This is a genomic window from Desulfobacula sp. (genome assembly GCF_030611305.1).
Lineage (GTDB): Bacteria > Desulfobacterota > Desulfobacteria > Desulfobacterales > Desulfobacteraceae > Desulfobacula.
Window position 1 is genome coordinate 1 of record NZ_JAUWQB010000014.1, and the last position, 54,010, is coordinate 54,010.

Below are 54,010 nucleotides of genomic sequence, written 5' to 3' on the forward strand. Positions count from 1 at the left end.
CTAAATTTTGAGAATCTATGATTTTAAAATTTAAGTCGGTCTCATGCATGTTTTTTAAAAACCGATTAAATCGGATGGGGAGAGTATGGCCTGAAAATAAATTCAAAATAATGCTTGATTTCCTCTTGGTACTCTATTTATCTTTATTGTCATCAATTTAGTAGCAATATTTAAAATCGTTGTAAAGATATGAAAAAATAAATTATACAAGAAAATTGACAGGCATATGGAGCCATGCTCATAGTATTTTTTTATACATCATCAACTTTATTTTTATTCAGATCCCGAGAAGTCTTTTTCAGAATGTTGTGAATATTGGATAGAGTAATATTGAGTTTGAGTCTGCCGGGTATTGCCGGGGAGGTTTGGTGCGGATTGCAGGGAACGGTTGATTGCGATTCAGTACAGGCTCTTACCGAAAGTTGCGCGTTAGGACCGGCAAGTGTTTGAGTGAAACGAGTTTTGCCGGTTAGTGCAGCAGAGGTTAGAGCCTGTAGGAATCGTTCAATCATGTGAGTCGCAATCCGCACCAAACCGGATCTAATGTGGAAGTATCAATGTTCAACTTCCCAATTCTGTGGTTTACAACCGCATTAATTTTTGAAGACTTTCTTTTACGACCACCTGATCTTTGACAGAAAGACCACCAATTTTTCTAATGATAAGGCGGCTATCTAAAGTGAAAAGCTTCATACGAACTTTAGAAGGAGCTGGAAGACCAGCTTTTTTTATGCTGCCTATTTTTGCATCGAGCGGCCAATCAGGATTTTTGGCACTGGTTATCATTGCCAAAACACAGCTTTCAGTAAGACTATTAAACGAATCATGATCTGATAACACCAAGGCAGGGCGATTTTTATCGGTATTCTGGTCCGTGAAGGGAAAAGGAACCACTACAACATCAAAAATTTTATAAGTCACAATAAGCCTCTTGATCATTCTTTGACGACCATTCTGAAAGTGTGCCTTCAACCGCCTTTGCAAATTCAAAGTCTATCGGTGTGGCCTTGCGGATCACAACCTTTTTATTCTGGTCTACTTCAAAAGCCACTGAATCGCCGGGAATCAATCCTAAGATCTTTCTAATTTTTTCGGGAATGGTGGCCTGGCTTTTGGTGGTAAGCTTGCTTGTTACACGTATGTTATCTAAGATAGATTCCATATTATATCCCCTTTTTTAGTTTATAGTATGACACATACGGTATTACAGTATTACAGGAATGTCAAACTCCTTTAAGCTGTGGGTCTGTTTTTAATATTTAAAAATTGTCTATCCTTCAATAAAAAGGCTCAAGGAATCAATCTGTTCTATATCTTCAGTCTCCATGACTCTGATAATATCCTTGTGCATCCTTTTTTTCAGCTCACCAAAAATTCCTCTTTTTTTCATGAATGTTCTGGCAAACTCCAAAGCGTCTTTAAGAAGCGCTTCTTTATTAACACTTGCTTTAACGATCACATGGCTGTCTTCCAGTTCCTGGGCCCCAAGGCGCTTTCCTGAAAGAATCATCTCATTAAATTTATATTCAAGGATGGCTTTGCGGACAAACTCGATCATACCCGGAAGAAACGGTATGCTGATATCCACTTCCGGAAAACAAAAAAAGCCCTTGTCTTTTGTCATAAATCTGAAATCACAAGTACAGGCCAGCATGGCACCATTTCCGAATGCATGGCCGTTAATGGCGGCAATCACAGGAACAGGCATTAATAAAACTCTTTTAAAGATCGCATTAATTCCGTGCAAAAATGATTTTATACTGTCAAAATCCTGATCCTTCATTTTCTGCCCCAGCCATTCAATATCAATCCCCTGGCAAAAATTTTTTTCATCCGTGGAGGTTAAAACAATGGAAAAAATGTCTTTATCTTCCAGTATTTCATCAAAACATCGATTCATCTGCCCCACAAACTCCGGGTTCTGCTTGTTAGGCCCGTTGCACATGTTAATAATTGCCACAGATTCATTTTTTTCCCATTCAATAATTGCCATAATCACTCCTTGCAGACTAATATCCATTCTTCAAAATAAACAGCGTTATTCATAAATAAATTAAATGTTTTAATAATTCAAGGGTAAAACCGGTTTCTCAAATAAATAAAGGATGAATTTCAACAGAAAATCTGATTGACAAGCCTTATTTTTTCTGACAAGCTCCGCAATGGTATAAAGGCAAATTATAGACTGTAATATATTTAAAAATCAGGAATTCGCCATGATTATTGGAATAGATGTTGGCGGTACACACACGGATGCTGTTCTTTTAAGAAATAACGGTATTGAAAAAAGAATTAAGGTGCCCACAGATTCTGCAGATCTTTTCAATACGATTCTCTCAGGTTTTACCCAGCTTCTGGATAACATTGATCCGAAAGAGATTGAACGAGTTGTCATTTCAACGACACTGACAACCAATGCTATTGTTCAGCAAGACATGGATCCGGTTGGAATGATTGTTTCAGCAGGCCCCGGGATTGACCCCGAAGTTTTCAGAACCGGTGAGCACTATTATTGTGTTGCAGGCTCTATCAATCACAGGGGGAGAGAAAAAGCACCGGTAAACACAATGGAAATCGAAGATATTGCCAAAAAGCTAAAAAAGGCCGGCATTGAATATGTTGGCGTTGTCGGAAAATTCTGTGTTCGAAATCCCAGCCATGAAATACTTATTAAAAGAATGATAAATAAACATTTCAAAAAAGTATTTTTAGGCTACCAGGTCTCGGGAAATCTTAATTTCCCCCGCCGAATTGCCACAACCCATTTAAATACGGCAGTATTTTCCCTTCATAAATCATTTTTCGAGGCTGTTAAACAATCCCTTGAGGAAATGGGGCTTACCGCTCCTATTCAAATCCTGAAAGCGGATGGCGGCACCATGACCCTTGAATCCTCCATGTCCTTTCCAGGTCAAACCGTGCTGTCCGGGCCTGCTGCAAGTATTATGGGAGCTATCCCCTATGCCCCCGCAAACCAGGATGCGATTGTGCTTGATATTGGCGGCACAACCACAGATATTTCCTTTCTGGTTGACAAAGCACCGTTATTAGAGCCTGTGGGAATCAAACGAGGACAGTACAAAAGCCTGATCAGATCTTTACGAACCGACTCAAAAGGAGTGGGTGGGGACAGCGTAATCAGGGTAATAGATAAAGAGCTGGTCATTGGTCCCGACCGTCATGGCCCTGCCATGGCCTTTGGCGGACCTGACCCGACTCCAACAGATGCCCTGTTTGTACTGGGACTGATGAATGAAGGGGATCAAAAAAATGCCCAAAAAGGAATTGGGAAAATTGCTCAAAAACTGAACTTGACAGATAAAGAAGCGGCTGATCAAATATTTAAAAAATGCTGCTCCATTATTCTAAAAAAAGCTTTTGAAATGATAGATAAGCTTAATGCTCAACCCGTATATACGGTTCATGAATTTCTTGAAGGATATAAAATCAGCCCAAGGAAAATACTGCTTCTTGGAAGGCCTGCCCCATATTTTGCAAAAAAAATAAAGGAACTTTATCATATTGAAACCGATGTGGTACCTGAATTTTCCGTGGCAAATGCCATTGGTGCCGCCCTTGCCAGAACAACCTGTGAAGTTTCCTTATATGCCGATACGGAACAGGGGATTGTGACCGCCCATGAAGAAGATTTTGCAGAATCCATTTCAAAAACTTATTCTGACGATGATCTAATTGAAACCGCATACACACTTTTAAAAGAGAAAGCCATTAGTTCAGGTGCAGATCCGGATGATCTGGATGAAGTGGAAGTGGTTGAATTTCAAAAATTCAATATTGTTCGAAATTTCTCACCCAGAGGTAAAATATTCAGAACAAAAGCGCAGCTTAAACCCGGCCTTATCAAAGGATTTGAAAAGGTTTTGCAATAATTTTATGAGGTGATGATGTTACAGGCATTACATAAAACAGGTCTTGTGTTCTTTCCCGCATTTGACTGGGCTATAGATCCTACCCATCCCGAAAGGGAAGAAAGACTTCTATATACTCAGGATCAGGTTACAGAAGAGGGTGTTTTTGATATCAGCGGTATTATTGAATATAAACCTGAACTTGTTACCAACCAGGACATCCGGCGGGCACATTTCTGCGTACCTGATGAAAAGACCGTTACCACCCAATCCCATCTTATCAGTGCAGGAGGAGCCAAAGCCATTGCAGATGCTGTTTTAAACAAGGAAGTAAAAAACGGTTTTGCGCTGGTTCGTCCTCCGGGGCATCATTCCATGAGAATTTCCCATGGCGGCAGGGGTTTTTGCCATATTAATATGGAAGCCATCATGGTGGAATATATAAGATCCCAATACGGCATTAAAAAAATCGCCGTGATTGATACCGATTGCCATCACGGGGATGGAACCAATGATATCTTCTGGCATGACCCCGATGTATTGTTCATTTCCCTGCACCAGGATGGAAGAACCCTGTATCCCGGCTCAGGGTTCCCGGATGAACTGGGGGGACCCAATGCAAAAGGCTCAAACCTGAACATACCACTGCCACCGGGCACATCCACCGAAGGATATCTTTATGTCATCAGAAATTGCGTATTACCTATTTTAAAAGAATTCCAACCAGATCTTATTGTCAATTCTGCCGGACAGGACAACCACTATACCGATCCTCTCACCAATATGAATTTTTCAGCACAGGGGTATGCAAAACTGACCTCTCTTCTTAAGCCCGATATTGCTGTTCTTGAAGGTGGATATTCCATTGAGGGCGCCCTGCCCTACGTGAACTTGGGAATTATCCTTGCGATGGCAGGCCTTGATTATTCCGGCGTTGTTGAACCGGATTACAATCCTGAACGACTGAAACAATCCGTAAGTATTACAGACAAAATCAAAAAAACCACAGACCTTATCAACTCCTATTGGAATCAAAGAGACAAGTTAAGACAAAGAGCCGGATCTGTCGGGGATCTCCAGGTCAGACACCGGGAGATATTTTATGATACCGACAATATCTTTGAACGGCAAAAAGAAAAAGTAAGAGTTTGCAGGGATTGTGGCGGCTGTTTTGAAATTGATTCCACCGCAACACCAGGACCTCATATTCTTGCTGTCCATATTCCCATCAATGCCTGTAAATCCTGTATTGAAGCAGGATACAGATTTTTTGATCAGGCAGATAAAAGTAAATTTGATAAAGTCTTTTTGCAGGACAGAACAAAAGATACCTATGAAATAAAGTGACATTTGGATACAAAAAACTACAAACACCTTGAAATAAGATCCCTTGTGATCCAAGCCATAAGGGATTTTTTTACCGACAACCTTTATCTTGAAATAGATACCCCTATCCGATGCCCCTCTGTTATCCCTGAAGCCCAGATTGATTCTGTTACCTCAGAAGGCTTTTATCTACAGGCTTCTCCTGAACTTTGCATGAAACGGATGTTATCAAAGGGATTTGATAAAATTTTCCAAATCTGTAAATGCTTCAGAAAGAACGAAAGAGGACCACAGCACCTGCCGGAATTAACTATGCTGGAATGGTATGCAAGAGATGACACCTATCTTGATTTAATGGATCACTGTCAGGGGCTGGTAAAATTTATTGCGGCAAGACTCAACCTTGAAAACCAGATCAGATATCAAGATAAAACGATCAGCTTAAATCGCCCCTGGCAGAAACTTACCGTTCAGCAGGCTTTTGACCTCTATGCTGACAAATCTTTAAATGAAGCCTTGAATGATAACAGCTTTGATGAAACCCTGAGTTTCCAGATAGAGCCTCACCTTGGCAATACAACACCTGCCTTTTTATATGATTACCCGGCAAGCCTTGCATCGCTGGCAAAACTTATACCGGGCAATCTTCAGTATGCCCAGAGATTTGAATTTTATTTAGCCGGTATTGAGCTTGCCAACGGATTTAGCGAATTGACTGATCCTGTTGAACAAAAATTAAGATTTGAAAAAGAAAATCAAATTCGCAGTTCCCACAACAAAGCCCCCATCCCCATGCCTGACAAATTCCTGATAGATCTTGAAAAAATGCCGGATGCAGCAGGTATTGCCTTGGGAATTGACAGGCTTGTCATGATTTTCTGTGATACCTCATCCATTGATGATGTGGTGGCTTTTACACCGGAAAGTCTATAAAACTTCTGCTCACTTCCGAAGTTCTTTTCCCATGAAAAAGAACATGATGAGGCACCCTACAATAAAGGAGGCCAGTGAAACATAAAATTCGGTCCCGATCTGGGGAATTTCATTTATATTTGTATAAATTCTCATATTCTCCGCAACACATATCACACCATCTTTTTTGATAAATTGCTGTGCCATGATAATGCTTTTTTTAAACGGCCACAGGGCATATAAAGATCCTGCCATCAATCCGATGAGAAATGCCATGGTGGCATTATAATATCTTTTCAGAACAGCATTGATCAGCCTTGAAAACAAAAGGCCGCCCAGAATGATGCCGATTGCAAAACACCCTAAAAAAACCACATTATCCAAATTTAACGTCTTTAACCCGGAGATTGCAGAAACAACTTCAAAATATTCTCCCATCAAAATAAGGACCAAAGATCCGCTTATCCCGGGAAGAACCATCGCTGAAATCGCAATAGCTCCACAAATTGAAGCATATATATATTCATCCAGCGTATATTTTCCTATAAAAGAAAAGGGTTTAATATCTGATTTTTCCTGTTTAATTTCCTGAATTTCCAGATACTGGCCTTCATAGGATTCAGATTTTATTTTTATTTTTTCGTAAGGATTAACTGCAATCGTTACATAAATTGTGGCGACAGCTCCCAAAACAATGAACAAGATCAGATAGATTTTTTTATCCCTCAACATTTTTACAGGGATGGCAATCGAAACCAGAATCAAGCCGAAAAACAATGCATAGGTAGCCGAAAAATGATAAATAATCAAATATTTCATTAAACTGGAAAGAGAAATAATGGCCACTACAGCACCCACAATCAATTTAAAAAGAAAAATGAAATCATTCTTTTTTAAAAAATCAATAAACGATTTCAATGAATCTGATTTCCCGGCATAAAAAACAATTTTGATAATACAGGCTGAAAACTCAAAAATACTGACTTTATTAATATTGTTGAGAATAGAAAAAACACGCTCATAAATTTTAAAAACAAGAAGGAATGTGCCGCCGGAAACTCCGGGGATAATATTTGCCGTTCCCAGGCAAAACCCGATAAGAAGCTCTTTGATTAATGAAGGTCGCTCAATATCTTTTTCCATCAGTTTTTTAAGGCCCTACTCATCCCAGCCATTTTGGCCAATCAATTTCACGAATCGGCAACCACCAAGGTTGGTTGTTTTTATTCCGTCTTCGGTCTTTTCAAGCCTTACCAACTCCTGGGAAAAGTTACCCCCAACCGGCATGATAAGCCGTCCCCCGATTGCAAGCTGTTCAATCAATGGCGCAGGAATTTGCTGTCCACCTGCGGTGACGATAATGGCATCAAAAGGACTTTCCTGTTTCCAACCCTGGGTTCCGTCTGAATATCTGGTGACAATATTATGGTATTTGAGTCCATCAAAAAGCTTTCTTGTCTGTAAAAACAGGAAGTTATTTCTTTCTATGGTATATACTTTATAGACGATTCGGGCCAGAACAGCTGCCTGATATCCTGATCCGGTACCGATCTCAAGGACTCTTTCATGGCCTTTTAACTCAAGGCTTTGTGTCATTTCTGCAATAATATAGGGTTGTGAAATCGTCTGTCCCTCGCCAATGGGAAGCGGGAAATCTCCATATGCACTGTCAACAAGGGCCTCACTGACAAATAAATGCCTTGGCACTTTGGACAGTGCCTCAAGAACCAATGGATCGGTTACACCCCGAGAAACAATCTGCTTTTCGACCATTTCACGACGCCGGTGAGCAAATTTTTTGAGTTCATTTTTCATGTTCACCTTAATACCAGCAACCAATAGGTCCGTCAAGAAGCTACGCTGCTTTTATATCCTATAACCTTACCTTGATTTTTATTCTTAAGATCAGTATTTATACCCCTATGAACAGACTTCAACAAATCATCAGGGCTTTTATTCTTTCCTGGATTATTTTTTTCATCGGTGTGACCGGATATATGGTGATTGAAAAATGGAATTTTCTTGATGCAGTATACATGACTGCCATAACCGTGACTACCGCGGGATTTATGGAGGTGCACGAATTAAGTTCTACCGGAAGGATATTTACCAGCATCATCCTGATCGCAGGCGTCGGCTATTTTTTCTACATTGCAGGGCTTATCATACAATCAATTGTTGAAGGGGAAATACAATCAATTTTGGGGAGAAAAATGTTGGACAAAAAATCAGTAAATTGAAAAATCATTATATTATCTGTGGATATGGCCGTATCGGGAGAGTATTATCTCAACTGATAAAAGAAGAGACAGATGATATTGTTGTAGTTGAAAAAAATGAAGATCTTGTTGACGCATTAGAAAAAGACAAAATGCATTATCTCCGTGGGGATGCGTCTGACGAAGATCTTTTGGAAAAAGCGGGGATTAAAAAAGCATCCTCTCTGATTGCTGCACTTGGAACTGATACAGCAAATGTTTTCCTTGTCTTAACCGCAAGACAGCTAAATCCTGATATTTATATTATGGCACGTGCCAGCAACCCTGATGTTAAAAACAAACTCATGATTGCCGGGGCTAATTTCGTTGAGTCCCCATATGATATCGGTGCCATATCCATGGGATTAAAGCTGTTAAGACCGAGTGTCAGCAACTTTCTTGCGATTGCGTTATCCAGGAAAAAAGAAGCCATTCAGATTGATGAGATTTTTGTGCCAAAAAGCTCCAGGTATACCAATGTTGTACTTAAAGATTCCGGAATCAGGCAGGATTTCAATCTCATCATTATATCCATAAAAAAAACATCGGGAGAAATGCTCTTTAATCCCCATTTTGAAACGTTGATTGAACCCGGGGATACTGTCATTGTTATGGGGAAAACTCCTGATTTAAAAAAATTCACCAAAGCGATCAACCCTGAAAAAAATTAAACGGAATTATATTTTATAAATCACCCGTTTGTCTGTAATAATAATATCAACAGTAAATTTTCTTGATTCCATTTGGATCTGATCTACAATCTGGTCCTCATATGCAAGGGCTACTTTTCTACAAGTTTCGGGAAGTTTTGTAATCAGCTTGGTATAAAAATTATTCCCAAACCCTATCCTGCCACCCTTGTCATCAAATGCAAGTCCCGGGATAATTGCGATATCAATATCTTCCGTTGATATCTTTTTACACTTTTCAATATCCGGCTCAAGGATATCATTGGCACTTGTTACAAGATCTTTATTATAGTTGTTGATTTTATAAAGGAGAATGGCGTTTTTTGCATCGGTAAAGACCGGCAAGACAACTCCTTTTTCTATCTGTAATGCTTTTTTAATAATTCTTTCTGTGGGGATTTCATTACTTATTGGAGTATATAAAAAAACCAATTGTGCTTCCAGGAAATTGGCAAACCCAAAAAGCTTATGCTCAATCTTTTCGTATTTCTCCAAAAGCTCTTCTTTTGTAAAGTTCTCCAGCCTTTCGGCCACCAATGTTAAATTATTCTTCTTCCCATTTTTTATTTCATCCATAGCTTTCCTTCCTAATTATTCGAAAAAAAGTTTTTAGCAAATATTATACACATGCGAACAATTGTCAACCTGCAATAATCATTGACTGTTTACACACCTCATGGTATCAGGTTACAATTATTGAAGAATCTTTTAAAATAAGAACTTAGCGAATATGAAAGAGGTAAAATAAAGAAAAAATGCTGGATTTAAAATATGTAAAAAACAATCTGGAAATTGTTAAAAATGGAATGGAAAAAAGAAGAGCTAAAATAGACTTTACCTCTCTGTTAAATAATGATGATAAAAAAAAAACACTACTTTTAGAAATAGAAGAACTCCGGCATAAAAGAAATGTTGTTTCCGATGATATTGCAAAAATTAAAAAATCCGGTCAGAACGCTACGTCCCTGATTGAACAAATGAGAGACGTGTCTGAAACAATAAAAAAACTTGATAAAACGCTTTCAACGATAGAAGAAACAATACATGATTTTCTTATCTCCCTTCCGAATATTCCCCATGGAGATGTCCCCCAAGGTTCCGATGATACTGAAAACAGGCTTGAGAAAACCCATGGTAAGCCAGAAAAATTTGATTTTAAAATAAAGGCCCATTGGGAGATTGGTGAAGATTTAGGTATTCTTGATTTTACACGGGCTGCTAAACTGACAGGAGCTAGATTCCCTCTCTATTTCGGGAGTGGTGCAAGGCTTGAAAGAGCACTCATCAATTTTATGCTGGACATCCATATTTCTCAACATGGCTACACAGAAACCCTGCCTCCCTTTATCGTGAACAAAGCCACCATGACCGGAACCGGTCAATTGCCCAAATTTGAAGAAGATCTTTTTAAACTCAAAGGTTGGGATTACTACCTGATCCCAACCTCTGAAGTCCCCATGACCAATATTTATGCAAACGAAATCATTGATGAATCAATGCTCCCCTGCAAATTTACAGCTTATACTCCCTGTTTCAGGTCAGAGGCCGGCTCATACGGCAGGGACACCAGAGGTTTAATCCGGCAGCACCAGTTTAACAAAGTGGAACTGGTTAAATTGACAACCCCGGAAACCTCATTTGATGAGCTTGCATCTCTGCTTGCAAATGCTGAAAAAATCCTTCAGCTTCTTGAACTGCCCTACCAGGTCGTCACACTTTGCACCGGGGATTTAGGTTTTTCAGCAACAAAAACATTTGATATCGAAGTATGGATGCCGGGCCAGGACGACCAGGGCAAATACAGGGAAGTCTCTTCCTGCAGCAATTGTCTGGATTTCCAGGCCAGGCGCGCCAACATACGATTTAGAAGAAAAGATAAGAAAAAACCGGAATACGTTCATACGTTAAATGGTTCCGGACTGGCTGTAGGAAGGACATTTGCAGCCATACTGGAAAACTATCAGCAGGCTGACGGATCAGTCATTATTCCTGATGCACTGGTATCTTACATGGGAGGCCAAAAGGTAATTCAACATGATGCCTGATTTCTTCCCTGAGGATATAAAACCTTATATAATACCAGAAGTCAAAGGAGAACAATTTTATAAATGCCTTGGGTGTTCGGCTGAATACTCCATTGAAAAACTGTTATATGTATGCCCTGAATGTCATCAGGTGCTGCTTATTCATGATCACAATGCCCAATCTTTAAAAAAGATTCCCGGGAGGGTCTGGCAGAAAATTTTTGATTTCAGAAAAATGCTGAAAATACCTGCGCTCAAGGGAATATACAGGTATCATGAATTTATTGGGCCCAGCATTCCTTTGGAATCTATAATTTATCTTGGTGAAGGTCACACCCCTGTTATTGAAGCCAATGAAAACCTGAAAGAAAAGGTGGGGCTTTCATTTTTTTATAAAAATGACGGACAAAACCCAAGTGCCTCTTTTAAAGATCGTGGCATGGCCAGTGCATTGTCAAGTATCAAATATCTTATTGATCAGAACCTTGTGTCCGATGTTATCGCGGTCTGTGCATCTACGGGTGATACTTCTGCCTCTGCAGCACTCTATGCATCTTATCTGAGCCCTTTAATCAAATCTGCTGTTCTTCTGCCCCATAAAAAGGTGACATCTCAACAGCTTTCGCAGCCCTTGGGAAGTGGTGCGCAGGTTTTTGAAATTCCAGGTGTTTTTGATGACTGCATGAAAATCGTGGAGCATCTTTCATCCCAATATTCGGTTGTTCTCTTAAATTCAAAAAATGCATGGCGAATTCTCGGTCAGGAATCATATTCCTATGAAATTGCCCAGGATTTTGAATGGGAGATGAGAGGCAAAGTTGTCGTCGTCCCTATTGGAAATGCAGGGAATATAACAGCCGTGATGAACGGATTTATTAAATTTTATGAAGCCGATATTATTAATTGTCTGCCAAAAATTATTGGTGTGCAGTCAGAACATGCTGACCCTGTCTATCGATACTATCTTGAACCCGACGAAGCCAAAAGAAAATTTGTACCTGTGGACACAAAACCGAGTGTTGCCCAGGCTGCAATGATAGGCAATCCAGTTTCAATGCCCCGAGTCATACAGATTGCAAAGAAATTTAATGCCCTTGCTGGTCGCCAGAATGTATTCTTTGTTCAAGTAACAGAGCAGTCTATCATGGAGTGGCAGCTTGCCGCCAATAGAAACGGACATATTGCGTGTACCCAGGGAGGAGAATGCCTTGCAGGACTTGTGCAGGCGTTTAAACAAAACATTGTTACAAATAAAGAGACGGCCATTCTTGATGCAACAGCACATGCCATTAAATTTTCAGAGTTTCAAGATCTCTATTTCAAATCAGAAATGCCGGAAGATTATAAGATAGACCCTGATCCGGGCAATATCAATCTCCCGTCTTTGATTCTACCTGATAATTCTGATATAGTACCATCACAAACAAAACGACTAAAAGAAAAAGATTTTCAAAAGTTTGTAAAAGATATTTCCAATAAAATAGCCGAAAGGTTGAATTTAAAAGTGTCTTTATAATTTATGAAAAAACATATTTTTTTAAAAATATTCATTTTCACCGTTTTAGCTCTCTATGCTTCTGTTACGATCCCCTTTTCATCTCATTCAAAAACCAAGGGAGTTAAGACTTCTTATAAACGATATTCAATTTTTAACTATGAAAACGAAGATGTCCTTTGTGAACCCTATACCGTCAACAAAGATGACTGGCTATATAAAATCTTCAGGAGAAAAGGAGAAATCTCTGAAAAAGACTTTCCCCATTTCATCATCATTTTTAAAAAAATTAATCCCCAAATCAGCAACATTGATGCAATTAACCCGGGTATCCATATCCTTATTCCGTTAAAACGGGTAAAACAAGGGGATTATGATCGGAGCACATCGGGGAATGTTGATATTCCAGTAATTGAGTTTTCAACGATCCCGGAAGATTTAAATATGAAACCTTTCTTACAAAAGCATAAGATTGAAAAAGGGGAAACTGTTTTAAGCCTGATTGATAAGGATTTTTTAAAAAAGAAAGGCGTCATATCGGAAGAAGGGCTGAAAGCATTTGCTTTAGCAAACCCTGATATAAAAAATATCAATATTATATATGAAGGTGCTGATATTTACTTACCTGATCCTTCGATAAAATCGCAACCATGGTTTAAGTCTATTTTATCAAGAAAAGCAACAAAAAATGAACCCTATAAAATAGAGCAGGTCCTTGAACAATATAAAGTAGATGCCTATAAACTGGCACAATTAAAAAAGTATTCCTCACTTATTGGCGGCACCCTTTTAAACCGCGGAAAAATGTACTTTCCAGGGAAAAACAATTCAAGCCAGGTTCTTGATTTATCATCAACCCCAATTATTGAAACCGATGACGGTTCTAAAATACTGATTATATCAGGCGATAATGTAAACGATGAGCTGCTTGAATACGTAAAAACTTATTGGAAGGACCTAAAAACTCAATTAATAGCGCAAGCCATTAATAAAATAAAAAACAGCAGCAAAACAATCCCCAAAAAAAACATAACCACAGAATATATAAAAATTATTGAGACACTACTCTTCCAAACAGATTATGACTACATCCCAGATGCAAAAATACCTTTTATGCTCAATAATATTAACCTTGAGGCATCATTCGGCCGAGTTATAAGAGAAAATACAACAGACCTGTTGATCAATTTTGGAAATGTTTATGGAGCAGCTTTAGAGGTTCTGGAAAAAAAAGAATTTGAGATTATCTCAATAACGCCCAAATTGACCACACTTGAACTGAGCAAAAAATTATTCTCACATCTTGGATATGCAACATGGGAGAACCCTTCTTTTTCTACTGGTAAAACTATTGAAAGCATTGATGGTCTTTATGCTGTTAAAAAGCAGGATAAATTGTTTATTCCTGTTAAACCATTAAGCATGAACGCCATGGATTACCTGAAAAAAGAAGATATAAAGATCTTATCCATAAAAAATAACACAAAAGCCGAATAAAGGGGAATCCATATATGAAAAAAATGTGTTACTTGTTTTTTGCCTTCCTTTTTCTGATATCCTGTGCATCTAAAAATACAGATGTGGGAAGCAAAAAAGAGATTGCCATTGCGACCCAGAGAGTGGGTGAACAATACTATAATTCCGGTCACTATACTATTGCACTAAAAAACCTTCTTGATGCCTATAAAACCATTCCTGATGATCCCTGGCTGAATAACAGTCTCGGCCTTGTTTATCTGGCAAAAAACCGGCCTGATCTTGCTGAAACCCACTTTAAAAAAGCATTAGACCTTAAACCCGACTATACCCAGGCAAAAAACAATCTGGGTGCGACCTATCTTAAGCAAAAAAAATGGGCCCTTGCCATTCGCTGTTTTAAAGAAATTTCCGGCAATCTTTTATATGCTACACCTGAAACACCCCTGGCAAATCTTGGATGGGCATATTTTCACCAAAAAATGTTCAAAAAATCTAAGCTGTATTTTAACAAGTCCCTGGAAATCAGACCTGACTTTTTAATCGCCGTTCATGGCCTTGCATCCATATATATTGAAACCGGGTACTATCCCCGTGCCATTAATTTTCTTCATCGTGAACTGGAAAAAAACCCAGGCGCTGCCATTCTTCATTCTGACCTGGCAAAAGTATATGAAGCAGTAAAAGAATTTAAAAAGGCAAAAAACTCCTGGAAGGTTGTACAGAAACTTGTTCCTGAAACGTCTCCTTTAGCAAGGGAAGCTACAAAAAAACTTTCTGAACTCAATTAATCGGTTGAAATATTTTTTTTCTGTTCCAATTGAACAATTGAAGGCGTAATAAAAATTAAGAGTTCATTCCTTTTCTCTTTATTAATATCCGTTCTAAAAAGTCTTCCCAGAATAGGAATTCCGGAAAGGAAAGGTATTCCGGATGCGCTATCAGTATTAGATGTTTTTACTATTCCGCCAATGATAACAGTATCATTATTATTCAGCAAAAGCTCAGTCTCCACCTCATTGGTTGAAAGGGACGGCATTCCATTAATTATAGAATCAATCTCATTTTTTGTCAATTTGATCACCATTGAAATTCTACCATCCGATGTCACATGTGGTGTTACTTCCAACTCCAAATCAATATTTTTAAATGCTACTGAAGATCCACCTGTATCATCCCGTTCAAGATATCCAAAATCAAGACCTTGGGTTATTTTTGCTTTTTTATTATCAAGAGTCAGAATTCGGGGTGAAGACACAACTTTTATCTCTCCTTTTATTTCAGAAGCAGATAACTGGGCGTTAAGTGCCGTAGCACTGGAACCAAAAAGTCTGAAAAAAGAAAAATTAGCAAGGTTTAAAGGGTTTGAAGAAGTCATTGGATGATTAATCGATACATTATAATCTTGTACAAAATTTGATGTAACAGCAGAAGCATTGGAAAGATTCAACCCAACTCCTAATTCCCGTGAAAAACTTTTTGACACCTCCACCACTTTGGCCTCAATTATGATTTGCGGGGTAACTGTGTCCAATTGATCAACGATTCCCTTGGCCTCATCAATTTTTGCCTCAGTATCTGTAATAATAATCGTTTTTGTCCGTTCATCAACGCTTATTTTCCCTCTGTCTTTTGTAAGAATTTGTTCTATCTTAGGTTTAATATCTGCTGTGGCATCTGAATAATTTATAAAGATATAGTCTGTCACCAATGGTTCTAAACTCTTTTCATCTTCCAGAGATTTTTTCCGGGCAGCAATGAGCTCCTGTGCTAATATTTCGTCTTTTTTCAATGCCTCCAGGGTTGCAATCCGGATAACATTCCCTTCTTTTTTCATGCCAAGGTTGTTCATCTTTAATACAAGGTCCAGGACCTGATCCCAGGGAACCGGATCTTCAAGAGTCAGGGTCACCTTTCCTTCAACATCCTTATCAATGGCAAAATTAAGTTTTCCGACACTTCTAAGGATCCTGAATACATTTTTAATATCAGTTTCATAAAAATCCAGCTTGATTTTTTCACCGGTATATATTTTTTTCGGCCCGAAAATTAGTTCTTCCATGGTTTGCTCTTTAGCTGCGAACGCTTCCGGATCTTCAGACAGGTCTGTTCCCTCTCTGGCGGCCTCAGTCGTTTGAGTTTGAGACCCGCTGATTACTTTTTTCGTGGCTTTACTGAATACAGGTGGTTCTATCGTAGACGGCTCAAAAAATATTGAAATGGTATTTTGATTCCGAACAATCCGATAGGGAACCTGTTCCCTTATTTTTATCTCAATTTTCGAATTCTTCTTTTCCCCTGGAACCTGTATCGGCATTAAACTTTCCACCGCAGATTTAAAATATTGAGTTAAAAAAGGACGTCTGTGGTAATCCGGAATAATTGTATTATAAAGATTCAAATATAATTTATCGTTACCCGCCTGAGTGATATCATACTTCACCGGGTGGTTTGTTTGAACAACAATGTCGGATTTCCCATCCTCCATTGTATTAAACTCAATATGGGTCATTGTCGCTGTTTTATCCGGAATGATAATATTCTCTTCAGATACCAGGCTTTCCTGTGTGTTTTTCCCGGCAATTGTTTCATCTTTCTCCATACTTCCAAAGAGCACCAATTTCAACGTATTATTATTTTCAGTCACTTCATAGTTAAGATTCTCTTTTAACAGGATCTCTACTTTTACGGTTGTCTTCTCTTCATCCGCATACGTTACAATCAGATCACCAATGCTTTTATTTTCAGGCAGAGTCGTTTTAAAACTATCGGCAATTGTGGTTTCCGGAAGATAAATGGCAATCCCAAAAGGAAAGGATTGTTTTATGGATGTATAGACTAATTTTTGATTTCCCTGAATTCTGATCTCAATGATTTGATCCTGCAGGTCAACACTGACAGCGCTTATCTGTCTGTCCCCCGGAATAACAGCACTTTTATCTGATGCTTCCTGCTGCATCTGCATTTGTTCAGCAGTTTGAACATTTTCAGTTTTCTGGGCAACACACCCGACAACAATGAATACAATTAAAAGAAAACCAAATGTTTTAATCATGTTTTTTATTCTTTTCATTTGAAAAAAAGGCATATTACTCCTCATTATCAATTTTATGAAGTTTTATTTCCTGAGCCTGCTCTTTAAGCTTTCCTTTAAAATCCCTAACAAGCTCTGTAATGACAATACTGCTCTTTTTAATTTCTGATACTTTTCCTCTGTTTTTCCCAATATAAGTACCAATGCCGACCTCATAGCCTTTTCCATTAGCCTCTTCCACCATAGCAATCCGCTTATTTTTCATGACAATAACTGCCACCAGACGAATTTGACTTAACTCAATTTTTTCAAGAGGGGTTAGAATTCTTTTGGGTCCCTTATCAACAATCGGCATGGTTTCTTCCGGTTTGTCCTGGATTAGCGGTTTAAACGGATCGATTTTACCTTGGGAATCATAATGTTCTTTCTCTTGCCTGTCTGGTTCTTGTTCTGAAACCTGATGAACGTTCTCTACTCCATCTTCTACCTTGGGTTTTATTTCAGGTATTTCATTATTTTTGGGACTTAATTCAATTTTTTTATCAATCTTCTCTGGCTTTCCCGGTTTATTCTGAATAACAGGTTGGATTATTTTTCCTGAAACTACACTGGGTGCTGATTCCTTTGTTGCATGTGGCTGATCATCACATGCAACAATCAAAAAGACAAAACAGAATGCGAGTGTTAATAAAATTATTTTTGACTTAGACATCATTATGAATTCTTTTTTTATCTATCCCTATTTCTTTTTTCTTTTTCGTTTATTTTTATCAACCGGTTCTTTTTTTTCAACAAACATATAAGTAACTGCCTTGCAATTCATTTCCAATATTTTACCATCTTTTTTACTTTTCACATCAACATTATTGATATTCACAATCCTGTTAAGTCCTATAATTTGAAAGAAAAAATCCGTAAGCTGGTGGTATCGTCCTTCAACCTTTATGGAAACAGGAATTTCTTTATAAAACTCCTTACTGACTTCATTGGCAGGTTGAAACAGGTGGAATTCCAGCCCTGCATCGCTTCCTGCTTTGGAGATGCCTGTCAATAAAGACGGAAGCTCGCGTTTATCAGGAAGGGCTTTCATTGCCAGGTTAAATTCCTCCTGAGCTTCGGCCATCAATTTTTCATATTTTACAATCTCGGCTGCCCTTCTCTTATAGGTTGAAAGCACATTTAACTGGCTTTCATAATTTTTTTTGACATTTTCCAATTCCTCATGCTTTGGCATAAACACAAAATAGTAATAGGCACCGCCAATGACAGCGAAAGTCACCACACATATAAGCAGACGCTGTACTTTTGTAAGTGCCCCTACTTTTTCAGAAAAGGCACGCAGCTTTTTTTTTGTTTCATTAATTTTGTTTTTTCCCCTGTTCATTTTTTGCCTTGTTTTAAATCCTCTTTTTTCATTTCTTTTGGCTTTTCTTTTCTACAAAGCAATTCAAATGATTTTAACATAACACCATCTTTAAATTTTTTCATTTTTGCTGTTTTTAAATCAACTTTGTCAAAAATTGAAGAATTTTCAAGTTTTTCCATAAAATCAGCAATTGTAGGGTTATCAAAGGCTATCCCTTTTATCGTAACACTGTTTTCATCTGTTTTAAAACTTTCAATCCACATTCGCCCGGGAACAACAAGGTCAGTCATACCGTCAAACAAAATCAGCTGTTTTTCTCTCTGTTTTTCCAACGACGATACGATTTCGAGCTTTTCTTCAAGGATTTTCAGGTTCTTTTTAATTCTGGCTACCTGATCAGCCTTTTTTTTATATTTTAAAATTTGATGATTTACCTGCGTTGTTTTCTCTTTTATAGTTATAACTTGTTTATTAATGAACTGTGTATACCAGACCATCGCTACAGCGGTTAAAAGAATCAACAACAAAAAAACAGATATCTGTCTTCTAATATTCTCTTTTTTTCTGGCAACTCTAAATGGTAAAAGATTAATTCTTATCATTTGTCATCTATTCTTCGTAACGCAAGCCCTATGGCTATCGACGCCAGGGGACCTGCCTGAGTTATAAAAGAGTCTGAAAATTTCTTTTCATTGACAATCAGCCCTTCAAACGGATTAATGATTGACACATCTGCATCAAGCTCAGATAAAAGGCACTCTCGAAATCCTTCAATGAAAACACCGCCACCACTCAGTATAATTTTTTCAACTTTCGCATCATTGGTACTGGTTACATAAGTATCAACCACTTCACAAATCTCAGAACACCATGACTGTGCAACTCTCAAACTTATCTCCTGAATTCTATCCTGGCTGACAATATCATTTGTCTTTCCACCCACTGCTTGTTCCGCTTCATCAACCGTTATATCAAATTCATCACAGATCTTTTCTAAAATCTGATTTGTTCCCGATACATTATCTCTCATCATTAACGATGAATTTTCCTTCAATATATTCAAAGAAGTTTTTGATGCCCCGACATCAATCAACAAGGTTGTTTTTTCCCTGTTTTCATATGGAAGTCTTTCATACGCATTTTGAAGTGCAAAGGTATCAACATCAATTATTTTGGGATTAAGCCCGGCCAGATGAATCAAATCGATATACTCAGCCACCAGATTTTTTTTAACCGCAACCAACAGCACATTTATCTGATCAGAAGAAAACTCACTTTCTCCCAGAACTTGATAATCAATATTGACATCATCAATATCATAGGGGATATATTGTTCCGCTTCAGAATATATTGTATCATGAAGCTCTTTTTCGGGTCTGGTTGATGTATTAATTGTTTTTATTACGACCGAATGACCACCTGTCGAGATCGCAACATTTTTCTCGCGAATTTTCTGAGATTTAAAAAGAGCTTGAATATTATCAGCAAGGCTCTCCATATCCATAACCCTGCCTTCAACAATGGTACCCGGCGCGATCCGGGTGTAACCAAATTTGTGCAAGACAGGCCCTTTCCCAGTTATTTTGAGCTCAGCAACTTTAATGAAGGAAGAGCCGATATCCAGACCGACAAGATGATCTTTTTTTCCAAATATCATATGCTTTCACAATAATAAGGTAAAACCAATACCACTCGGGCCTATACGACTTACAATCTTTTATATTGATCTGTAGCGTCAATATTACTATACTTTGATGCCATATTGCTGTAAAGTCAAGCATTATCATGGTTTTTGCTAATTTAGCAACAAAAAATAGAAATGATTATGAACTTTAAAAATAATAAAATAATAAATATAGATGTTAAAAAAAACAGATAATTCACAAGGTGTCAAACCATTCAGGCTGGTCAAATTTTTTACATTTTCATCCCTGGTGATTATGTTCACAGCAACGATTGTCATCTCAGCTTTGAATGCACACTGGGTAAGAAATATTCTTCTCGAAAAGAGTGAAGAATACGCTTCCGTCCTTGTTGAAAACCTCAACCATCAGATCATTTCCAGATTTATGATCCCTGTGTTAGTACGACACGGAGAGATCAGATTACGCGAAAAAGAACAATTCCTTCTGATGGACAAAGTTGTCCGATCGACCCTGCACAGTTTTAATGTCGAGATGGTGACCATTTATGACGAAAAAAACATCATCTCCTATAGCTTTGATCATACTGAAATAGGACAGGAAAACGCCGGCGGTGTCCATTATGAAAAAGCAATGAAGGAAGAAGCAACATCAAGGCTCATACAACAGGGCAGCTTTCTGGAACTGCTGTTCTGGTTTCCCCAGGAAACAAAAATCATCACCTTTGCGCCCTTAAGGGCTGAAAAACGGGTATCACCAACCCTGGCAGGACCTGTTCTGGGCGTTGTTGAAATTGTCCGGGATGTTTCTGATGATTATAAAAAAGTGGTTAAACTCCAGGGACTTACTATTGCCTCCTGTTTTATTGTCATGGGAATACTTTTTTCAGTCCTTCTGTTTGTCGTTAAGCATGGAGAAAAAATTATCGAAGAAAGAGCCGAAGAAAGACTTAAGCTTGAAGAAAAACTGCGTCAGGCCGAACACCTGTCTGCCATTGGTGAAATGACTGCCGGGATATCACATGAAATCAGAAACCCACTTGGAATTATCAAAAGCAGTGCTCAATTATTGAAAAAAAAGATGGCAACGCTGGATGCCAAAAGCAGCATCCCCGATATTATTGTCGAAGAATCTGTCAGGCTTGATAATATTATTACGGATTTCCTCAATTTTGCCAGACCTAAAGCCCCGGAGCTTCATCCCTGTAGAATTGAAGATATTATAGAAAAAAACATAGCCTATCTTACCCCACAAATTGAGGATAACAATTTCAACATTATCAAAGAAATATCAGAACATCTGCCTGAAATAATGGCTGACAGCGTCATGCTCTATCAGGCGTTTTTAAATATCCTGATCAATGCATTCCAGTCCTTGAAAAACAATGGCTGTGTCACCATCCAAATAAAATATGATTCCGGCAGTATCATTATCAATTTTATTGATAACGGGAAAGGAATCGAAAAAGAGATCTTAAAAAAAATATGGACACCGTTTTTCACTACAAAGGATACCGGAACAGGATTAGGTCTTGGTATCGTAAAAAATATGATTGAAGCCCACAGCGGAACAATTATAATCACAAATATGGAAACAAAGGGCGCAAACGTAGAAATTACACTTCCGGTTTAGGAGATTAACTGCATGGAAAATATTCTGATTGTTGATGATGAAAAAAATTATCCCAGGATAATAGGTGAAATCCTTCAGGAAGAAGGCTATACATCCTTAACAGCTTCCAGCGGAATGGAAGCGTTGGATATTTTAAACAATGAACTCATAGATCTGGTTTTGACCGATGTAAAAATGCCCGGGATGAGCGGCATCCAATTACTCGAAAAAATTAAGGAAATCAATCTGGACATCCCTGTCATCATCATGACCGCTTACGGCAGTGTTGAAAAGGCTGTGGGAGCAATGCACAAAGGTGCATACACGTTTATCCTCAAACCTTTTGAGAACCAGACGCTTATTGCACACATTGCAAAGGCTATCTCGGTTTACAGAATTGTTCAGGAAAACAGCATTCTAAGGGATGCCATCAGCTCACGCTACAGCTTTAATAATATCATCGGAAAAAGCAAACCCATGCAGGAAATTTATGAAATTATTAAAAAAGTGGCGCCTTCAAATGCCAGTGCTCTTATTGAAGGTGAAAGCGGTACCGGAAAAGAGCTGGTTGCAAAATCAATCCATTATAACAGTCTAAGAAAAAATAAATCCCTGGTTGTTGTAAACTGCTCTGCGTTTGTTGAAACGCTTTTGGAAAGTGAGTTGTTTGGTCATGAAAAAGGGGCATTCACCGGGGCAGGCACTATGAAAAAAGGACGATTTGAAATCTCAGACAAGGGAACTCTCTTTCTTGATGAAATCGGTGAATTGCCCATATCTCTACAGGTGAAATTATTAAGGGTTCTCCAGGAAAAAACGATTGAACGGGTTGGAGGAACACGATCTATACCTGTTGACTTTCGCCTCATTGCCGCCACCAACAAAAATCTTGAAGATGAGATAAAAAAAGGACGTTTCAGAGAAGATCTCTACTACAGGCTCAACGTCGTCAAGGTTGTTATCCCCCCCCTTCGAGAGCGATCTGAGGATATTCCTTTGTTAATCAACCATTTTATTAACAAATATACCAGTGGGGAGCACTCTGTCAGTAATGTATCAGAAATCGACCCGGAAGCTGTCAAGATTTTATGCGATTATCAATGGCAAGGGAACGTAAGAGAACTTGAAAACACGATAGAACGTTCCGTTATCCTTGGCAGCGGCAATATAATTACCCCATCCGACCTTCCATTACAGATCAGGCAAAATATGTCCCCCACGCTCGACCTGGATGGGATTCCAGAGGGTGTAGGCCTTGCGGAGACCCTGGCAGCAGTCGAGAAAAGAATGATACAAAGAGCAATGAAACTTTCAGGAAATGTACAAACAAAAGCAGCTCAACTTCTGGGAATAGGAAAAAGCGGTCTGAACCAAAAACTAAAAAAGTTTAACATAGATAATTAGTTTAAAAAAATAAAAAAGAGTTCAAAATCTTGAACTCTTTGTCATCCTTTTTCAATTCAGCTGTGGGAAAGTACGATTCTTGATTCATGTCAAACATTAAAAAGATTATAATTTCAACTGGTTAAAGAAAACTTTGAAAATAAAAATTATTTTACATATTATGGCAGGAAAATTGCAATATTATTTTTCTACTAACAGGATGTTAGTTTTTTCATCTTTTTTCCCTTTTCTTAAAAAGGCTGCGGCGTCAAAGTTAAGCAGTCTTTTTAAGTTTATATCACTTCATTTCATCAAGTTTACTTTTGGCAATCGGCTTGTACATTGAACTTTCATATTCCGTCACAATTTTATCATACATTTTTTTGCTCTCAGCCACATTGTTATCGGCTTCATACAACATGGCCAGTGAAAATCTTGCTTCATCCTTCAATAAATCAATTTCCCCTTTTTCGATTTGAAGAAAATATTTCTTAGCCTCTTCAATTTCTTTTCTGGCAAGGCTTACATGTCCCAATGATGCCAGAAGAAAATTTTCCATCAAAGCTTCGTTTTTAAATATCTCAAGGGATTCTTTATAATATTTGTAACTTTGATCAAATTTTGAAGCCTCATAACATATTTTGGCAAATTTAACCTTAGCCCGCTTACCCGCAGTTGTATTGGCATAATCCGTAAAAATAGTTTTAAAATCTTCTTTAATTTCCAGATAACCCTTATCGGGATCACTGGCTTCTGCATATTTGGTTAATGCCTGACTCACAAGTATGGCAGCATTATTTTCAGCTTTTTGAAAGCTATACATAACCCCTGAAAAAACCACTGCTACCAAAACGAGGGCCCCCGCAATCAGAATCAATTGTTTTTTATATTCTTTACCATAGGCTATCGCCTTTAAAAGATTTTCCTGAAAAGGGTCTAATTGTTCAAGTTCCTTTCTCCGTTCATTTGAGACTCTCTGCTCTGCCATTCTGCTATTCCACCTTAAAAATATATTAATAAATAAAATTTACCACACGAGTGTTTTATAAATCCAGCCAAAATCCCCGTCAGCATGCTCAATTTTAATCCAGTTGCCCTTTCGCGCAAGAACCTTAAACGGCACACCTTTTTCAACCGTAAACGAAACCCGGCTTTTGGTGTCTGGCTTGGATCGGACATTACATTTGTCTTTTATCGTGATCACACCTTCTATCTTGCCTAAAAGGGATTTATGAAGCCAGGCCACATCATTTTCAAAGTCCTTTATTTTATACCACTCACCTTTTTTTTCGACAATTCTAACAGGATGATATTTCTCAACCTGCCACAATACATCATATTTCGTTCCAGGACCTGATCGCATATTGGCTATAGTAGCCGTAACAGAAAGTCTTTCCTGGGCAAAAGCTGATACTGGCAAAATCAATAAAACTGCCATAATAACCAGCATATCTTTAATAATGACTTCTATATTCACCTGCTTCATAAAAAGCCTCCGTATTATTTCTTCTAACTCAAACCTAATATCATTCCTGTCTGGTATACCAAAAAAGACATGCCCCATGCAACCATAGTTGTATATATCAGGTTAAAGCCAGCCCACTTTGCTGAAGTTTCCCTGTAAATAGTTAAAACAGTTGCAAAACAAGGCACATATAACAAAACAAAAATCATCATTGAGAGCGCAGAAAGCGCCGTCATACCGGATTTTTTAAGCGCTTTTTCAAGCGCTTCACCCTCGCCGGTACCAACACCATATAACACCCCCATTGTACTGACAACAACCTCTTTGGCAACAAAGCCTGTAACAATTGCGACACTTGCCTGCCAGCCTATTCCAATCGGTTTAAATATCGGCTCCAGCCCTTTTCCAATTCTGCCGATATAAGAATTAGACACCCGTTCCTGTTCTTTTCTGTTTTCAATATCTTTAAGTTCTAAACTTAATTGCCGATTTAATTCTTCTGCCTCTTGAGTCGCAGCCGAAGCAATCATTTGGGAATAATCAGATTTTAACGCATTGATTTTTCCATCATAATCCACAGTATAGGAAATTGATCTTGGAAAACTTGAAAGGGCCCAGATAATAATCGAACCGATAAGAATAACCCCGCTCATTTTTTTTAAAAACATTTTACTTCTATCCCACATGTGGATCAAAAGGCTTTTTAGCATTGGCATTCTGTATGGCGGCAACTCCATAATAAACGGGGCTTCTTCTCCTTTAAACAAAACAGCCCTTAAAAATCTGCCGGACAAAATAGCAATGATAATACCTGTGAAATACAGGCTGAAGATAACGGTGCCGGCCTTTTCGGCAAAAAAACTGCCCGCCAGTACAATATAAACAGGAAGTCTTGCCGAACAAGACATGAATGGTGTCATCAGAATCGTTAAAATACGATCTTTGTCGCTCTCCAGGGTTCGTGTGGCCATAATCGCAGGCACAGTACAGCCAAACCCCATTAACATAGGAATAAAGGATTTTCCATGAAGTCCCGATGTATGCATAACTCTGTCCATTAAGAAAGCAGCCCTTGCCATATACCCGGTATCCTCAAAAAGAGCAATGCAGAAAAACAGGATGAGAATATTGGGAAGAAAAATAATAACGCTGCCGATTCCTGCAATTATACCATTTAGCAGAAGATCTTTTAACATAGATGGAGGCATAACTTTATCAAGACTGCCGGAAAGCGCTGAAACCGTCATATCTATCCATTCCATAGGATATGCACCAAGGGAAAATGTCAGTTGAAACATGGCCCAGATAAAAAAAATGAAGACGGGTATCCCAAAGAATCTGTCCGTAAGTACAAGATCGATATTTCGTGACATATCGATCCGTTTAATGGCAAGATTGGTCACTGTTTCCTTTACAATCCCTGCAATAACCCCATACCGGTCATCGGTCAGTACAATCTCAAAATCATCTTCAAACAAATCATAGATTCTTTTACGACACGCCTCTGATGTCTGAAAAACCTTTTTTGCTGCCGAGGATGACAAATCCTGAAATTTCTTTTTAACGATTTTATCATCTTCAAGAATTTTAATGGCATTCCATCTAAGTACACCGCCGATATTTATTTCGCTTTGGAGAATCTCAGTTTCAACCCTTGAAATACACCCTTCGATCTCCAGGCCGTATCTGATATCCCGGCTTTCTTTCCCTTCACTAAACCGGCTAACTTCCTCAATAGCCGCCTCAACAAGAGTATCAATCCCTTTATTTTTATTTCCAATGGTAAAAACAACGGGCAATCCCAGTAACTGGGATAATTTTTTCTCATTAATCTGAATCCCTTTTGCTTCTGCAACATCTGCCATATTCAGTACAAATAAAGCAGGTCGCCCGAGTTCAAGGATTTGAATGGCCAGAAAAAGGCTTCTCTCAAGATTAGAGGCATCAATAATATTAACAACAATATCCGGGATTTCATTTAAAATAAAATCCCTTGCCGTGATTTCTTCAATTGAGAATGGTGTAAGACTGTAAGTACCCGGAAGATCGACAATCTTCAAGTCATATTCTTTATGTCTTAACTTCCCTTCTTTTTTCTCCACAGTGACACCCGGCCAGTTTCCTACTTTCTGCCTGGCACCGGTGAGGTTGTTAAATATGGTGGTCTTGCCACAATTGGGGTTCCCCGCAAGGGCAATGGTCAATTCCTTACTCATATTACCTTTTTTTAAATTTTACATTTTCAACAAAAATATTTGCAGCTTCATGAACCCGGAGTGATATATGGTATCCTTTGATAATAAGTTCAATGGGATCTTTGAGTGGTGCATATTTTTCGACATATATCGTTGATCCCCTGTTAATTCCCATTTCAAGCAGTCTCCGCCTTAAAACGCTTTCTCCGGAAACCTTTCGAATCACGCCTTCCTGACCGGTTTTCATCTGACTGAGCAACAGGGGGGCTCGAAAGGTATCATTGGATTCCTGTTTGCTATCATGGCGTTGCGTTTTTATCCGATCAAAGGGCTGAACCCTTATTTTTTCTGCCATGCCCTTACCTAAAATCAAACGGTTCTCTCCTGCTGAAATCACTACCTGGCCGCCAAACCCGGCAGAAACAATTTCAATCAAATCCCCAATCTTAAGCCCCATTGAAGAGATTCGAAGCTGCATATTTCTACCGGCATCAAATTCTTTTACAATCAGCTTTTCTCCTTGTTTCGCCTTGTGAAGCGGTACAAGTTCAGTGCGATGTTCCATACACTTGGAGCAAATACCGTATATTTCCATCTTATGCTGAAGCATATGGAACCCATAGGCATCTGCAACCTTGAGCTGTTGTTTTTCTATCGCCTCATCCTTAAATTCCAGTATGCTGCCGCATTTTATACAGACCATATGGTCATGATGTAATCCAAGGTGTCTGTGTTCATATTGGGTTTCTTTGTCATCAAACTCTATTTTGCTTGCAAATCCGAACCTGCACAAAAGCTCCATGCTGTTTAATACAAACCCTTTATCAAGCTTGACCCCGTCCGCTTTAAGCTGGACCTGGATATCTTTGATGATTACATGATGCTCAAGTTTTAAAAAAGCTTCCAAAACCTGAAACCTGAAGTCAAACTGGTCAACACCCTGTTGTTGAAACAATCTTTTAAACTGCTTTTTTTCTTGCTCATGCGTATCGGTCATTAGTTTTGTCCCTTAAAAATAACGGTTTAAGATATTATAGCTGATAGTTTATGTCAAGCAAATGCCAACTACAAAAAATATGGATTCAAGACCATAATGACAAGGCCATAGTCTATTAAAAGCATAAAACAAGGCATTGACAAGGCACTACGTTCTTGGTTAGTTAACACCATTTTAAGAAACCACTTTTGGCGAATAAATAATGAAAACCCAGACACTTGCCCAATATCTTTTACAAGACTTAACCATAAAAGACCAAATCATTCATAACAGAATCGTGCTCGCACCCATGGCAGGCCTTGGCCATATTGCCTTAAGGCAGCTCATCTGTGAATTTGGCGGGTTTGGTCTGCATTTTACAGGAATGTGCAGCGCAAAGGCCGTCCCCCATGAGAACCCAGATGTATCCCTGGTGTTTAAATGGCGGCAAGAAGAACTTAAACACCTTGTCTGCCAGATCTTTGGACCTGATCCGGAAAGTATGGCCAAGGCTGCTATACGAATAGAAAAGGAAGGCTTTTTCGGGGTTGATCTTAATTTCGGATGTTCTGTGGCAGCGATCTGCAAAAAAGGATGCGGGGCCGCTCTTTTAAAAAATCCTGGCCTTTCATCAAAAATCGTAAAAGCTGTGAGAGAGTCTGTCTCTATTCCTGTATTTGTGAAATTCAGAACCGGTTGGGTGAACACCCCTCAATTTGCAGTGGATATGGCTAAGAGGTTTGAAGATGCCGGGGCTGATGCACTCACCTTCCACCCAAGAATCGCACCTGACAGGAGGAACCGGCCTCCCCAGTGGGATGTTATAAAACTTGTCAGACAGGCTGTCTGCATCCCTGTGTTTGGCAATGGAAACCTTTTTGAAGCAGAAGATGGTGTCAAAATGATCGAGCAGACATCCTGCCAGGGACTGTCTGTCGGCAGGATGGCAGTTGCACGGCCCTGGCTGTTTGCACAGTGGACAAAAGACTTTTCTCCAGGAGATGATATTTTTTTTACTTCTGCCATGAGAATGACACAGATTCTTTTAGATCATTATGATGATGATTTTGCAGTTAAACTGTTTAAAAAGTTTTCTCCGTATTTTTGCGCTAATTTCAAATTCGGCCATCAGATCTTAAAAAAACTGATCCGTGCAAAAACCATGGATGATATCAGAATCAGCCTTGATTCGATTTTTGAAACAAACCCTGAAGTCCTTTCCAGACCAAACCTTAATTTATTTTTGTAATATTTGGCTCTATAAAAAATCAGTGACTACAAACCAAGGATATTAAGCCCTTCTTCAAGTTCAAAATAAGGTTTGAGATTATATTTATATCCCGGCACACCAAAATAGATGGCCAGGCTTTCAGCGACAGCCTGTAAACCTTCTGCAAGCCTGTTATTGTCCAGTTCATAATAGGTGATGGAATTCATGCCATTGATTTTACTGGCTGAAACATACGGCCCTTTTTTATTTATAAACTCTGGCAGGACAGGCGCCTTAAGATATCGTTTCGCAATTTCTTTAGTACTTTCAGGCGGATAGGTGACATTTGAAATAATGACCATGTTTTTCTCCTTTTTTTTAACAATTGTATTTACATCAATTTACTAAAAGTATGGTCATATAAGGCCCTGGCTGTCAAATCTTTTTAATTCCCAAATATTTTATCAGCATTTTCAATGACAATTGAAATTCATATTGGATATAGCAATTTGACATAGAGTTGAAGGCTTCTTAAAATTAACAGGTGAAAAGAGAAAGGAAAGGAATCATACAATGACAAAAAAAATTGACTGTAGAACACTTGAATGTCCCGCACCTGTACTGAAAACAAAAGAATTTCTTGAACAGGAGGCCGTCACAGAAATTAATATTATTGTTGACAATGATGCTGCTGTGGAAAATGTAACCCGGTTTTTAAACTTCCAGGGGTTTGAAGTATCTGTTGATTCTGACGGTATCATCTCCACGGTATCGGGCCAACGTACCCCTGAAAAAGCTAAAAAATTGGAAACTGATTCCGGCCCTGTTAAAACAAAAAAGGAATCCGACAGCCAGAAAATTTTAGTCATACTCTCTTCACAGCAGATTGGAAAGGGGAATGATGCTCTGGGCCAGAAACTGATGATCAATTTTGTTAAAACCTTGAAAGAACTGGGTAATGACCTCTGGCGCCTGGTACTTTTAAACCATGGTGTAAAATTTTCTATCAAAAATTCCAAAATTCTTGAAGAACTCAAAGAGCTTGAACTATCAGGCGTAGACATCCTTGTTTGCGGGGCATGCTTAACTCACTTGGGATTGATGAATGAAAAAGTTATCGGTGAAACGACTAACATGCTTGATGTAGTGACATCAATGCAGTTAGCCGATAAAGTCATTAATCTCTGATTATAATTTATTTGTTGTTGACAAAAAAATCATCAATAATCCTTTGCTGCTTTAGTTTCTGGCCGTAAGCTGTCGCACTTTTCTTATCAGCAAATTCGGAAACCCGGACCACAAACCATGTCTTTCCACCACCATCCACCTTTTTGACTATCGCATCAATTCCTTTTTTCTTTAAAATATCAATATACCTGACAGCATGTTTCTGATTTAAATATGCGGCCACCTGGATCGTAAACGGCTTGGGTGCCTGAATTTGAATTTTCACTTTTTGTTTTTCAACTGCTTTTGGTTTAAACATATGGAACATGGTATTTATCATAAAAAATCCAAGCCAGATCGAAACAACCGAAAGAAAACCCGCCTTTAAATAAAATTGTGTCTTTTCATGCTCTTTGATATATGCGATTCCCCTGCCCACAGATAAAATCAAAAAACTTAAAACAGATCCAATGAACGCCCATGCGTTTTTCAAATAAGAAACACCCTTCTCCGTTATCGACCCTATCTTTTTTTCAATCTCAATCTTCTTTCTAGGCTTTCTCTCAGGCAATAGAAAGGATACTTCCTGTTGAAGGGTTTTATCAGTTTTACCAATGGCATCCTCGATTCTTTCTGAATATCTCTTTTTAAATACAGGATCTTTTAGTCCATGCTGATAAAGTTTTTTTGCAATAAAGTCCTTTCTTTCCAACCCGAGAAAGATATCAGTCATTAAAGCTGACAAAAGTTTATTGGCATAATGCTTTTCCGCAAGGACAGACAATACTTCCTGCTCAAATGATGTCACAATAGTTGATTGTCGAAGTTGGGCAAGCCACAGTTGGGCAATATCCTCATCCTCCGGGTTCATCTTCAGATAAACCATAGTGCCTAATTTAAAATTTTGATTTTTAACAGAAGTATTTAATTTAAATTTTGCAATGGCACCGGATATTTTTTGAGCTATTTTTTTTGCAGAAAAAGGCCAGAGAAGAAACGTATCATAAATTCTTAACGCTTTTATATAATTTTTCTCAGCCTTATTCAGAATTCCCGACCTCTCCCAGGCCTGCCCTTCTTTAATCAAATTCATCACGGCTTTCTTAGCTGTCATATCCATTAAAAAACCGATCACAACAACTAAGCCTGTAATGGCCACAAGCCCGGTGGTTAAAGGGCTGATCCCGGGAAAGAACCTTGTGAGCCCTGGCATAATATAAAAAGTCAGCGGTATGGTAAACAGAGTGGTGATCCACAGATGTACACTGATGTTTCTTAAAATCCAGATCATTGTTCCTCTTCCACACACAAATGTTGTTCAGGCTTTAAAGGGACTTTCAAAACTTCAAATGTCTCATTCCCCTCTTTTGGGTTACACCCTGTTGTTGTATCCACACTTTCAAACCGGATATTATCAGGAATTGGGAAATCTCTTTCAGGCTCTGATTTGAGGGCATTCATCATGAACTCAGCCCAGATCGGTGCAGCGATTTTACCACCTGTAATACCAACCTTGTTGATATCCATCAATTTTCTTTGTTTATCAAAACCAGTCCAGACAGATGTGCTGAGTGTCGGTGTAAACCCTGTAAACCAGGCATCATTGTAGCTGTCCGTGGTGCCGGTTTTTCCGGCAGCAGGACGGTTGAATCCCAGTTGCCGAATGGATCGCCCTGACCCCCTTTCAATGACTGATTTCATCATATCCACCACCTGATAAGTAGTGGAGGGATCAAGCACTCTTTTTTCCTGAACAATGTGCTCAAAAATAACCCTGCCGAATGCATCTTCCACCCGCCAGAAAAGAAAGGGTTCATGCAGAACCCCAAGGTTGGCAAAAACCGTATATGCAGATGCCATTTCAAAGGGTGTCACACCTGAGGTTCCGAGAGCCACGGAATACACATCTTCTAATGGGCTCTGAATGCCACAGGTTCTGGCAGTTCTGTTAACCGCCTCTGGGCCGGTTTTTTCTACAAGCTGGGCGGCGATCGCATTAACAGAGTTGATTAACGCCTTTTTTAAAATCATATCACCTGAAAAGGTTTTGCCAAAATTTTTTGGTTCCCAGTCTGCCGCTCCTTTTACCGGGATGATAACAGGTTTATCCGTCAGGATGGTTGCAGGATGGAACCCTAAATTTTTAAATGCCGTATAATAAAGAAAAGGCTTAAAACCGCTTCCCGGCTGCCGAAGACTTTTTATGGCCCTGTTGAATTCACTTTTGTAATAATCCCTGCCCCCGACAAGGGCTTTCACAGCCCCGGACCCTGTATCAATGGCCACAAGCGCCCCCTGGGGATAATCCGCATTTTCATCTTTAATACCCATCATGGTGTCAAGCCTTCCAAGGCCTTTTTTTAAAGACTGCCGGGCATAAGTTTGCAGTCTTGTATCAATAGTGGCAAATACCTTGATGCCGCCATGATAAACAACATCTTCTCCATACTTTTGAATCAGCTCGTTTATCAGCGCATCTAAAAAATAACTTCCTGATCTTGAATCGGATTGTTCATGATAAAGTTCAGGTTTTGTCAGCATGACTCGCTGAGCTTCAAGATCAGATATAAACCCAACCTGTACCATTCTTTTTATAACAACCTCACGCCTTTTTAACGCCCGGTCATAGTGCCTGTATGGATTATAATTTGTAGGAGATTTAGGCAGTCCCGCAAGAAGTGATGCCTCAGCCAGGTTTAAATCCAGAGCAGATTTACCGAAAAATACTCTTGAAGCTTTTTCAATACCCTGGGCCCCCGCGCCAAAATAAATTTGATTGATATAGGCATGTAAAATTTCTTCCTTTGTATTGGAAATCTCAATCTGTAATGCCACAAGCAGTTCTTTGAATTTACGTTTATATGTTTTTTCAAAACTGAAAAACAAATTTTTTGCGAGCTGCTGGGTAATGGTGGACGCCCCCTGGACCTTGCCTGATTTAAAAAACGTAATATAAAGCCCTTTTACAGTTCGAAGCTTATTGATCCCGTGATGTTCAAAAAACCTGTGATCTTCTGTTGCAAGAATCGCATTAATAAAATCCTGGGAAACCATGTTCAAGGGAATGGTTTTTCTCTCTCCAAGAGTCATCATCACCTGCCCGTTTGAGGCAAAAACCTGAGTTTGAGGCCTTTCAATGATCCGGCTTAAAGGAGACGGAAGCTTTGGAAGATCTTTTGCAACAAAAAACACCAGAAACATCCCGCAAAGACATCCGAGTGAAACAAGAATTAAACCGGAAAAAAGGCAGAACCGGATAAGCTTTATGAATCTTAAAACCAGATTCAATTCCCCTCTCCTCTAAGATTCAGACTCAGCTGCCAGACAGCCCATTCGCGACCTTTTATAAAAACAACCTGCTTGCCCCCTGTCTCTTCAAATTCAAACCCGAGTTTAATATAACCGTTTTCCGCTTCATTCCAGATACCAATGTTAACGATCTTTCCATCCTGTTTCAGTAACTTTTCAGGATTCACTATCAGATCGGGAATAATATCAGCAGGCAGTTTAAACAGGGTATCAAAAAAAAATGGGGCCGGATATATCCGTCCCAGAAATCCATCCATATCCGCAAGTTCCCCTGGCACTGGCTTGTCACCGTTTTCAATCTCAAGGATATCTTCTTTTCTAAGATCAATCTGTTTGATCACTCTGTTTTCAGAATCAATAAAATAAATCTTGATCCCCCCTGTGATACCTTCGCAAAATATCCTGTCCAGAGAGCTGCCGTTCAACAACCAGACCAGTTGCGCCGGTTCGATAATTTTTAAAGCCGTCGATTTTTCAAGGGTCAGATAAAGTATTTTAAACTGCTGTTTCTCCAATGTAACCCAGTCCCCTGGCAAAATACCTGAAGCAAGGTCGGAAAAAGTGGATGCCTGATGAACGTTTTGCCGGGTATCCTCTTTTTTACTGATAATCTTATTAAGGTACTCATGGGCATTGGAAGTTTGTTTTCCCGTCTCCCAGATAGCTCCTGTTTCAGGACGAAACTCATTTGTGGAGGTAAGATAAGAGCCGACAAGGTTTTCAACCCAGTCAAACCTGAATTCAGAAAAAATGAAAGTAGCCGTAATGATAAAGACTGCAATATTTAGAAAAGAAAAGGTTCTTCTCAGCCACTCAGAAAAATTTAAAGGTTCATACCATTGCTGGATCATAAAAAATTCTTATGCACACCGTTCCTTTACGCTTTTCCGGCCTGTTTCAAGGAGTCATTATAGACCGTGTAAAAATTTTTATGCTCCATTAAAGCCCTGGATAAAAATGCTTCCAGATGAATAATGTCATCCTGGTGAATGATAGTGTCCACACTGGAATGCAAGGCAGCCATGTTATCATTGGTATTGAATTTGTTGCTGACCCAAATAAGGCAGATCCTGCGCCTTAAAGACATATCAATGGTATTCATCCTGTTAAGAATACCCGAAAACCCCTTATTCTGATCAAAAGCATCATCAATGATCACCAGATGATAAATATGGTATTCAAGTCTTTTCAATGCAGCTTTGGTGTTTGCTGCTGTCTCTGCATTCAGTCCCATCTGTTTAATAAGCGAATACACCTTTCTTTTCAAATCATCCCCATCAATACAGACAAGGGCATTCAGCCGTTCATCAAAGGAGAGATTTGAAATTTGTTTTTGCTGTTTTACAGCAGGGACATGGACCTTTTCTTTGCATTTGGGACATTTAAAGACTGACTCTTTGTCCTTGGAAATTTTGTAATCCGGAATATTGAGTTTTGTTTTACAATTATGGCATGTCACGTTCATAGCTTAACTTCCTTTATATCCACGATCAATTTCCAATGAATCAATATTTGTTGTGGTTTCACCACGGGAACTTTTTATCGAATCAAGGCCTCGACCCACAATATCCTTCCTTGATGCATAGGATGATGCGGTGTCCTCACTGATATTTCCCTTTTCATAAAGAGAAATGATATATTCATCAAAAGAAACCATGTCCTGGGCCTTGCCTGTGGTAATGATATCATTGAATGTCTTGCCCTCGGACTCTCCATTGAGAATAGAATCTTTCACCCTCAAATTCGAACCCATAATTTCAAAGGCAGCCACCCTTCCGCCGCCAATTTTTGGCAACAATCTCTGAGACACAACCCATCTGATTGTATCTGCCAAACGGATTCTGATCTGTTTTTCTTCTTCAGTGGAAAACATCCCCAAAACACGATTAATGGTTTGGCCGGCATCTACGGTATGCAATGTTGACAGGACAAGGTGGCCTGTTTCAGCCGCAGAAAGACCAATTTCCACTGTCTCCCTGTCACGCATTTCACCTACCAGGATCACTTTTGGGGCCTGCCGCAAGGCAGCCCTCAAACCATTTGCAAAGGTATCAAAATCAGCTCCCAGTTCCCGCTGATTAAAAGTGGATTTTTTCTGGGAGTGCTGATACTCAATCGGATCTTCAAGGGTGATCACGTGAACAGACTTTGTTTTATTGATTTTATCCAATAGCGCTGCAAGAGATGTTGACTTTCCAGAACCGGTTGCCCCGGTAACAAAAACAATACCGTTTCTCTCTTCTGCCATTGTATGAAATGCACGGGGCAAATTCAGCTCCTCAATGGTGGGAATTTCTGTCTCAAGTTTTCTTAGGACAATGGAATACTTGCCTGATCTTGAAAATATATTTACCCTGAACCGTGCTTTATCCCCCAGTTGATAGGAAAGATCGCAAGATCCTTCTCTAATCAGCGTCTCTGTTAATTTCCGATTATTATTAATCAAATACAATGCAAATATTTCAGTTTGAAACGGAGTCAGCAGTTTAAAGTCCGGATCTATGTTCACTGCAACCAACTCACCGGAACTTTCAACCTGTAGCGGTTTGTCCGGCGTAAAGTTCAAGTCTGAAACATTGTCATGGGAATCCAGCATTTTGGAAAGGATATGGTCAATCTGCTGTTTTTTCATGCCATTTTCCTCTTAGTTTTAATTTAAATAAACCTTTAAGCTTCTGTAAAATCAGCCGGCGGATTCTTTAAGAATGGCCTGAATAAGGATTTATTATTCGCCTTTCCATATGCCTCATCCGGGCTGATCCATCTTTTCTTGTACAACTGCATGATGGCATCATCCAGCAATTGCATCCCATATTGTTTTCCTGTCTGAATCATGGATGGGATCTGGTGCGTTTTGGCTTCCCGGATAAGATTTCGCACAGCAGGTGTTGCCACAAGGATTTCCAAAGCCACGCATCTGCCTTTTTTATCCACCCTTTTAAACAGTGTCTGAGCGACAATAGCTCTCAGGCCATCAGACAATGTAGACCGTATCTGAGCCTGTTCAGTGGAGGGGAAGACTTCAATAATTCTGTCAACGGTTTTGGCTGCACTGGAAGTATGCAGGGTACCAAACACCAGGTGGCCTGTAGACGCGGCTTCTATGGCAAGGGAAATGGTTTCAAGATCCCTTAACTCACCCACAAGAATAATGTCAGGGTCTTCACGCAAAGCCCCCCTTAGTGCTGATGAAAAAGATTGTGTATGTGATCCCACTTCCCTGTGACTCACAATAGAACTCTGACTTCTGTGCACAAACTCAATGGGATCTTCTACGGTGATAATATGATCTCTTCTAGTCCGATTTGCCTGATCAATAATGGCTGCCAGAGTAGTTGATTTACCGGAACCTGTTGGCCCTGTGACCAGGACAAGGCCTCTTGGAAGATTGGCCAGTTTTGAAATAACGGGAGGAAGTCCAAGTTGTTCTGCCGTCATTATTTCGGCCGGGATCTCACGGAAAACTGCTGAGATGCCGTTTTTCTGCATAAAATAATTTGCCCTGTATCTGGCAAGTCCCGGAATTTCATAACCGAAATCCACATCCCCGGTCTCTTCAAAAACCTTGATCTTCTCCTGGGAGGTTATTTCATATAAAAGTTTCCGTAATTTATCGCTGGTCAGAGTCTCATATTTTATACGTTCAATATCGCCATGAAGCCTTAATGCAGGTTGCTGGCCAGAAGCCAGATGGAGGTCAGAAGCACCCTGCTCATGCATCAGTTTAAAAAAAGCATCAATTTCAGCCATTTTCCATACCTTTTTTTAGTTAATGATTCTCTCGTTCCTATGCGCATGTGCGGGAACGAAGTATTAATAAATTATGCTTGTTTGATAAATTTTAAGGTAGAATCGGTCTCGTCGGCAGTCTTATTTTCTTCCTTTGTCATCTCAACCAATTTTGAGTGGGATTCGAGTACAGCGCTGATTTGCATTTCAAGCTGAATTCGTTGACGTTTCAGCTCAATAATATCACTGTGAAGTTGTGAAAGCCGATTATGCGCCCTGTTCAACATTTTTTCAGCTTCAACTTCAGCATTGGCAATGATCAGCTGTGAAGATTTCTTAGCATTTTCTTTCATTTGATCCAGGACTTTATGGGACTGAATCATGGCGTTTTTCATAGAATTTTCTCTCTTTCTATAGCCCTGATTCTCCAGATTCATCCGATGGTTTTCTTCTTGAAGACTTTGAATGGTATGATTCAGATTATTAAGTTCTTTTGTCACATCTTCAAGAAAATAATCCACTTCCTGAACATCGAACCCTCTAAATCTTGTCGTGAACTCTTTTTGCTTAACAACCAGTGGTGTTATACCCATAAGAATACCTCACTTTTCATTATGCTATTGTGCGTGCCAGCCCGTGAAGGCTGTTCACAACAAATGTCTGAAGAAAAATAATGACTAAAATCACTATAACAGGAGATATATCAAGCCCCCCGAAATTCACGGGAAGTCTCTTTCTAATTTGATAGAAAACAGGCTCAGTTGCCATATTAATAAACCTTACAATGGGATTGTAAGGATCAGGACTCACCCATGACAAAACCGCGCCTGCAACAACGATCCACATATAAAACGTAAGTCCATAATCCAGAACAACGGCTATGGCTTCAAAAAAATTGGCTAATATGAGCATTTATATTACCTTTTCCCAAAAGAATTGCATATCTTTTAATTTTCTGGTTAACTATGAATACCATGAAAAGTCAAGTTTTTTTACATATTTAGCCGGATTAAATATTTGCTTTCATTGGTTGACAACCGGCAGTGATTATAATAATAATGGTTTAACCATTTCAAATCAATATCAATTACATGGAAGTATCTATACTTAAGGAGTCATAAAATGAGTCAAATCAATCTTAAAGAAATAAAAGCCATATCTTATAAAAAAGCCACAATAAAAAAAGGGTATACCGATCAATCCCTCCGCGTTAACCTTGATGCAAACAATATCATCATCAATCCCATCGAAGAAAAGATAAAAAATAAATTTATCGGGGGGAAAGGGTATGATCTCTGGTTGATGTGGAATGCGGTTAAAGCCAGTACCAAATGGAACGACCCTGAAAACGCCATATGTATCTCGTCGGGTCCCCTTGGCGGGACTCCCGGGTACCCCGGCGGCGGGAAAAGTATTGTGACTGCTATTTCACCTTTAACGGGTGCACCCATTGATTCAAATGTAGGCGGATATTTCGGGCCCTATAAAAAATTTTCCGGATTTGATGTGATCCAGGTTGACGGAAAAGCAAAAGAAGATACCGTCATTTTCATAGACGGGATTGAAAGCAAAATCAAAATATTTGAAGCAAAAAATCTTCCAAGCGATTCCTATGAGCTTTCAGATACTTTAACCCGGTATTTTGATGAGGACAAACCTGTCAATGTTTCTGTTGTAACGGCAGGTCCGGGTGCAGAACATACATTTTTCGGATGCCTTAACTTTTCCTGGTGGGATGCCGGACGTAAAAGAGTCAGATACAAACAGGCTGGTCGCGGCGGTATCGGAACTGTTTTTGCCGATAAAAAAATAAAAGCCATTGTGGCACGATATGGTGCCATTTCCATGAAATCCAATAACCCTGCGGACTTTGACGGGCTAAAACTTGTCACCAAAACCCATGCAAAAGAAATCAATGAACTTGATCCCAAACAGAACAGGATGTCTCTTGTTGGAACGACCCACCTTGTGCCTATCATGAACGATCATGACTGTCTGCCCGTACATAACTTCAAATTTGGCTCCCATCCGGAAAGCCGTGTCATTGGGGAAGAAGTCTATGAACATATTTTTGACAAGGGCTTTGATGGGTGCTGGAAAGGCTGTACCGTTGCATGTTCCCACGGAGTCAAAGACTTTTCACCATTTACAGGCCCCTATAGAGGGAAAAAAGTATTTGTTGACGGGCCTGAGTATGAAACAGTGGCGGGTTGCGGTTCCAACCTGGGTATTTTTGATGCCCAGACAATCCTTGAAATTAATTTTTATTGTGATGCTTATGGGCTGGACACCATATCCGTTGGAACCTCCCTTGGATTTGTCATGGAATGCTTTGAGAACCATCTGATTACGACTGACCATACCGACGGAATGGATTTAAGCTTTGGCAGCCGGTTTAACGCCTTGGAAATTATCCATCAGATGGCAAGGGGTGAGGGATTTGGCGCCATTGTCGGTAAGGGTATCAGACAGATGAAACAAATCTTTGCAAAAGACTTTGGTGCTGACATGGCCTTTATGCAGGACATTGGCATGGAATCCAAGGGACTTGAATTTTCCGAATACATCACCAAAGAATCCCTTGCCCAGCAGGGCGGGTACGGATTGGCCTTAAAAGGCCCCCAGCATGATGAAGCCTGGCTCATCTTTCTTGATATGGTTCACAATTTCATGCCAACATTTGAGGATAAGGCAGAAGCCCTTCACTGGTTCCCCATGTTCAGAACCTGGTTCGGCCTTTGCGGACTTTGCAAACTTCCCTGGAACGATATTGTTCCTGAAGACAACAAGAACACACCTGAACCTGCCAAAGTAATGAAACATATAGGCTGGTATGCTGATTTCTTTTCTGCTGTTACCGGCAGGAAAACAGGGCCCGATGACATCATTACCATGAGTGAGGCGGTTTATAATTTCCAGAGAATTTTCAATCTGAAAATGGGCTTTGGTACAAGAGAGCATGATACCGTACCTTACAGGGCTGTTGGCCCTGTGACCGTGGAGGAATATGAATCACGGCAAAAACGATATGATGAACAGCTTAAAGAAAAATATGGGTTGGATATCAGCACCATGACTTCCAAGGACAAAGTCGCTGCATTAAGACAAAAAAGAGAAGAACAATATGAACTTCTCAAAGATGCTGTCTATGAGCGGCGCGGATGGAACAAAAATGGAATCCCCACCATTGCAACCGTCAAACGTCTTGGTATTGATTTTCCTGAAGTCATGGAAGTCTTAAAGAAAAATGGTATCGAATAACGCATGATCGAAGTTGATGGAAAACAAGTGCCATGGTCTGAAAACTGGACCATGGCATCTCTTTTAGAAACACTTGACAATGTTGAATTCTGTGCAGTTGCCCGTTTAAACGGCAGACTTGTTTCAAGCCCTAAATTTGCTGAAACAATCATCCCTGACAACTCAAAAATTCAATTGCTGCCTCTGGTTGCCGGAGGATAAAAAAAGTTTTTTAACAATTTTAACTTCACAAATAACTGCCTGTCTGTTAAAAACCATTTGGTAACAGTCCGACAACTATTATTTAAACTCTTAAAAGAAAGTAACGATTGAAACAATTTTTTTTATTTTTAAAGGCGCTTTTTAGCAGAAAACGCCAGACAGAATCACCTATTGTCCTATCACCGTCCAGACCTGAAACCAAAATACCAAGAAAAAGACCTGCAAAACCCAGGGAAAAAAAATGGTCCATCAATGATTTTGCTGTGGAACCCCGGGAAGGGGAAACAAGATTTCACGACTTTGATCTCCCATTGAGTGTCATGCATGCCATTTCAGATTTAAAATTCAACTATTGCACCCCTGTCCAGGCAAAGCTGCTGTCCCATACACTGGAAGGGAAAGATGCCACAGCCAAGGCCCAGACAGGCACAGGTAAAAGTGCCAGCTTCATTATCACTATTTTAACAGCATTTATAAAAAAAGCTTTTAAAAACAGAAAGGGAGCCCCAAGAGCATTAATCCTTGCACCTACCAGGGAGCTTGTTTATCAGATTGAAAAGGATTTCAAGGAACTTGCCAAATATACCAATTTAAGAATTCTGTCCATCTTTGGCGGAACAGGCTATAAACAGCAACAGATCATGCTGAGAGAAAGGCCCGTTGATATCATTGTTGCAACACCCGGTCGGCTCATAGATTTCATGAATAAGAGATTGATCGACCCCTCCAAGATTGAAATTGTTGTCATAGATGAAGCAGATCGTATGCTGGATATGGGGTTTATTCCGGATGTCCGCAGAATCATTTTAAAAACACCCCATAAAAACAATCGACAAACCCTGTTCTTTTCTGCAACTTTAACACCGGATGTTTTAAGGCTGGCAGAAAGCTGGACGACCAGGGAAGCGGTACAAATAGAAATAAATCCTGAACAGGCGGCAGCCGACAGCATTCATCAGATTATCTATATTTCAACTGAAACAGATAAATTTAAACATGTCTATAACCTGATCAATAATGAACAGTTAAAACGCGTACTCCTGTTTGTAAACCGTAAAGATACGGCTCGAACCCTGTCGGCAAAATTTGAAAGATACGGCCAGAAATGCAGTGTGCTCTCAGGCGATATCTCACAGGACAAACGATTTAAAGTTTTAAATAATTTTAAAAACGGCATGATCAACCTTTTGGTTGCAACGGATGTGGCTGCCCGCGGACTGCATATTGAAGACATCAGCCATGTTATCAATTATGATCTTCCCCATGAGCCTGAACATTATATCCATAGAATCGGTAGAACGGGTCGGGCTGGCGCAACAGGGATATCCATCAGTTTTGCTGATGAAATGAGTTCTTTTTTTATTCCTAAAATCGAAGAGGTGCTGGGAAATAAAATCGAATGTGAATATCCGTCTGAGGAATTGGACAAGCCCCTTCCCGAGCCAAAGAAAAAATATTATTCAAAACCAAAGTATAAAAAAAGGAAGCCGTTTAGAGGGAAAACCAGGTCCGACAGGTACAGGCAAAAATAATTCCCTTTCCCTGGTGTTCTTCACCCCGGACAAGTTTTTTTATGTCTCACAAAAGTATCTGGTTTACAATACCAATTTTTCCAACCCGTTAAAGTTGCCATTTTTTTCAAACCACTGCAAAAAACGGATATAATGCTGTAGATACCTTATATGGATGCAAGGGTCTATTTCATTTTTCCTGTCATAATAATCCTGTATAACCCAATTCATGACATAAATATTAGAGGCTTTAATCATGTATGGAAGGTATTTCAGTTCTTTGTCACTCAAAGGTCCGATCCCGGTAGCGCTGGCTTTCTGGTAAGCATGAAAAAAGACGGCAGTTTTTCCCATATGAAGTCTGCCGCCTGCTTCTCCTTTCCAAACCATGCAAAAATAAATTATGGCAAGGGCAACATCAAAGCAGCGGGCATCAATCTTTGACCAGTCAAAATCAAACAATCCGGTTATGGAATCTTGCAAGGACAACGGCAGCATTTTTCAGATCTTTTTTGCTGCAGTCAGGGTTAACCCAGCTGTATCTGTCTTCATCGGTAAGAATTTCAAAAATGGCATAAAAATAATTTTGACCATTATATTGATTCACAAAAGTTTTTCTATCCCTTGTATGGATCAGTCCGGCCACAAGGTCAAATCGCTTTTTCTTCAGATGCTTTATGATTGAATGTTCAAATTCTATTTCACTTTCATTTTTTCCGAATTTATATTTTCTAAGAAAATAATTCTCTTTTTTACCTTTGGCACCAGTTTTTATGATAAAGCTTTTGTTTACAGAGATCCCAGATGAATTTGTTCACAATTTATCAAAGCACCAATGGCATAATTTGTTGATATAATATCTTTTAATTGGTCAGTAAAATTTTCATTTGTCTTCATTGCTTCCTTAAATCGCTCCTCCGACTTTTCCAGGTCGGTCATACCGATCAAAATCTCTCTTCAACTCTCACCATAACACAAAAGCATCGGCTTTTAATATATAAAACCCATTTGATTTAAGTGTTGTAATGTCTGGCTATTTATCCTTTCTTGACACTAAGTCGACATTCAGTGTAAAACTACAATCCTGGTAATCAGTAATTTTCATTAAAGGAGTTGAAATAAAAAATGTTTGGTCTTGGAATGCCTGAAATTTTAATGATTCTGGCCATAGCACTCATTGTCATAGGGCCTAAAAAACTGCCGGACCTGGCCAAAACCTTAGGCCGTGCCATGGGAGAATTCAAACGATCTGCCCAGGATTTTAAACGCAGCATTGATGTGGAAACTACTGTTAAAGATATTAAGGATGTCGCAGACCCTGAAACAGATCTTAAAGGGATTATAAAAGACGCTAATATTAAAGATGAAACAACTGCGACTTCCAGGGAAGATTCCGGCTCACAGGACCATAGCAAAGAAATTCCGGATAATAATACAGATGATGCTCCAGTAGATAAAGAAGCGGATAAAACCGATAACAACAAATCAGAACTCGATAAAACCGATTAACATATGAGTAAAGAAGAAAAAAGCCCTTTTACAGAGCATTTAGGAGAACTGCGAGACAGACTGGTCCGTTCCTTTATTGCCGTGGGCATTGGCTTTGTGGTCGCTTATTTTTTTAAAGAAAAATTATTTGAAATTCTGATAGCTCCCCTTGTCACTGCCATGGGTGAAAATGGAAACGCTCAGATGATTTTTACAGGACTTCCTGAAGCGTTTTTTACTTACCTTAAAGTCGCCTTACTCACCGGAATAATTTTTGCGACCCCTGTCCTTTTTTATGAATTCTGGATGTTTGTATCTCCCGGCCTTTACAGGGCTGAGAAAAAATACTTTTTACCCATTGTATTTCTCTCTGTCTTTTTCTTTGCTATTGGTGCCTCTTTTGGATATTTCATTGTTTTCCCATACGGATTTAAATTCTTTTTAGGATTTGCCACGGAAACCATTTCCGCCATGCCATCCATGAAGGAATATCTCTCGTTTGCTTCAAAGATGCTCCTGGCATTCGGCTTTGTTTTTGAACTGCCCCTGGTGTTAACTTTTATGGCCAGAATGGGGCTTGTCACTGTGCCATTTTTAAAGAAGAACAGGAAATATGCTCTTTTGCTGTTTTTTGTTGGTGCAGCGCTTATCACACCACCGGATGTGGTCACCCAGATCATGATGGCCCTGCCCTTGATGCTTCTTTATGAAATCAGCATTATCGGCGCTAAAATATTCGGGAAAAAAAAGGCTGAAGAGATTGATGATGACCCGGAAGAAGACCAGGATATCAAATCACAGGCAGACACAGAAAACCAGAAGGAAGAACCATAAATTTAGAAAAGTTTTAGTATTGACTTTTCAATTGTCTTGGGTGTAAAAACTTAAATAAAATATTAAAGAAACAATCGGGGGTATGGAAATACCGCTGATAAAAAGGCAAAATAAAATGTTAATTATGAAAGGAGCGAAACCAATTATGAACAAAAAACTGCTGACTCTGCTCTTGGTTGCAGGTATTGCTGTGATTTTTGTTGCAACAGGTCTTAATGCTGGAACAGAAGTCAAAGATAATTTAATCTTGGAAGATCCTGGTTACAAAAAACCCAAAAAACGGGCTCCAAAATTCAAATCACTGGCATTCACCCACAAAAAGCATATGGAAGATCACAAAATCTCATGCGGAGAATGTCACCATGACAAGGACAATAAACCCTTGGATCTTAAAATAGGTGATAATGTCCAGAAATGCAGCGAATGCCATAACAAGTTCAAAAAAGACAAAAAAAACAGAAAAGACATCATGGTCCATGAAAACGCCATGCATGGAAATTGTGTCACCTGTCACAAAGACATCAACAAAAAAGCCGGCGATAAAAAAGGAATGAAAGGCCCTGCTCCTGCTTCCTGCACTAAATGCCATATCTCTACAAAGAAAAAGAAATAACCGTTTTATAAAAACGATTACGCTTTAAAAGAGGTTTTCCAGGATCCGGAAAGCCTCTTTTTTTATGGAATCAGGCTTGAGCGGCTTTGAATGCTCTTGCTTTTTTGACCAGGGAGGGAGCCCAGGAAGGGCTGCCAAGAGCGTGGATATGGGTATAGGTCCCAAAGGTATTATTTTGAAAAAAACCATCCTTTTTGTCAAGGATACCTTTGCCCCGTTCCATTTTAAAGGCCATTTCATGATCCTGATAATCTATATCCAGAATACTGGAATACCTGAATTCGTGACCCTTTAAAGTTTCACCCATTTTAAAAAATGGATTTTCATTAACAACTTCAACCTTGGTATATCCGTGTCCCTGTGGTCGTTTGGACAGCCCGAATTTAATGGGAAGAATTCCGGACATGGGATATTCCCTGTCATTCAACAGGATACTTTGACCTAAGAATATCAATCCCCCGCATTCTGCATAAATGGGAAGCCCGTTTTGAGATAATTTTCTCAATTTTTTCCTAAAGACAGTATTTCCAGCAAGCTGCGGTGCATGCGTTTCAGGAAAGCCTCCTCCCATATAGATGGCATGAACATCAGGTATGCTCTCTTCTGTCAAAGGACTGATAAAAACAATGTCAGCACCCAGCTTTTTTAATGCATCAATATTGTCGGGATAATAAAATTGAAAAGCCGAATCTCTTATGATTCCAATTGTAACAGGTTCAGGTTCGACCGGTTTCACTTCTGAAGAATTGATTTGAATTATAGTTTCGGGCTCAGTGCTATAGTATTCACCGGTTACAGTTTTATAGAGTTCATCTAAATCAATGTTGTCTCTGGCAACTTTTAAAGTGGCCTTAATCGCCTGATCAGAAAAGGCGTGTTCCTCAGACGTAACAAGCCCCATATGCCGTTCAGGGAAATCTTTGGACTTTAATTTTGGGACAGCCCCAAACACAGGGATATTACAATATTTCTCTATGTTTGCCCTCACCTTTCCTTCATGTCTTGAACCTGCTATCCGGTTAAGGATAACACCGCAAATTTTGATTTCAGGATCAAACTTCATGCACCCCATAAGCAAAGCTGCCATTGTACGGGTGCTTTTGGTACAGTCCAGGACCAGTAGAACCGGCAGGTTTAAAAGTTTTGCAAGTTCTGCGGTTGAAGTGGAGCCATCCATATCAATACCGTCATAAAGCCCTCTATTGCCTTCAACAACAGCAATATCGCAGTATTTTGAATTTTCCTGATAGGATTGTTTAACAATTGGAGGGTTACAAAGAAAGGTGTCCAGATTATAACAAGGACGTCCGGCTGCCTTTGAAAGCCAGCCGGCGTCAATATAGTCAGGTCCCTTTTTAAATGGGGAGACCTTAAGGCCTTTTTCTTTCCATGCAGCAGTGATCCCCAGGGAGATTATCGTCTTGCCTGATCCCCCCCTAAGGCCGGCAATAATAATTCCCGGAACCTTTTTACCGCCTTTTTGCATGGATAAATTTGACTTGTCTTTATCTTATTATTCTTCGCCTTCAGACGAATGCTGGATACCGCCGCCTTTAAGCCCATACATGGTTGTACTTCCTGAAGACCAGTATTCAAGAACTTCTTCCTGAACCATTTTAGTAATAACTTTTTTAATAAGTCTTGGTTTGTCATCCGGGAAAACTTTATAGAAATCTTTGAAATAAAACTTGGTTTTGTTTTTGGATTTTTTGGTCATCCAATCCACCACTGCTTTAGTTGCAGCTTCTTTATTATCAAGAAGTTCACTCATTGTCATACTCCTTTGAAATGAAATGTATCAGCCGGAGCGCAAATACACTCCGGCTTCAACAACTTTATAAAACAGGTAAGGTTAAAAACCTATTTTGAAAATTTAAACTGAGTTGTCTGACGCCAGCTCATGTATGCCTGCTGACGGAAATCATCAATAAGATGATGGGTAAACTCAAGCTCACATACCTCAAAGAATTTTTCCCATCCGATTCTCTCAGCCCATTCACCCAGACGCTCATACTTGTTAGCGCCATTGGAATATGCATTAACCATATTCCTGATAGACTTTGTCATGGAAGGCCATCTTGGCATCTCATTGGGCAAAAAGCCCACAACAACTTTTGAGAATTTAGGTTCGGAAATTCTGTTGGAAACCTTACCACCCGCCATAAGAACAATACCATCACCTTCTGTATCAGCCAGAGGCATGGAAGGACACATGGTGTAACAATTACCACAATACATGCATCTTTCATCTTTAACAGCAACAGACTTTATTTCCGTACCGTCGGCAAGTTTCATTTTAGAAGGTTTGATTGCTGCTGTGGGACAAGCTGCAACCGCCAGAGGAATTTCACAATATTTATCAAGATATTCATGATCCAGCATGGGCGGTTTTCTGTGATATCCGAGGATGGCGATATCAGAACAATGAACCGCACCGCACATGTTCAGGCAGCAAGCCATGGAAACTCTGAGCTGCGCCGGAAGTTTCATATCCGTGAAGTCATCAAACAGCTCGTCCATTGTAGCTTTTACAGTACCCGAGGCATCTGTTGCCGGGGTGTGGCAGTGAATCCAACCCTGGGTATGAACAATATTGGTAATACCGGCACCGGTTCCGCCGATGGGGAACTTAAGGGAACCGCCGTCAAACTTTCTGGAAGCCAGATCGTTTTTAAGGGGCTCAAGTTTATCTTTTGAGTCAACCATGAACTCGATATTATTACGGGTGGTGAAACGAAGATGCCCGTCACAATGTTTATCAGCAATTTCACAAATTTCATTGATATGCGTGGTGCTCATCAACCGACAGCCACCCACTCTTACAGTATATACTTCGTCTCCTGATTCACCCACATGAACCAGTACACCCGGTTCAAGGATTTCATGGTGAGACCATTTGCCCTTGTTTTTAGCAATCACAGGAGGATAGAACTCATTATAGTCTCTGGGACCGATGTCTGAGATTCTGTTTTCCATCGGTTTTGCTGGATTATAACCAGTAGAAATAAATGCCATTATAATACTCCCTTTCTATCTAAGATGATGTTTTCTGTATTCTTCAACGTCACGGTCCCAACCGCCTTCAACCTCATCCTCTTTCCAGAAGATATACGGATTGCTTCTCGGATATGAAACATGCTGTGGTATTGCTTTAATTCCAGTTACTTCGAGAAGTTTCTGGAAACCCTGACGCATGATCAGCTCACCAAGTCTTTCACGGTTCTTGCCTTCTTCCATCCACCAGTCCCAAATATTTTCAATGACTTCTGTAATTGCTTCATAATCATTGTCAGCATTAACTTCGACAAATGGTACAAGCAAAGAACCCATCTGGGCACCGTCAAGGATTGGAGCCTTGGCACCGCAAAGAATGGAACAGCCTGTATCTTTACCGACCTTAAGGGCTCTTGGCATTACATTAATACAATGCATGCAGCGGGTGCAGTTGGCATCGTCTATAGCCAGTTTTTTGTTTTCAAATTTCATACATCCGGTGGGGCAAAGGGCGAGTACTTCTTTTTCAAGGTCAAAGGGACCCCAGTCGCGGCCTTTATGTGCACCCGCATTGGAAGGATAAGCTGCATCATTTTCAACATATTTATTGACGGCATCCTGATCAATCCGGATATTATCTTTCCAGGTACCGATAAATGACATATCAGACCGTGCAATAGATGCAACACAGCAGTTTGGACAGGCATCAAATTTAAATTTAAATTTATAGGGGAATGCCGGACGATGAAGTTCATCCTGGTATTCATTGGTCAAAAAGTGACACAATGCCTGGGTATCATAACAGGCATATTCACATCTGGACGAACCCAGACAATCAGCAGGTGTTCTCAGGTTTGAGCCTGATCCGCCAAGATCCTGATTATAATCATGTGTCAGTGTCCAGAATACTTCCTCAAGCTGAGGAGTGGTGGTACCCAGAAGAATAATATCACCGGTTGCGCCATGCATATTGGTAACACCGGAACCCCTGAAATCCCAAAGTTTAGTCAATTTTCTAAGATAATCGGTTGTATAATATTTACCAGCAGGCTGGGCCACACGCATTGTATGAAAATGCTCTACACCTGGGAACATTTTTGGCTGGTCGCAATATCTTCCGATAACACCGCCGCCATAACCGAAAACACCTACAATACCGCCATGTTTCCAGTGAGTTCTACCATGCTTGTAAGAAAGCTCCAAAACACCCAGAAGATCGTCTACACAATCCTGGGGGATCTGGAATTCAACACCTTCTTCATTCTTGGCTCTGACTTCAGCTTGTTGTTTCAGATCAGAAACAAAACTCGGCCATGGGCCGGATTCCAGCTGATCCAGAAAAGGAGTCTCATGTTTAGCCATTTACTTACCTCCGTTAATAGTTAATTTACATTCAATCAATAATGAAAAAGTTCTCAAACTTTTCATTCAATAGTCTAATTTGGCGTTATTCCAAAGGGTTATAAAACCGCCTTTTTTTTCTTGGGAACAACTTAAGCAAAATAACATTGCAGATATAAAATTTTACTTTCAACATGTCAATAAAAAAGGTTTTTTTTACATGTTTTTAAAAATTGATTGCAGAATCCTGCAATGAGATTCAAGATTTTGTTCTAATAAATTAATTTCAGAAGACTCGGGACGACAGGATTCTAAAATATTTTCCATAATTCCAATGATCTGTTCCAACTTGAACTGCCAAAAGAACTCAATAAAAACTGATCTTAAATCTCCAAAATCATAAGCGCTGGATTTTTCATCCAACGCTTTTAAAAAACCTTCAATGCTTGCTTTTATCACCTGCTTTCCAAGCAGTATGGTTTTACCCGTACCATTAATTCGATCAAGGCGCATTCTTAAAGTCAGATTCAAAAAGAAAAACAACAGGCAGGGTAGAATATGTGTTTTTTTATCCGCTTCTCCGGCGCCAAATTCCGTTAAAGGTGAATATCCTCTCACGGTGATCAGCCGGATATGAGTGCTGTCCTCCTCCTGCCTGACAATAAAATCTCCGGCCGCATGATGCCAGGGAAAAATCTGCTCAAAGGTTTCAAGATCATAATAATACGTCAAAATCCGGGAGATTTCCTGATAAATTTCAAGCGCCTCTGTTTCTAAGATATAGTGGCAGCTGCCGTCGGATTCCCATATGACAATTTGTCTTCTATCCTGGTCTTCGGTGACATGGAATTCTTTGTAGCCTTCAAACCATTCCCCTAAAAAAAAACCGATCCTGCCGTTATCTGTTTTTATGAAATCAATACCAAAGACCCGGGGGAGATAGTGTTTTGAATACGCTTGATTCATTCGGGATATCAGGTCATATTCATTTTCAATCAAAGACAGACCTGCTCTTGATACCGCACCATTCAGGACAAAAGAACAGGTTCGGCTCTCACTGACAACAACCTGAATTTTTAAAGGGTGATATAAAGCGCCGTGCTTTTCAAGAAAAATGACAATCTTATAGATCTGATCCGTTGGAACAGGTGCATTGAAAACAGCTTCAAGGCCTGATTTCAATAGTGTAAAATCATTTTTTAATAAAAATTGACGGGCAGCTGAAAAGTAATCCCCGATCGTTATAACAAAATTTTCGATACCATCTTCAGAAGGAATATCGCTGGAAAACCCGGTGCTTTTCCCTGACAAGGCAAATTTCCATAAACAAGAGCCAGGGAAAACCTCTTTTTCTTCACCAGATATAAAAAAACAAAAAAGACGGGGATACATTATGCCTTTCTGTGAGGTGCAAGCTCGTCTTTCAGCTTCTGAACCACTTGAAAGCCTAATTTTTCAGCCTTATCACAATGGGCAATGGCTTTGTCAAATTCCCCTGTTTCAAGATAGCCCACGGCAAGATTGTTATGGGCCACCGGGAATTCAGGCTGCACTTTAATGGCCTCAAGGTTTGCCTTGATACCTTCTTTTACAAGTCCTTTCATAAAATAGGCAGTCCCCAGGGTGGCAAAAGCCTGAACAAAATTTTTATTATGAATAATGGCTTTTTTGAGATTTTTTATGGCCTTATCCATTTTTTCTTCATCTTCCTTTGAATCTTTACCGTCAATCAACTGAAGCAGAACAAATGCCATATTGCCATACCCTTCTGCAAAGCCGGCTCTTGCTTTTGTAGCACTCTGGTTAAACCGGTAGCATCCTTCAAAATCCTTTCTCTGAAGACAGATACCGCCTAAAAGGACATAGGCCTCGGCAAGCGTGGGGCTGCGGTCAATAGCGTCATGGAGTGCCTTTTCAGCCTCAACAAACTCCTGCTTTCCCATAAGGGCTACAGCAAGATTGTAATGGGTTGTACCGCATTCATCATTATGAACAAGCGCAGCTTTTAATTTTGCAATATACTCATCCGCATCTTTTGGAAGATTCTTCCCCTGATCAGCGTTTGTCATTCTTCATATCCTTATTTAATATTTACAGCAGTTTCAAATCCTTGATTTAAAATTCAATATACTATTTCCGACATGACTTTGTGTCAAGACCCATTAAAAAACAGACACCTGTTTTGATTGACAATCTATACCAGATAGATATATTATTTATACTATGAAATTTGAATATGATCTTATAAAATCAAAAACTAACAAAAAAGAGCATGGGATTGATTTTATTGAAGCTCAAGAGCTTTGGAAAGATCCCGACTTATTGGAGATTCCGGCGAGGACGACGGATGAACAAAGGTTTTTGGTTATTGGAAAGATAGCAGTAAAGCATTGGTCAGGCGTTATCACATATCGTGGGGAGAATATAAGGATTATCTCTGTGCGCCGGGCGAGAGATGAGGAGATTGAGATATATGAAGGCTAAAGACTTTGACAAAAAGTTTGATGAAGGAAAGAGCATTGTAAAACATCTGGATCTTTCAAAAGCCAGACGATCTGAACAGGAACAAAAAAGAGTCAATGTTGATTTCCCGATCTGGATGATTCATTCTTTGGATAAAGAGGCTAAGCGGCTCGGTGTTCCCCGACAGTCAATTATCAAAATCTGGCTTGCAGAAAGATTGCAGCAAGTCTCAGCCTGAAAGCCGGATTTTTTGACTCAAAAAAAGAAATTATATGATCATGTCACAGGCTGATCACCTTACGTCCGCTGGATGGCCATTGCAACAATCTCTAAGATTACCTTCGCTGACCGCCATGAACTCACTCGTTCCTCGCTCAAACACCATGGCGGTTTAACCGCTACGATAATCAAAACTTGTAAGCAAAGATCCATAATGCTCCCGTAAGGCAATCAGTCTCTACCAACCAGCATAGCAAATTCGCTTTGTAATGACTCGCTGTTTATTACATTCCATAATTTCCAGTGGAAATTCAGGGTGTCTTGTCCGAACGGTTTGCCTGGATCGGAACAGGTGTGTGAAAATATTTAAAAATTAGACCTTGGTACAATATCTTTTTTTATCTGGATGACTATAATAATTGATAATATAATAGTTTAATTGCCATTCCTTTATCAATAATATAAAACTTTGGAGGCCAATCATGGCACAAGCAGGAAGCATAAAAGAAATTTCAGGTTCGGTAAACGCACGAACATCCACGGGGCAGGTTCGAGAACTTAACGTCGGGGACATAGTTTATGAAAATGAACTGATTGAGACAACCGGCGGCTCCAGGGTCACCATTGAGCTGGACAACGGAAAAACAATAAACCTGTCTGAAAACGCACAGATCCTCATTGATGAATCCGTCACCGGCGTAGTTGATGCCCGTGATGCAGTCGTCAGTGAAGTGGAAGGTCTGCAGGCAGCACTTGAAGCCGGTGAAGAGATCGGTGATGAAGAAGCAACAGCCGTGGGTGAAGAGGATGACGCACATGACTTCGGCCTTGACTACTATGCAGGCGACCAGACTAGAGGCGAAGTCGACAGTTACCTGTTCCCCACTGATTATGGCTCAGACGCAGAAATCATAACCCAAGAGAACGGTGAAATCGAACCCCCAACGATCACTGCAGCTATTGATCTGGATATCAATGTTACTGCTGATGATATTATTGATGCAGAAGAAGCAAAAAGTATTATCCCTGTAACCGGTACTGTAGGTGGCGATGTCAAGGCAGGTGATATAGTTACCCTGACAATCAATGGCAACGATTACTCCGGACCGGCATATGATGACAATGGAACATTAAAATTCAGTATTGATGTGCCGGGTGCGGAACTGGTCGCAGACCCTGATCATGTGATTGAGGCAAGTGTGACAGCTAGCGACGACTTTGGGAACACTGCAACAGCAACAGATACTGAAGGGTACGGGGTCGACAGCGGCCTGTCCGCCAACGTATCATCGGTCACGGTCAACGAGAATGCTCTTGATCTGGTTGTGGGTGGGGACGACCTCGCAGCGGGCACAGTCACCGGCAGTCTGCCTGGTAGCACGGATGAAACAGCAGGTGACACACTGACGGCCGACGGCGGGTTTGGTCAGCTAAGTTATGCTCTGGTAACTGGAGGCAATTCAGCCACAGCCGGAACCTACGGTACGATTCAGATCAACACGGATGGAACCTATCTCTACACCCTGACCTCACCGGTGGATGGCCCCAATGCGAACAACGGCGTCACCACCGAGATCGCCGCCGACTCCTTCACCTACGAGGTGACTGACAACTACGGCAACACCTCGACGGAGACCATCACCATCAACATCGTTGATGATGTGCCGACGGTGGATGTTGGTCTTCTTTATGGAGGAGATTTTTCGCTTCCGAGCCTCACCACCCAAGATGCGGAAACCATTGGTACTGACTCAGACACCGCCTCTGATTCGTTTGCCAGCCTGTTTACTCTTACTCAGGATATGGGAGCAGATGATGACGGCACAGCGGCTTCATTGGGTTACACTCTGTCTGTGACTACAGCAGCTACTGGTCTCACCAGTGACGGCGAGGATATCAACGTAGCACTTGTCGGCAACAACATCGTGGGCAGCACTTCTACTGGTGG

General features: G+C 39.8%; 54 protein-coding genes. 22 read left to right on the forward strand and 32 right to left on the reverse strand.

Annotation, left to right across the window (positions count from 1 at the left end):
• Positions 1 to 582 precede the first annotated feature (582 nt).
• From QAI40_RS04120 to QAI40_RS04130, 3 genes are all read right to left on the reverse strand, one after another.
• On the reverse strand, positions 583 to 921 hold the full coding sequence (locus QAI40_RS04120; protein WP_299978618.1) for a type II toxin-antitoxin system PemK/MazF family toxin: 339 nt from the start codon (positions 919 to 921) through the stop codon (positions 583 to 585).
• Positions 911 to 1,162 carry an AbrB/MazE/SpoVT family DNA-binding domain-containing protein gene (locus QAI40_RS04125; protein ID WP_299978615.1) on the reverse strand — a complete coding sequence of 84 codons (252 nt, stop codon included), beginning with the start codon at positions 1,160 to 1,162 and terminating at the stop codon, positions 911 to 913. The genes QAI40_RS04120 and QAI40_RS04125 overlap by 11 nt, the downstream gene beginning before the upstream one ends.
• Positions 1,163 to 1,270: 108 nt before the next feature.
• Positions 1,271 to 1,993 carry an enoyl-CoA hydratase/isomerase family protein gene (locus QAI40_RS04130; protein ID WP_299978612.1) on the reverse strand — a complete coding sequence of 241 codons (723 nt, stop codon included), beginning with the start codon at positions 1,991 to 1,993 and terminating at the stop codon, positions 1,271 to 1,273.
• A gap of 223 nt (positions 1,994 to 2,216) precedes the next feature.
• Between QAI40_RS04130 and QAI40_RS04135 the strand changes: the two genes are divergently transcribed.
• From QAI40_RS04135 to epmA, 3 genes are read left to right on the forward strand one after another with little or no spacing between them, the layout of a single operon-like run.
• Positions 2,217 to 3,890: a hydantoinase/oxoprolinase family protein gene (locus QAI40_RS04135; RefSeq protein ID WP_299978610.1), complete on the forward strand. Its 1,674-nt coding sequence runs from the start codon at positions 2,217 to 2,219 to the stop codon at positions 3,888 to 3,890.
• A 15-nt stretch (positions 3,891 to 3,905) separates the two neighbouring features.
• Positions 3,906 to 5,216 carry a histone deacetylase family protein gene (locus tag QAI40_RS04140; protein WP_299978607.1) on the forward strand — a complete coding sequence of 437 codons (1,311 nt, stop codon included), beginning with the start codon at positions 3,906 to 3,908 and terminating at the stop codon, positions 5,214 to 5,216.
• A gap of 3 nt (positions 5,217 to 5,219) precedes the next feature.
• Positions 5,220 to 6,128 (forward strand): EF-P lysine aminoacylase EpmA, encoded by a 909-nt coding sequence (gene epmA, locus QAI40_RS04145; RefSeq protein WP_299978604.1) that lies wholly within the window; start codon positions 5,220 to 5,222, stop codon positions 6,126 to 6,128.
• A gap of 9 nt (positions 6,129 to 6,137) precedes the next feature.
• Here epmA and QAI40_RS04150 read toward each other — a convergent pair whose 3' ends face one another.
• Both QAI40_RS04150 and QAI40_RS04155 read right to left on the reverse strand, forming a co-directional pair.
• Entirely contained in the window at positions 6,138 to 7,250 is a 1,113-nt protein-coding gene (locus tag QAI40_RS04150; protein WP_299978601.1) for a DUF368 domain-containing protein, read from the reverse strand.
• 15 nt (positions 7,251 to 7,265) lie between these two features.
• On the reverse strand, positions 7,266 to 7,922 hold the full coding sequence (locus QAI40_RS04155; protein ID WP_299978598.1) for a protein-L-isoaspartate(D-aspartate) O-methyltransferase: 657 nt from the start codon (positions 7,920 to 7,922) through the stop codon (positions 7,266 to 7,268).
• A gap of 107 nt (positions 7,923 to 8,029) precedes the next feature.
• Between QAI40_RS04155 and QAI40_RS04160 the strand changes: the two genes are divergently transcribed.
• Positions 8,030 to 8,347, forward strand: coding sequence for a potassium channel family protein (locus QAI40_RS04160; protein WP_299978595.1), 318 nt, complete (start codon positions 8,030 to 8,032; stop codon positions 8,345 to 8,347).
• Positions 8,344 to 9,036, forward strand: coding sequence for a potassium channel family protein (locus tag QAI40_RS04165; RefSeq protein ID WP_299978592.1), 693 nt, complete (start codon positions 8,344 to 8,346; stop codon positions 9,034 to 9,036). Before QAI40_RS04160 ends, QAI40_RS04165 begins: the two co-directional genes overlap by 4 nt.
• Positions 9,037 to 9,042: 6 nt before the next feature.
• On the opposite strand, the gene QAI40_RS04170 is transcribed toward QAI40_RS04165, so the two are convergent.
• On the reverse strand, positions 9,043 to 9,630 hold the full coding sequence (locus tag QAI40_RS04170) for a 5-formyltetrahydrofolate cyclo-ligase (protein WP_299978589.1): 588 nt from the start codon (positions 9,628 to 9,630) through the stop codon (positions 9,043 to 9,045).
• A gap of 179 nt (positions 9,631 to 9,809) precedes the next feature.
• Here QAI40_RS04170 and serS point away from each other — a divergent pair, with 179 nt between their 5' ends.
• Genes serS through QAI40_RS04190 form a run of 4 tightly spaced genes read left to right on the forward strand, consistent with a single transcriptional unit; the run spans position 9,810 to position 14,840 of the window.
• Complete coding sequence (serS, locus tag QAI40_RS04175) at positions 9,810 to 11,099, forward strand: serine--tRNA ligase (protein WP_299978586.1); 1,290 nt, start codon at positions 9,810 to 9,812, stop codon at positions 11,097 to 11,099.
• The gene (gene thrC, locus QAI40_RS04180; RefSeq protein ID WP_299978583.1) at positions 11,089 to 12,594 is read left to right on the forward strand and encodes a threonine synthase; all 1,506 of its coding nucleotides are present in this window, start codon (positions 11,089 to 11,091) and stop codon (positions 12,592 to 12,594) included. The genes serS and thrC overlap by 11 nt, the downstream gene beginning before the upstream one ends.
• A 3-nt stretch (positions 12,595 to 12,597) precedes the next feature.
• On the forward strand, positions 12,598 to 14,070 hold the full coding sequence (locus QAI40_RS04185) for a hypothetical protein (RefSeq protein ID WP_299978581.1): 1,473 nt from the start codon (positions 12,598 to 12,600) through the stop codon (positions 14,068 to 14,070).
• Between the two features lie 14 nt (positions 14,071 to 14,084).
• The gene (locus QAI40_RS04190; protein WP_299978578.1) at positions 14,085 to 14,840 is read left to right on the forward strand and encodes a tetratricopeptide repeat protein; all 756 of its coding nucleotides are present in this window, start codon (positions 14,085 to 14,087) and stop codon (positions 14,838 to 14,840) included.
• Here QAI40_RS04190 and QAI40_RS04195 read toward each other — a convergent pair.
• Genes QAI40_RS04195 through pilM form a run of 5 tightly spaced genes read right to left on the reverse strand, consistent with a single transcriptional unit; the run spans position 14,837 to position 20,106 of the window.
• Positions 14,837 to 17,137: a type IV pilus secretin PilQ gene (locus QAI40_RS04195; protein WP_299978576.1), complete on the reverse strand. Its 2,301-nt coding sequence runs from the start codon at positions 17,135 to 17,137 to the stop codon at positions 14,837 to 14,839. The genes QAI40_RS04190 and QAI40_RS04195 overlap by 4 nt on opposite strands.
• Before the next feature lies 1 nt (position 17,138).
• On the reverse strand, positions 17,139 to 17,798 hold the full coding sequence (locus tag QAI40_RS04200; RefSeq protein ID WP_299978573.1) for a pilus assembly protein PilP: 660 nt from the start codon (positions 17,796 to 17,798) through the stop codon (positions 17,139 to 17,141).
• Between the two features lie 24 nt (positions 17,799 to 17,822).
• Positions 17,823 to 18,467 carry a type 4a pilus biogenesis protein PilO gene (locus QAI40_RS04205; protein WP_299978570.1) on the reverse strand — a complete coding sequence of 215 codons (645 nt, stop codon included), beginning with the start codon at positions 18,465 to 18,467 and terminating at the stop codon, positions 17,823 to 17,825.
• The gene (locus tag QAI40_RS04210) at positions 18,464 to 19,051 is read right to left on the reverse strand and encodes a PilN domain-containing protein (protein ID WP_299978567.1); all 588 of its coding nucleotides are present in this window, start codon (positions 19,049 to 19,051) and stop codon (positions 18,464 to 18,466) included. Before QAI40_RS04210 ends, QAI40_RS04205 begins: the two co-directional genes overlap by 4 nt.
• On the reverse strand, positions 19,048 to 20,106 hold the full coding sequence (gene pilM, locus QAI40_RS04215; RefSeq protein WP_299978564.1) for a type IV pilus assembly protein PilM: 1,059 nt from the start codon (positions 20,104 to 20,106) through the stop codon (positions 19,048 to 19,050). Before pilM ends, QAI40_RS04210 begins: the two co-directional genes overlap by 4 nt.
• Positions 20,107 to 20,308: 202 nt before the next feature.
• Here pilM and QAI40_RS04220 point away from each other — a divergent pair, with 202 nt between their 5' ends.
• Both QAI40_RS04220 and QAI40_RS04225 read left to right on the forward strand, forming a co-directional pair.
• Positions 20,309 to 21,724 (forward strand): sensor histidine kinase, encoded by a 1,416-nt coding sequence (locus QAI40_RS04220; RefSeq protein WP_299978561.1) that lies wholly within the window; start codon positions 20,309 to 20,311, stop codon positions 21,722 to 21,724.
• Positions 21,725 to 21,736: 12 nt separating this feature from the next.
• A complete protein-coding gene (locus tag QAI40_RS04225) occupies positions 21,737 to 23,107 on the forward strand; it encodes a sigma-54-dependent transcriptional regulator (protein WP_299978559.1) in 1,371 nt (456 codons plus the stop codon).
• Between the two features lie 277 nt (positions 23,108 to 23,384).
• On the opposite strand, the gene QAI40_RS04230 is transcribed toward QAI40_RS04225, so the two are convergent.
• The 4 genes from QAI40_RS04230 to QAI40_RS04245 are packed head-to-tail and all read right to left on the reverse strand — an operon-like array spanning position 23,385 to position 27,743.
• Complete coding sequence (locus tag QAI40_RS04230; RefSeq protein WP_299978556.1) at positions 23,385 to 24,074, reverse strand: tetratricopeptide repeat protein; 690 nt, start codon at positions 24,072 to 24,074, stop codon at positions 23,385 to 23,387.
• A gap of 39 nt (positions 24,075 to 24,113) precedes the next feature.
• Positions 24,114 to 24,572 carry an SH3 domain-containing protein gene (locus QAI40_RS04235; protein WP_299978553.1) on the reverse strand — a complete coding sequence of 153 codons (459 nt, stop codon included), beginning with the start codon at positions 24,570 to 24,572 and terminating at the stop codon, positions 24,114 to 24,116.
• Between the two features lie 23 nt (positions 24,573 to 24,595).
• Positions 24,596 to 26,767, reverse strand: coding sequence for a ferrous iron transport protein B (gene feoB, locus QAI40_RS04240; protein WP_299978550.1), 2,172 nt, complete (start codon positions 26,765 to 26,767; stop codon positions 24,596 to 24,598).
• 1 nt (position 26,768) lies between these two features.
• On the reverse strand, positions 26,769 to 27,743 hold the full coding sequence (locus tag QAI40_RS04245) for a FeoA domain-containing protein (RefSeq protein ID WP_299978547.1): 975 nt from the start codon (positions 27,741 to 27,743) through the stop codon (positions 26,769 to 26,771).
• 202 nt (positions 27,744 to 27,945) lie between these two features.
• Between QAI40_RS04245 and QAI40_RS04250 the strand changes: the two genes are divergently transcribed.
• Positions 27,946 to 28,971: a tRNA dihydrouridine synthase gene (locus QAI40_RS04250; RefSeq protein ID WP_299978544.1), complete on the forward strand. Its 1,026-nt coding sequence runs from the start codon at positions 27,946 to 27,948 to the stop codon at positions 28,969 to 28,971.
• A gap of 26 nt (positions 28,972 to 28,997) precedes the next feature.
• Here QAI40_RS04250 and QAI40_RS04255 read toward each other — a convergent pair whose 3' ends face one another.
• On the reverse strand, positions 28,998 to 29,294 hold the full coding sequence (locus QAI40_RS04255) for a hypothetical protein (RefSeq protein WP_299978541.1): 297 nt from the start codon (positions 29,292 to 29,294) through the stop codon (positions 28,998 to 29,000).
• A 211-nt stretch (positions 29,295 to 29,505) separates the two neighbouring features.
• Here QAI40_RS04255 and yedF point away from each other — a divergent pair, with 211 nt between their 5' ends.
• Positions 29,506 to 30,120: a sulfurtransferase-like selenium metabolism protein YedF gene (gene yedF / locus QAI40_RS04260; RefSeq protein ID WP_299978538.1), complete on the forward strand. Its 615-nt coding sequence runs from the start codon at positions 29,506 to 29,508 to the stop codon at positions 30,118 to 30,120.
• 7 nt (positions 30,121 to 30,127) lie between these two features.
• Here the strand turns inward: yedF and QAI40_RS04265 are convergent, their stop codons facing one another.
• The 8 genes from QAI40_RS04265 to QAI40_RS04300 form a co-directional block, all read right to left on the reverse strand.
• Positions 30,128 to 31,390: an SPOR domain-containing protein gene (locus QAI40_RS04265; protein ID WP_299978535.1), complete on the reverse strand. Its 1,263-nt coding sequence runs from the start codon at positions 31,388 to 31,390 to the stop codon at positions 30,128 to 30,130.
• Complete coding sequence (locus QAI40_RS04270) at positions 31,387 to 33,387, reverse strand: penicillin-binding protein 1A (protein ID WP_299978533.1); 2,001 nt, start codon at positions 33,385 to 33,387, stop codon at positions 31,387 to 31,389. The genes QAI40_RS04265 and QAI40_RS04270 overlap by 4 nt, the downstream gene beginning before the upstream one ends.
• Positions 33,384 to 34,259, reverse strand: a complete 876-nt coding sequence (locus tag QAI40_RS04275; RefSeq protein ID WP_299978530.1) for a hypothetical protein — start codon at positions 34,257 to 34,259, stop codon at positions 33,384 to 33,386. The genes QAI40_RS04270 and QAI40_RS04275 overlap by 4 nt, the downstream gene beginning before the upstream one ends.
• Before the next feature lie 26 nt (positions 34,260 to 34,285).
• Positions 34,286 to 34,873 carry a zinc-ribbon domain-containing protein gene (locus QAI40_RS04280; RefSeq protein WP_299978527.1) on the reverse strand — a complete coding sequence of 196 codons (588 nt, stop codon included), beginning with the start codon at positions 34,871 to 34,873 and terminating at the stop codon, positions 34,286 to 34,288.
• Positions 34,874 to 34,876: 3 nt separating this feature from the next.
• Entirely contained in the window at positions 34,877 to 36,040 is a 1,164-nt protein-coding gene (locus tag QAI40_RS04285; RefSeq protein ID WP_299978524.1) for a type IV pilus twitching motility protein PilT, read from the reverse strand.
• A 35-nt stretch (positions 36,041 to 36,075) separates the two neighbouring features.
• A complete protein-coding gene (locus tag QAI40_RS04290) occupies positions 36,076 to 37,158 on the reverse strand; it encodes a type IV pilus twitching motility protein PilT (RefSeq protein WP_299978521.1) in 1,083 nt (360 codons plus the stop codon).
• A 71-nt stretch (positions 37,159 to 37,229) separates the two neighbouring features.
• Positions 37,230 to 37,730 carry a DivIVA domain-containing protein gene (locus QAI40_RS04295; protein ID WP_299978518.1) on the reverse strand — a complete coding sequence of 167 codons (501 nt, stop codon included), beginning with the start codon at positions 37,728 to 37,730 and terminating at the stop codon, positions 37,230 to 37,232.
• A 19-nt stretch (positions 37,731 to 37,749) separates the two neighbouring features.
• Entirely contained in the window at positions 37,750 to 38,049 is a 300-nt protein-coding gene (locus QAI40_RS04300) for a YggT family protein (RefSeq protein WP_299978515.1), read from the reverse strand.
• 210 nt (positions 38,050 to 38,259) lie between these two features.
• On the opposite strand from QAI40_RS04300, the gene QAI40_RS04305 reads away from it, so the two are divergent.
• From QAI40_RS04305 to QAI40_RS04315, 3 genes are all read left to right on the forward strand, one after another.
• Complete coding sequence (locus QAI40_RS04305) at positions 38,260 to 40,398, forward strand: aldehyde ferredoxin oxidoreductase family protein (protein WP_299978512.1); 2,139 nt, start codon at positions 38,260 to 38,262, stop codon at positions 40,396 to 40,398.
• A gap of 3 nt (positions 40,399 to 40,401) precedes the next feature.
• Complete coding sequence (gene thiS, locus QAI40_RS04310) at positions 40,402 to 40,599, forward strand: sulfur carrier protein ThiS (protein ID WP_299978509.1); 198 nt, start codon at positions 40,402 to 40,404, stop codon at positions 40,597 to 40,599.
• 107 nt (positions 40,600 to 40,706) lie between these two features.
• Positions 40,707 to 42,131 carry a DEAD/DEAH box helicase gene (locus tag QAI40_RS04315; RefSeq protein ID WP_304511457.1) on the forward strand — a complete coding sequence of 475 codons (1,425 nt, stop codon included), beginning with the start codon at positions 40,707 to 40,709 and terminating at the stop codon, positions 42,129 to 42,131.
• Between the two features lie 63 nt (positions 42,132 to 42,194).
• Here QAI40_RS04315 and QAI40_RS04320 read toward each other — a convergent pair whose 3' ends face one another.
• Both QAI40_RS04320 and QAI40_RS04325 read right to left on the reverse strand, forming a co-directional pair.
• Complete coding sequence (locus tag QAI40_RS04320; RefSeq protein ID WP_299978503.1) at positions 42,195 to 42,608, reverse strand: hypothetical protein; 414 nt, start codon at positions 42,606 to 42,608, stop codon at positions 42,195 to 42,197.
• Positions 42,565 to 42,717, reverse strand: coding sequence for a hypothetical protein (locus QAI40_RS04325; RefSeq protein ID WP_299978500.1), 153 nt, complete (start codon positions 42,715 to 42,717; stop codon positions 42,565 to 42,567). The genes QAI40_RS04320 and QAI40_RS04325 overlap by 44 nt, the downstream gene beginning before the upstream one ends.
• A gap of 518 nt (positions 42,718 to 43,235) precedes the next feature.
• Here QAI40_RS04325 and tatB point away from each other — a divergent pair.
• The 3 genes from tatB (at position 43,236) to QAI40_RS04340 (ending at position 45,045) form a co-directional block, all read left to right on the forward strand.
• Positions 43,236 to 43,619, forward strand: a complete 384-nt coding sequence (gene tatB / locus QAI40_RS04330) for a Sec-independent protein translocase protein TatB (RefSeq protein WP_299978497.1) — start codon at positions 43,236 to 43,238, stop codon at positions 43,617 to 43,619.
• A 3-nt stretch (positions 43,620 to 43,622) separates the two neighbouring features.
• On the forward strand, positions 43,623 to 44,432 hold the full coding sequence (gene tatC / locus QAI40_RS04335) for a twin-arginine translocase subunit TatC (protein WP_299978494.1): 810 nt from the start codon (positions 43,623 to 43,625) through the stop codon (positions 44,430 to 44,432).
• Between the two features lie 145 nt (positions 44,433 to 44,577).
• The gene (locus QAI40_RS04340) at positions 44,578 to 45,045 is read left to right on the forward strand and encodes a cytochrome c3 family protein (RefSeq protein ID WP_299978491.1); all 468 of its coding nucleotides are present in this window, start codon (positions 44,578 to 44,580) and stop codon (positions 45,043 to 45,045) included.
• Between the two features lie 70 nt (positions 45,046 to 45,115).
• Here QAI40_RS04340 and QAI40_RS04345 read toward each other — a convergent pair whose 3' ends face one another.
• From QAI40_RS04345 to QAI40_RS04370, 6 genes are all read right to left on the reverse strand, one after another.
• Complete coding sequence (locus tag QAI40_RS04345) at positions 45,116 to 46,531, reverse strand: cobyrinate a,c-diamide synthase (RefSeq protein WP_299978489.1); 1,416 nt, start codon at positions 46,529 to 46,531, stop codon at positions 45,116 to 45,118.
• 27 nt (positions 46,532 to 46,558) lie between these two features.
• The gene (locus QAI40_RS04350) at positions 46,559 to 46,816 is read right to left on the reverse strand and encodes a dissimilatory sulfite reductase D family protein (RefSeq protein WP_299978486.1); all 258 of its coding nucleotides are present in this window, start codon (positions 46,814 to 46,816) and stop codon (positions 46,559 to 46,561) included.
• A gap of 89 nt (positions 46,817 to 46,905) precedes the next feature.
• Positions 46,906 to 48,060: a dissimilatory-type sulfite reductase subunit beta gene (gene dsrB, locus QAI40_RS04355; RefSeq protein WP_299978483.1), complete on the reverse strand. Its 1,155-nt coding sequence runs from the start codon at positions 48,058 to 48,060 to the stop codon at positions 46,906 to 46,908.
• A 15-nt stretch (positions 48,061 to 48,075) separates the two neighbouring features.
• On the reverse strand, positions 48,076 to 49,401 hold the full coding sequence (dsrA, locus tag QAI40_RS04360) for a dissimilatory-type sulfite reductase subunit alpha (protein ID WP_299978480.1): 1,326 nt from the start codon (positions 49,399 to 49,401) through the stop codon (positions 48,076 to 48,078).
• A 195-nt stretch (positions 49,402 to 49,596) separates the two neighbouring features.
• Complete coding sequence (locus QAI40_RS04365) at positions 49,597 to 50,691, reverse strand: hypothetical protein (protein WP_299978477.1); 1,095 nt, start codon at positions 50,689 to 50,691, stop codon at positions 49,597 to 49,599.
• Positions 50,692 to 50,771: 80 nt separating this feature from the next.
• Entirely contained in the window at positions 50,772 to 51,449 is a 678-nt protein-coding gene (locus tag QAI40_RS04370) for a tetratricopeptide repeat protein (protein ID WP_299978474.1), read from the reverse strand.
• Between the two features lie 154 nt (positions 51,450 to 51,603).
• Here QAI40_RS04370 and QAI40_RS04375 point away from each other — a divergent pair, with 154 nt between their 5' ends.
• From QAI40_RS04375 to QAI40_RS04385, 3 genes are all read left to right on the forward strand, one after another.
• Entirely contained in the window at positions 51,604 to 51,864 is a 261-nt protein-coding gene (locus QAI40_RS04375) for a BrnT family toxin (protein ID WP_299978471.1), read from the forward strand.
• Positions 51,854 to 52,081: a type II toxin-antitoxin system BrnA family antitoxin gene (gene brnA, locus QAI40_RS04380; RefSeq protein WP_299978468.1), complete on the forward strand. Its 228-nt coding sequence runs from the start codon at positions 51,854 to 51,856 to the stop codon at positions 52,079 to 52,081. Before QAI40_RS04375 ends, brnA begins: the two co-directional genes overlap by 11 nt.
• A gap of 463 nt (positions 52,082 to 52,544) precedes the next feature.
• The coding region (locus QAI40_RS04385; protein ID WP_299978465.1) for a retention module-containing protein at positions 52,545 to 54,010 on the forward strand (1,466 nt) is incomplete at its 3' end.

Bases quoted from the DNA above. Each gene is read 5' to 3' on its own strand.
- QAI40_RS04125 (WP_299978615.1), bottom strand. From the start codon at position 1,162: ATGGAATCTATCTTAGATAACATACGTGTAACAAGCAAGCTTACCACC.
- QAI40_RS04130 (WP_299978612.1), bottom strand. From the start codon at position 1,993: ATGGCAATTATTGAATGGGAAAAAAATGAATCTGTGGCAATTATTAAC.
- QAI40_RS04135 (WP_299978610.1), top strand. From the start codon at position 2,217: ATGATTATTGGAATAGATGTTGGCGGTACACACACGGATGCTGTTCTT.
- QAI40_RS04140 (WP_299978607.1), top strand. From the start codon at position 3,906: ATGTTACAGGCATTACATAAAACAGGTCTTGTGTTCTTTCCCGCATTT.
- QAI40_RS04150 (WP_299978601.1), bottom strand. From the start codon at position 7,250: ATGGAAAAAGATATTGAGCGACCTTCATTAATCAAAGAGCTTCTTATC.
- QAI40_RS04155 (WP_299978598.1), bottom strand. From the start codon at position 7,922: ATGAAAAATGAACTCAAAAAATTTGCTCACCGGCGTCGTGAAATGGTC.
- QAI40_RS04160 (WP_299978595.1), top strand. From the start codon at position 8,030: ATGAACAGACTTCAACAAATCATCAGGGCTTTTATTCTTTCCTGGATT.
- QAI40_RS04170 (WP_299978589.1), bottom strand. From the start codon at position 9,630: ATGGATGAAATAAAAAATGGGAAGAAGAATAATTTAACATTGGTGGCC.
- serS (WP_299978586.1), top strand. From the start codon at position 9,810: ATGCTGGATTTAAAATATGTAAAAAACAATCTGGAAATTGTTAAAAAT.
- thrC (WP_299978583.1), top strand. From the start codon at position 11,089: ATGATGCCTGATTTCTTCCCTGAGGATATAAAACCTTATATAATACCA.
- QAI40_RS04185 (WP_299978581.1), top strand. From the start codon at position 12,598: ATGAAAAAACATATTTTTTTAAAAATATTCATTTTCACCGTTTTAGCT.
- QAI40_RS04190 (WP_299978578.1), top strand. From the start codon at position 14,085: ATGAAAAAAATGTGTTACTTGTTTTTTGCCTTCCTTTTTCTGATATCC.
- QAI40_RS04195 (WP_299978576.1), bottom strand. From the start codon at position 17,137: ATGCCTTTTTTTCAAATGAAAAGAATAAAAAACATGATTAAAACATTT.
- QAI40_RS04200 (WP_299978573.1), bottom strand. From the start codon at position 17,798: ATGATGTCTAAGTCAAAAATAATTTTATTAACACTCGCATTCTGTTTT.
- QAI40_RS04205 (WP_299978570.1), bottom strand. From the start codon at position 18,467: ATGAACAGGGGAAAAAACAAAATTAATGAAACAAAAAAAAAGCTGCGT.
- QAI40_RS04210 (WP_299978567.1), bottom strand. From the start codon at position 19,051: ATGATAAGAATTAATCTTTTACCATTTAGAGTTGCCAGAAAAAAAGAG.
- pilM (WP_299978564.1), bottom strand. From the start codon at position 20,106: ATGATATTTGGAAAAAAAGATCATCTTGTCGGTCTGGATATCGGCTCT.
- QAI40_RS04220 (WP_299978561.1), top strand. From the start codon at position 20,309: ATGTTAAAAAAAACAGATAATTCACAAGGTGTCAAACCATTCAGGCTG.
- QAI40_RS04225 (WP_299978559.1), top strand. From the start codon at position 21,737: ATGGAAAATATTCTGATTGTTGATGATGAAAAAAATTATCCCAGGATA.
- QAI40_RS04230 (WP_299978556.1), bottom strand. From the start codon at position 24,074: ATGGCAGAGCAGAGAGTCTCAAATGAACGGAGAAAGGAACTTGAACAA.
- QAI40_RS04235 (WP_299978553.1), bottom strand. From the start codon at position 24,572: ATGAAGCAGGTGAATATAGAAGTCATTATTAAAGATATGCTGGTTATT.
- feoB (WP_299978550.1), bottom strand. From the start codon at position 26,767: ATGAGTAAGGAATTGACCATTGCCCTTGCGGGGAACCCCAATTGTGGC.
- QAI40_RS04245 (WP_299978547.1), bottom strand. From the start codon at position 27,743: ATGACCGATACGCATGAGCAAGAAAAAAAGCAGTTTAAAAGATTGTTT.
- QAI40_RS04250 (WP_299978544.1), top strand. From the start codon at position 27,946: ATGAAAACCCAGACACTTGCCCAATATCTTTTACAAGACTTAACCATA.
- QAI40_RS04255 (WP_299978541.1), bottom strand. From the start codon at position 29,294: ATGGTCATTATTTCAAATGTCACCTATCCGCCTGAAAGTACTAAAGAA.
- yedF (WP_299978538.1), top strand. From the start codon at position 29,506: ATGACAAAAAAAATTGACTGTAGAACACTTGAATGTCCCGCACCTGTA.
- QAI40_RS04265 (WP_299978535.1), bottom strand. From the start codon at position 31,390: ATGATCTGGATTTTAAGAAACATCAGTGTACATCTGTGGATCACCACT.
- QAI40_RS04275 (WP_299978530.1), bottom strand. From the start codon at position 34,259: ATGATCCAGCAATGGTATGAACCTTTAAATTTTTCTGAGTGGCTGAGA.
- QAI40_RS04280 (WP_299978527.1), bottom strand. From the start codon at position 34,873: ATGAACGTGACATGCCATAATTGTAAAACAAAACTCAATATTCCGGAT.
- QAI40_RS04285 (WP_299978524.1), bottom strand. From the start codon at position 36,040: ATGAAAAAACAGCAGATTGACCATATCCTTTCCAAAATGCTGGATTCC.
- QAI40_RS04290 (WP_299978521.1), bottom strand. From the start codon at position 37,158: ATGGCTGAAATTGATGCTTTTTTTAAACTGATGCATGAGCAGGGTGCT.
- QAI40_RS04295 (WP_299978518.1), bottom strand. From the start codon at position 37,730: ATGGGTATAACACCACTGGTTGTTAAGCAAAAAGAGTTCACGACAAGA.
- QAI40_RS04300 (WP_299978515.1), bottom strand. From the start codon at position 38,049: ATGCTCATATTAGCCAATTTTTTTGAAGCCATAGCCGTTGTTCTGGAT.
- QAI40_RS04305 (WP_299978512.1), top strand. From the start codon at position 38,260: ATGAGTCAAATCAATCTTAAAGAAATAAAAGCCATATCTTATAAAAAA.
- thiS (WP_299978509.1), top strand. From the start codon at position 40,402: ATGATCGAAGTTGATGGAAAACAAGTGCCATGGTCTGAAAACTGGACC.
- QAI40_RS04320 (WP_299978503.1), bottom strand. From the start codon at position 42,608: ATGCTGCCGTTGTCCTTGCAAGATTCCATAACCGGATTGTTTGATTTT.
- tatB (WP_299978497.1), top strand. From the start codon at position 43,236: ATGTTTGGTCTTGGAATGCCTGAAATTTTAATGATTCTGGCCATAGCA.
- tatC (WP_299978494.1), top strand. From the start codon at position 43,623: ATGAGTAAAGAAGAAAAAAGCCCTTTTACAGAGCATTTAGGAGAACTG.
- QAI40_RS04340 (WP_299978491.1), top strand. From the start codon at position 44,578: ATGAACAAAAAACTGCTGACTCTGCTCTTGGTTGCAGGTATTGCTGTG.
- QAI40_RS04345 (WP_299978489.1), bottom strand. From the start codon at position 46,531: ATGCAAAAAGGCGGTAAAAAGGTTCCGGGAATTATTATTGCCGGCCTT.
- QAI40_RS04350 (WP_299978486.1), bottom strand. From the start codon at position 46,816: ATGAGTGAACTTCTTGATAATAAAGAAGCTGCAACTAAAGCAGTGGTG.
- dsrB (WP_299978483.1), bottom strand. From the start codon at position 48,060: ATGGCATTTATTTCTACTGGTTATAATCCAGCAAAACCGATGGAAAAC.
- dsrA (WP_299978480.1), bottom strand. From the start codon at position 49,401: ATGGCTAAACATGAGACTCCTTTTCTGGATCAGCTGGAATCCGGCCCA.
- QAI40_RS04370 (WP_299978474.1), bottom strand. From the start codon at position 51,449: ATGACAAACGCTGATCAGGGGAAGAATCTTCCAAAAGATGCGGATGAG.
- QAI40_RS04375 (WP_299978471.1), top strand. From the start codon at position 51,604: ATGAAATTTGAATATGATCTTATAAAATCAAAAACTAACAAAAAAGAG.
- brnA (WP_299978468.1), top strand. From the start codon at position 51,854: ATGAAGGCTAAAGACTTTGACAAAAAGTTTGATGAAGGAAAGAGCATT.